The sequence below is a fragment of the Pedobacter riviphilus genome, from assembly GCF_014692875.1.
GTDB classification, from domain to species: domain Bacteria; phylum Bacteroidota; class Bacteroidia; order Sphingobacteriales; family Sphingobacteriaceae; genus Pedobacter; species Pedobacter riviphilus.
Map to the genome: position 1 here is coordinate 461,371 of NZ_CP061171.1, position 57,671 is coordinate 519,041.

43 protein-coding genes, 1 tRNA gene and 2 pseudogenes (1 of these 46 running past the window's edge) are annotated in these 57,671 nt (G+C 40.6%); 37 read left to right on the forward strand and 9 right to left on the reverse strand.

Translation table 11 applies throughout. The features are described from left to right. The 22 genes and pseudogenes from ccoN to H9N25_RS01875 all read left to right on the forward strand — a co-directional run. A protein-coding gene (gene ccoN / locus H9N25_RS01770) for a cytochrome-c oxidase, cbb3-type subunit I (RefSeq protein ID WP_190327749.1) crosses the window boundary here: on the forward strand, nucleotides 1–2,037 show its 3' portion. 105 nt of this gene lie to the left of the window's left edge; 2,037 of the gene's 2,142 nt are visible here — the last part of the coding sequence; the start codon falls outside the window, past its left edge; it ends in the stop codon at nucleotides 2,035–2,037. A 3-nt stretch (nucleotides 2,038–2,040) separates the two neighbouring features. Then, nucleotides 2,041–2,223: a hypothetical protein gene (locus H9N25_RS01775; RefSeq protein ID WP_167293061.1), complete on the forward strand. Its 183-nt coding sequence runs from the start codon at nucleotides 2,041–2,043 to the stop codon at nucleotides 2,221–2,223. Beyond that, nucleotides 2,210–3,178, forward strand: a complete 969-nt coding sequence (locus H9N25_RS01780) for a cbb3-type cytochrome c oxidase N-terminal domain-containing protein (protein WP_223833538.1) — start codon at nucleotides 2,210–2,212, stop codon at nucleotides 3,176–3,178. Before H9N25_RS01775 ends, H9N25_RS01780 begins: the two co-directional genes overlap by 14 nt. Then, nucleotides 3,162–4,553 (forward strand): cytochrome c oxidase accessory protein CcoG, encoded by a 1,392-nt coding sequence (gene ccoG / locus H9N25_RS01785; protein WP_190327750.1) that lies wholly within the window; start codon nucleotides 3,162–3,164, stop codon nucleotides 4,551–4,553. Before H9N25_RS01780 ends, ccoG begins: the two co-directional genes overlap by 17 nt. A 59-nt stretch (nucleotides 4,554–4,612) precedes the next feature. Continuing rightward, complete coding sequence (locus tag H9N25_RS01790) at nucleotides 4,613–5,041, forward strand: FixH family protein (RefSeq protein WP_169501975.1); 429 nt, start codon at nucleotides 4,613–4,615, stop codon at nucleotides 5,039–5,041. Continuing rightward, a complete protein-coding gene (locus H9N25_RS01795) occupies nucleotides 5,038–5,727 on the forward strand; it encodes a sulfite exporter TauE/SafE family protein (RefSeq protein WP_190327751.1) in 690 nt (229 codons plus the stop codon). The genes H9N25_RS01790 and H9N25_RS01795 overlap by 4 nt, the downstream gene beginning before the upstream one ends. A 308-nt stretch (nucleotides 5,728–6,035) precedes the next feature. Beyond that, nucleotides 6,036–7,490: a L,D-transpeptidase family protein gene (locus tag H9N25_RS01800; RefSeq protein ID WP_190327752.1), complete on the forward strand. Its 1,455-nt coding sequence runs from the start codon at nucleotides 6,036–6,038 to the stop codon at nucleotides 7,488–7,490. Nucleotides 7,491–7,756: 266 nt separating this feature from the next. Then, a pseudogene (locus H9N25_RS01805) lies at nucleotides 7,757–8,083 on the forward strand (TlpA family protein disulfide reductase); the annotation flags it as partial. Nucleotides 8,084–8,477: 394 nt separating this feature from the next. Further along, complete coding sequence (locus tag H9N25_RS01810; protein ID WP_190327753.1) at nucleotides 8,478–9,044, forward strand: RNA polymerase sigma factor; 567 nt, start codon at nucleotides 8,478–8,480, stop codon at nucleotides 9,042–9,044. A gap of 90 nt (nucleotides 9,045–9,134) precedes the next feature. Next, nucleotides 9,135–10,304 (forward strand): FecR family protein, encoded by a 1,170-nt coding sequence (locus tag H9N25_RS01815; protein ID WP_190327754.1) that lies wholly within the window; start codon nucleotides 9,135–9,137, stop codon nucleotides 10,302–10,304. A gap of 149 nt (nucleotides 10,305–10,453) precedes the next feature. Further along, nucleotides 10,454–12,208, forward strand: a complete 1,755-nt coding sequence (locus tag H9N25_RS01820; RefSeq protein ID WP_190327755.1) for a SusC/RagA family TonB-linked outer membrane protein — start codon at nucleotides 10,454–10,456, stop codon at nucleotides 12,206–12,208. Beyond that, a complete protein-coding gene (locus H9N25_RS01825) occupies nucleotides 12,109–13,656 on the forward strand; it encodes a TonB-dependent receptor domain-containing protein (RefSeq protein ID WP_223833729.1) in 1,548 nt (515 codons plus the stop codon). The genes H9N25_RS01820 and H9N25_RS01825 overlap by 100 nt, the downstream gene beginning before the upstream one ends. Nucleotides 13,657–13,664: 8 nt before the next feature. Next, complete coding sequence (locus H9N25_RS01830; RefSeq protein ID WP_190327756.1) at nucleotides 13,665–14,021, forward strand: TonB-dependent receptor; 357 nt, start codon at nucleotides 13,665–13,667, stop codon at nucleotides 14,019–14,021. Nucleotides 14,022–14,046: 25 nt separating this feature from the next. Further along, a complete protein-coding gene (locus tag H9N25_RS01835; protein WP_190327757.1) occupies nucleotides 14,047–15,819 on the forward strand; it encodes a RagB/SusD family nutrient uptake outer membrane protein in 1,773 nt (590 codons plus the stop codon). Nucleotides 15,820–15,903: 84 nt separating this feature from the next. Then, nucleotides 15,904–17,919, forward strand: a complete 2,016-nt coding sequence (locus H9N25_RS01840; RefSeq protein WP_223833539.1) for an alpha-L-fucosidase — start codon at nucleotides 15,904–15,906, stop codon at nucleotides 17,917–17,919. A gap of 95 nt (nucleotides 17,920–18,014) precedes the next feature. Beyond that, nucleotides 18,015–19,106, forward strand: coding sequence for an alkaline phosphatase family protein (locus tag H9N25_RS01845; RefSeq protein WP_190327758.1), 1,092 nt, complete (start codon nucleotides 18,015–18,017; stop codon nucleotides 19,104–19,106). Nucleotides 19,107–19,113: 7 nt separating this feature from the next. Beyond that, a complete protein-coding gene (locus H9N25_RS01850; RefSeq protein WP_190327759.1) occupies nucleotides 19,114–20,712 on the forward strand; it encodes a LamG-like jellyroll fold domain-containing protein in 1,599 nt (532 codons plus the stop codon). Nucleotides 20,713–20,715: 3 nt separating this feature from the next. Further along, nucleotides 20,716–21,684 (forward strand): metallophosphoesterase family protein, encoded by a 969-nt coding sequence (locus H9N25_RS01855; RefSeq protein WP_190327760.1) that lies wholly within the window; start codon nucleotides 20,716–20,718, stop codon nucleotides 21,682–21,684. An 18-nt stretch (nucleotides 21,685–21,702) separates the two neighbouring features. Then, complete coding sequence (locus H9N25_RS01860) at nucleotides 21,703–22,641, forward strand: metallophosphoesterase family protein (RefSeq protein WP_190327761.1); 939 nt, start codon at nucleotides 21,703–21,705, stop codon at nucleotides 22,639–22,641. After that, a complete protein-coding gene (locus H9N25_RS01865) occupies nucleotides 22,619–24,106 on the forward strand; it encodes an alpha-L-fucosidase (protein ID WP_190327762.1) in 1,488 nt (495 codons plus the stop codon). The genes H9N25_RS01860 and H9N25_RS01865 overlap by 23 nt, the downstream gene beginning before the upstream one ends. 162 nt (nucleotides 24,107–24,268) lie before the next feature. Continuing rightward, complete coding sequence (locus tag H9N25_RS01870) at nucleotides 24,269–25,021, forward strand: DUF2490 domain-containing protein (protein WP_190327763.1); 753 nt, start codon at nucleotides 24,269–24,271, stop codon at nucleotides 25,019–25,021. Between the two features lie 79 nt (nucleotides 25,022–25,100). Continuing rightward, a complete protein-coding gene (locus H9N25_RS01875; protein WP_190327764.1) occupies nucleotides 25,101–26,123 on the forward strand; it encodes a LacI family DNA-binding transcriptional regulator in 1,023 nt (340 codons plus the stop codon). 469 nt (nucleotides 26,124–26,592) lie between these two features. On the opposite strand, the gene H9N25_RS01880 is transcribed toward H9N25_RS01875, so the two are convergent. After that, nucleotides 26,593–28,032: a S41 family peptidase gene (locus tag H9N25_RS01880; RefSeq protein WP_190327765.1), complete on the reverse strand. Its 1,440-nt coding sequence runs from the start codon at nucleotides 28,030–28,032 to the stop codon at nucleotides 26,593–26,595. A gap of 202 nt (nucleotides 28,033–28,234) precedes the next feature. Between H9N25_RS01880 and H9N25_RS25390 the strand changes: the two are divergent. Next, nucleotides 28,235–28,747: pseudogene (locus H9N25_RS25390) on the forward strand (hypothetical protein); the annotation flags it as partial. Next, nucleotides 28,701–29,123, forward strand: coding sequence for a hypothetical protein (locus H9N25_RS01890; protein ID WP_167293068.1), 423 nt, complete (start codon nucleotides 28,701–28,703; stop codon nucleotides 29,121–29,123). The pseudogene H9N25_RS25390 and the gene H9N25_RS01890, both read left to right, overlap by 47 nt. A gap of 8 nt (nucleotides 29,124–29,131) precedes the next feature. On the opposite strand, the gene H9N25_RS01895 is transcribed toward H9N25_RS01890, so the two are convergent. The 5 genes from H9N25_RS01895 to H9N25_RS01915 all read right to left on the reverse strand — a co-directional run bounded on the left by H9N25_RS01895 (nucleotide 29,132) and on the right by H9N25_RS01915 (nucleotide 35,491). Continuing rightward, nucleotides 29,132–30,448 carry an ATP-binding protein gene (locus H9N25_RS01895; RefSeq protein WP_167293069.1) on the reverse strand — a complete coding sequence of 439 codons (1,317 nt, stop codon included), beginning with the start codon at nucleotides 30,446–30,448 and terminating at the stop codon, nucleotides 29,132–29,134. A 291-nt stretch (nucleotides 30,449–30,739) separates the two neighbouring features. Next, nucleotides 30,740–30,823: transfer RNA gene (locus tag H9N25_RS01900), tRNA-Ser, on the reverse strand. Between the two features lie 172 nt (nucleotides 30,824–30,995). Next, entirely contained in the window at nucleotides 30,996–31,442 is a 447-nt protein-coding gene (locus H9N25_RS01905) for a DoxX family protein (RefSeq protein ID WP_167293070.1), read from the reverse strand. A gap of 69 nt (nucleotides 31,443–31,511) precedes the next feature. Further along, entirely contained in the window at nucleotides 31,512–32,336 is an 825-nt protein-coding gene (locus H9N25_RS01910) for a response regulator transcription factor (protein ID WP_167293071.1), read from the reverse strand. Then, entirely contained in the window at nucleotides 32,321–35,491 is a 3,171-nt protein-coding gene (locus tag H9N25_RS01915) for a ligand-binding sensor domain-containing protein (RefSeq protein WP_190327766.1), read from the reverse strand. Before H9N25_RS01915 ends, H9N25_RS01910 begins: the two co-directional genes overlap by 16 nt. Before the next feature lie 1,142 nt (nucleotides 35,492–36,633). Between H9N25_RS01915 and H9N25_RS01920 the strand changes: the two genes are divergently transcribed. The 9 genes from H9N25_RS01920 (at nucleotide 36,634) to H9N25_RS24275 (ending at nucleotide 48,051) form a co-directional block, all read left to right on the forward strand. Continuing rightward, on the forward strand, nucleotides 36,634–39,837 hold the full coding sequence (locus tag H9N25_RS01920; protein WP_223833540.1) for a SusC/RagA family TonB-linked outer membrane protein: 3,204 nt from the start codon (nucleotides 36,634–36,636) through the stop codon (nucleotides 39,835–39,837). 19 nt (nucleotides 39,838–39,856) lie between these two features. Then, nucleotides 39,857–41,761 carry a RagB/SusD family nutrient uptake outer membrane protein gene (locus tag H9N25_RS01925; RefSeq protein WP_190327767.1) on the forward strand — a complete coding sequence of 635 codons (1,905 nt, stop codon included), beginning with the start codon at nucleotides 39,857–39,859 and terminating at the stop codon, nucleotides 41,759–41,761. Nucleotides 41,762–41,773: 12 nt separating this feature from the next. Next, entirely contained in the window at nucleotides 41,774–42,475 is a 702-nt protein-coding gene (locus H9N25_RS01930; protein WP_190327768.1) for a DUF3823 domain-containing protein, read from the forward strand. Nucleotides 42,476–42,780: 305 nt separating this feature from the next. Next, nucleotides 42,781–43,371: a family 43 glycosylhydrolase gene (locus H9N25_RS24860; RefSeq protein ID WP_255524544.1), complete on the forward strand. Its 591-nt coding sequence runs from the start codon at nucleotides 42,781–42,783 to the stop codon at nucleotides 43,369–43,371. Next, complete coding sequence (locus H9N25_RS24865) at nucleotides 43,338–43,751, forward strand: family 43 glycosylhydrolase (protein ID WP_255524545.1); 414 nt, start codon at nucleotides 43,338–43,340, stop codon at nucleotides 43,749–43,751. Before H9N25_RS24860 ends, H9N25_RS24865 begins: the two co-directional genes overlap by 34 nt. A 114-nt stretch (nucleotides 43,752–43,865) precedes the next feature. Next, nucleotides 43,866–44,906, forward strand: coding sequence for a glycoside hydrolase family 43 protein (locus H9N25_RS01940; RefSeq protein ID WP_190327769.1), 1,041 nt, complete (start codon nucleotides 43,866–43,868; stop codon nucleotides 44,904–44,906). Nucleotides 44,907–44,922: 16 nt separating this feature from the next. After that, a complete protein-coding gene (locus tag H9N25_RS01945; RefSeq protein ID WP_223833541.1) occupies nucleotides 44,923–46,002 on the forward strand; it encodes a glycoside hydrolase 5 family protein in 1,080 nt (359 codons plus the stop codon). Nucleotides 46,003–46,282: 280 nt separating this feature from the next. Beyond that, on the forward strand, nucleotides 46,283–47,587 hold the full coding sequence (locus tag H9N25_RS01950; RefSeq protein ID WP_223833542.1) for a glycoside hydrolase family 2 protein: 1,305 nt from the start codon (nucleotides 46,283–46,285) through the stop codon (nucleotides 47,585–47,587). Next, entirely contained in the window at nucleotides 47,545–48,051 is a 507-nt protein-coding gene (locus tag H9N25_RS24275; RefSeq protein ID WP_223833543.1) for a hypothetical protein, read from the forward strand. Before H9N25_RS01950 ends, H9N25_RS24275 begins: the two co-directional genes overlap by 43 nt. 677 nt (nucleotides 48,052–48,728) lie before the next feature. Here the strand turns inward: H9N25_RS24275 and H9N25_RS01955 are convergent. From H9N25_RS01955 to H9N25_RS01965, 3 genes are all read right to left on the reverse strand, one after another. Further along, the gene (locus H9N25_RS01955) at nucleotides 48,729–49,544 is read right to left on the reverse strand and encodes an MOSC domain-containing protein (RefSeq protein WP_190327770.1); all 816 of its coding nucleotides are present in this window, start codon (nucleotides 49,542–49,544) and stop codon (nucleotides 48,729–48,731) included. Nucleotides 49,545–49,555: 11 nt separating this feature from the next. Further along, on the reverse strand, nucleotides 49,556–51,916 hold the full coding sequence (locus H9N25_RS01960) for a mechanosensitive ion channel family protein (protein ID WP_190327771.1): 2,361 nt from the start codon (nucleotides 51,914–51,916) through the stop codon (nucleotides 49,556–49,558). Nucleotides 51,917–52,308: 392 nt separating this feature from the next. Then, nucleotides 52,309–52,908 carry a GIN domain-containing protein gene (locus H9N25_RS01965; RefSeq protein ID WP_167293082.1) on the reverse strand — a complete coding sequence of 200 codons (600 nt, stop codon included), beginning with the start codon at nucleotides 52,906–52,908 and terminating at the stop codon, nucleotides 52,309–52,311. A 491-nt stretch (nucleotides 52,909–53,399) separates the two neighbouring features. Between H9N25_RS01965 and kaiC the strand changes: the two genes are divergently transcribed. From kaiC to H9N25_RS01985, 4 genes are read left to right on the forward strand one after another with little or no spacing between them, the layout of a single operon-like run. After that, entirely contained in the window at nucleotides 53,400–55,151 is a 1,752-nt protein-coding gene (gene kaiC / locus H9N25_RS01970; protein WP_167293083.1) for a circadian clock protein KaiC, read from the forward strand. Beyond that, nucleotides 55,151–55,438: a circadian clock protein KaiB gene (gene kaiB, locus H9N25_RS01975; RefSeq protein WP_208398852.1), complete on the forward strand. Its 288-nt coding sequence runs from the start codon at nucleotides 55,151–55,153 to the stop codon at nucleotides 55,436–55,438. The genes kaiC and kaiB overlap by 1 nt, the downstream gene beginning before the upstream one ends. A gap of 2 nt (nucleotides 55,439–55,440) precedes the next feature. Further along, nucleotides 55,441–55,755: a circadian clock KaiB family protein gene (locus tag H9N25_RS01980; RefSeq protein WP_167293084.1), complete on the forward strand. Its 315-nt coding sequence runs from the start codon at nucleotides 55,441–55,443 to the stop codon at nucleotides 55,753–55,755. A gap of 3 nt (nucleotides 55,756–55,758) precedes the next feature. Further along, entirely contained in the window at nucleotides 55,759–57,519 is a 1,761-nt protein-coding gene (locus H9N25_RS01985; protein ID WP_169501980.1) for a PAS domain-containing sensor histidine kinase, read from the forward strand. The last annotated feature ends 152 nt before the right edge of the window (nucleotides 57,520–57,671 follow it).

The window sequence follows — 57,671 nt, forward strand, 5'->3', positions numbered from 1 at the left end:
ATGCAGCTCTTCAAACCCGCATTGAACATGGGCAGTCAGTACACTACATTTGGCCGCATCAGGCCGCTGCACACCAATGCCGTAATTTTCGCCTTTGTGGGCAATGCCATTTTTATGGGTGTTTATTATTCCCTTCAGCGCTTGTTAAAAGCACGGATGTTTAGTGATGTGCTGAGCAAAATCCATTTTTGGGGCTGGCAGCTGATCATTTTATCGGCAGTGATCACGCTACCGCTTGGCTTTACCACTTCGCACGAATATGCCGAACTCGAATGGCCAATAGATATCGCCATCACCATCATATGGGTGGTTTTTGGCGTAAACATGTTCGGTACCATTTTCAAAAGAAGAGAACGTCATTTATATGTGGCCATCTGGTTTTACATTGCCACATTTGTTACCATAGCAGTATTGCACATTGTAAACTCTTTCGAACTGCCCATTTCTTTTATGAAAAGCTATTACGTATATGCCGGTGTACAGGATGCATTGGTACAATGGTGGTACGGGCATAACGCGGTGGCATTTTTTCTAACCACACCTTATCTGGGCATGATGTATTATTTCTTGCCAAAGATGGCCGGAAGACCCGTTTACTCTTATAAATTAAGTATCCTGCATTTTTGGTCGCTCATTTTTATTTACATCTGGGCAGGACCTCACCATTTACTTTATACTTCACTACCGGGTTGGGCACAATCATTAGGTGTTGCATTTTCGATTATGCTGATTGCACCAAGCTGGGGCGGTATGATTAATGGCTTATTAACTTTGCGCGGCGCCTGGGATAAAGTAAGGGAAGATGTGACGCTTAAATTTATGGTGGTTGCCCTTACAGCTTATGGTATGGCCACCTTCGAAGGTCCGTTATTATCATTAAAACAGATTAACGGTGTTGCCCATTTTACCGATTGGATTGTGGCTCACGTGCATGTTGGCGCTTTAGGTTGGAATGGATTTTTAACCTTCGGTGTGTTGTACTGGCTAATCCCCCGTATTTACAAAACAGAATTATATTCTAAAAAGCTAGCCGGTTTCCATTTTTGGATAGGTACGTTAGGCATCCTTTTTTATGCCGTGCCGATGTATTGGGCAGGTTTTACGCAGGGGCTGATGTGGAAAGAATTTACCCCCGAAGGTTTACTGAAATACCCTAATTTTTTAGCGACAACGCTACAGATAATCCCGATGCATATTTTACGTTCGATCGGAGGCACATTGTATTTAACAGGGGTAATTGTAATGACGTATAACCTGGCTAAAACCATGTTAGGGGCTAAATTGCTTGCCAATGAACCTGCAGAGGCCATGCCATTAAGCAAAGTTGTTATCGAAACTTCTTCGGCGGATAAAGCCTGGCATAGGGTTCTGGAACGTAAGCCAATGAAATTCATGGTGCTATCGCTCATCATCATCCTAATTGGGGGCATGGTAGAAATGATGCCCACTTTTACCATTCAATCTAACGTGCCAACCATTGCCAGTGTAAAACCATACTCGGCACTCGAACTTCAGGGCAGGGATTTATACATCAGAGAAGGCTGCGTAAACTGCCATTCGCAAACGGTGCGACCTTTCCGCTCAGAAACTGAACGATATGGAGAGTATAGTAAAGCCGGAGAGTTTGTTTACGATCACCCGTTTTTATGGGGGAGTAAACGAACAGGGCCCGATCTTCATCGCGTAGGAGGGAAATATTCTGATGCCTGGCATTACAATCACCTGGTCGATCCGACTTCAATGTCGCCGGGAAGCATTATGCCGCCATATCCGTGGCTGATTGAGCAGAAACTGGATATTACCACCACAGCCAGTAAGATCAAAGCCATGCAGATACTGGGGGTACCTTATCCCGAAGGTTATGATAAACGCGCTAACGATGATTTAAAAGTTCAGGCCGAAAAGATTGCACTCGACCTAAAACAGAATAACATCAAGGTTAAAAGCGACAGGGAAATAGTAGCCATTATTGCTTACCTGCAACGTTTGGGTACCGATATCAAAGCAAATAAAGAAACCATTCCTTCAAATCAATAAAATATGTTTAACCAGATAAAAGATTTAGCCGGTGGTGAATTATACCTCATCACCTCACTGCTCATGTTCATGGTGTTTTTTGTAATCGTGGGTATTTACCTGCTCAAACTAAATAAAAAACATATCGAAGTAATGAGCCAGCTTCCTATTCAAGACAATCAACCTATTGCATATGAAGAAGATTAAACTATTGTTATTATGCCTGTTCATCTCAATTACAGCCTTTGCTGCGAATGAGAAAGCCGCAGAAACCTTAACACCTGCTCAGGCAGGCTTGGGGCTAAACCAGTCTGAAATACTGATTATAATCCTCCTGGTTTTTGCAGTTGTGCTTCTTTTTGTTTCAGTAACCCTGTTAAATGCATTCAAGGTAATGTATCAGGAACAGTTAAACCCTAAGCCGTACACCAAACCGGTAAAAGAACTGGTTTTGGATTACGATACCTGGTTAAAACAAAAACCGGTTAAACCCTCAATCTGGACAAAACTTTTAAGCTTAAGGCCCATTGAAGAAGAAAAAGACCTGGTCATCGATCATGCTTACGATGGCATTAAAGAACTGAACAACCCTGTGCCAGCCTGGTTTAACTTCCTCTTTTTCGGAACCATGATTTTCGCGGCAGCCTATCTTTTTTATTACCACATTGGTGGTTATGGAGATCTGCAGGATACAGAATATGAAAAAGAAATGGCCAAAGCGAAGATAGAAAAAGCAGCCTACCTCGAAAAATCGGCCAATACCATTGATGAGAATTCGGTTAAGGTTGATAATACGCCAATGGTACTGGCTGAGGGCAAAACTGTTTTTACAACTAACTGTGTGGTTTGCCATGGCGATAAAGGCCAGGGCATAATAGGGCCAAATTTAACCGATGATTATTGGTTGCATGGTGGAGGCATAAACAATGTTTTCAAAACCATAAAATATGGGGTACCCGAAAAAGGTATGATCAGTTGGGAGAAAAATTTAAATCCAAAACAGATCAGTGCTGTTGCCAATTTTATCTTATCGCTAAAAGGAAGTAATCCTGCAGGAGCCAAAGCACCACAGGGTGAGAAATATGAAGCGAAAGATTTAAAAGGCAATGAGATGAAAACACCAACCGACAGTGTGAACCAAACCGATGTTACCAAAAAATAAAAAAGAAAATAAAGGCAGGGGCAGAAATTTTATCTATCCTAAAAAGCCATCTGGTAGGCTGTATACCTACCGGAAATGGGTAAGTTATGTGCTGCTGTTATTTTTGTTTTCCTGTCCGTTTTTAAAATTTAAGGGAGAACAACTGGTACTCCTCAATTTTATAGAAAGAAAATTTGTATTCTTCGGATTGATTTTTACCCCGCAGGATTTTTACCTTTTCGCGCTCGCGATGCTTATTTTTATCATGTTCATTGTATGTTTTACAGTAATTTTGGGTAGGCTATGGTGCGGATGGGCTTGCCCGCAAACAATCTTTATGGAAATGGTTTTCCGTAGAATCGAATACTGGATTGAAGGCGATGCCAATAAACAAAAGAAACTAGACGAAGCAGGCTGGACCGCCGGGAAAATATTCAAAAAAATAAGCAAACATTTTATTTTTCTGGTGATTTCTTTTGCCATTGCAAATACCTTTTTGGCTTATATGATTGGGTCGGCAGTACTGTATAAAATTATTACTGAACCAATTGCTGGTCATGTATCGGGCTTTGTATCCATTTGGCTATTTACATTTATATTCTATGGGGTATTTACCTATGTACGCGAAGTGGTGTGTACGGTAATCTGTCCGTATGGCAGGCTGCAAGGGGTGCTGTTGGATAATCAAAGTCTGGTGGTCGCCTACGATTTTAACAGGGGCGAGCCGCGGGGCCATCTTCAAAAACAGGATGCAGCTTTAAAAACGGGAGATTGTATTGATTGTGGGCTTTGCGTACAGGTTTGCCCAACAGGAATTGATATCCGCGAAGGTACGCAGCTCGAGTGTGTAAACTGTACCGCCTGTATCGATTCATGCAACGAGGTAATGCTTAAAATAAACAAGCCCAAAAACCTGATCGGTTTCTTCAATCAGGATTTTATTAACGAACGTAAACCCTATAAAATTGGCTTAAAATCTTACGGTTACGCAGCGGTACTGTTTGTGGTAATGGTAGTTTTTTCTTCACTGATTTATAAAAGAGAAGATATCCAGACCACCGTACTAAGAGCAAGCGGTACTTTATACCAGAGTAGGGGGGCAGATAAAACGAGCAATCTTTATAATGCAGAGCTGATCAACAAAACCAATAAAGCAGTAAAGTTCAGGTTTAGGTCGCAAAATGACAGTGATGAAATTGATTTTATCCAAAAAGCTGATGTTTTGCCAAAAGAAGGTTCGGTGCACCTTACTTTCTTTCTGATCAGGAAAAATAATGCCATTAAAAAATATAAAACCGATGCCGTTTTCGAAATTATTGCCAACGGCAAAGTTTTAAGCACAGCAACTACAAGTTTTTTCGCGCAGCCGGAAGGAATTGAATTAGAGAATGATTGAGTGATTGAATTAGGGAATGGTTGAAGGGTCGACTCATTCAAAACTAAAAAATAAGAGATATGAACTGGGGCACAAAAATAGTATTGGGAATGATTGCATTCATGATGTTTATTGTGGGGATGGTCGTTTATATGTTCCATTTACATGGGCGGGATGCGTTGATCGAAGAAAATTATTACGAAAAGGGAATCAATTACAATGCGGAATACAATGCCAAACAGAATGTACTCAATGATCACGCTAAACCAAAAATTACCATTACAAAAACTCAGATTATCATTCAGGTAAAAGATAGTGCGAAATACAATCTTGTTTTAATGCGGCCTGCCAATAGCGATGACGATATTAAGCTAAAAGGAAATACCTCAGGAATAGCGAATCTTATTCTGGTTGATAAAACTAAAATGCCCAGGGGAATGTGGTTTTTAAACCTCCAGTGGCACTCCTCAGGAAAAGATTATCTGTTTAAAAATAACATCACCCTATGATGGATTTTTTACCACTGGCATTTTTGATGGGGCTTTTCGGAAGCCTTCATTGCGCCATAATGTGCGGACCGATCATGCTGGGTATGCCATTCAGAAAGCAGGATTTCTTTCAAAGCGGATTACAGCTTTTGTTGTACCAATTTGGCAGAATTGCCGTGTATACTGTATTAGGCTTGTTGGTGGGTGCCTTAGGGAGTAGTATCCGCATTTTTAGCGATCAGAAAATGCTGAGCATCTTAATCGGTTCTATACTGATTTTATTTACAGCACTGCAGTTTAATACTGCCTATAGAAATAGGTTTTCTAAGTTCCAGTCATGGGTGCTTAATCCGCTAAGCAGATTAATGGGAAAAGTATTTAATTTGCCATTGTGGGGATTGTTTGCCGGAATGCTGAATGGCATCATCCCCTGCGGGATGGTTTATCTGGCACTCGCAACTGCTTTAAATACGGGTAGTATTAAATCTGGTGCTACTTTTATGCTTCTTTTTGGATTGGGTACCACCCCACTGATGCTCATGATTTCGTTAGGGGGATCTTCCTCAAGAAATACATCCGTTTTAATACCAATAGGCTTATTCCCTGGTTTATGTTTTTTATGGGTACCTTACTTATCTTGCGATCGGCCGATTTGGGCATTCCCTTTATATCCCCAAAAACTACCAGTACCTATGGCCATGCAATAGACTGCCGATAAAAATAGCGCTAATAAAACCTGAAAGGCAGCCTGCTACTGCTAACTAACTAAACTATTGTAATTAAGCAGCAGGATAAACGGAATTTATGCATCATACCTGTATTTTTTTTAATACCAGTTTTTTCCACTTCAACATAGTATTATAAGTTCTTTTCTCTTCGAGTTGGGGCAATAGATGCTGTTGGGCAACCTATTAAATCAGACCGAATTTCTGATAGATGTCATTAGCCAAGGTGATTACAATCATCACGGTTCTAGTTTTTATAGTCCAATTTTATGATGTTTAATATTCCGGTCATGAAAACAAATCAGAAATCTTTTTTACAAAAAAATCTATTTATTTCCTGGGTATGTATGGTCCTTGCGTTTCTGCTGTCAGCCTCCATTAAGGGATATCCATTGGTACATGAGCGCGCGGCTCAAAGGATAGATTCCATGCTGATCAAAAAGCAACTTTTAGCGCTCGGGTCCCGTTTGAACTATCCCGAAACCGTAGCCAGGTTTTATAAGAGAATGAATTTTCAACGGGCGTGGGTTTATCCCGATACAGTCCGTACCCCGGTATACCACGCCATGCTCCTTTTAGACTGTGTGCTGCAGTTCGGACTTAATCGCCAGGATTTTCACCCCAATGAACTGACCTATAACAGACTTAAACCACTGGTGTCCAGCCCCGGGATGAGCTACAGCATGGACAGGGAGGATTTCGATATCTATATGACCGATGCGATGCTCACCCTGATCAACCACCTCCATTATGGGAAGTTCAACCCGGTAAGGACAAAGTACGCCCTAAACAGCCCAACAGAAGATTATGCCCAGAATTTGTTGTTCGCTTCCCTTAGCGCACGCGATTTTATGGTCAGTATAGGTACGGCACAGCCTGAGCTAAAAAGTTACAAGGATCTGCAAAGTTATCTCCACCTTGTAAAGGGGCAGTATATCGACGATTGTTACGAGTTCCCAGAGGGAGAAGCCAGGAAAATGGCAGTTAATATGGAAAGGATGAGATGGGTAGACACCGGTAGCATTTATTATCTGCAGATCAATATTCCTTCCTTTCTGTTAACACTGCACAATGGCGATTCTGTTACAATTTTTAAGGTAGTTGTAGGGAAACCCACCAGTCCTTCCCCTCAACTGGAAAGTAAGGTGCAATACCTTACTACGGCCCCTGAATGGAAAGTGCCGGTAAAGATCTTTACGAGGGAGCTTTTGCCCAAAGCATTAAAGAATCCCACTTTTTTGGAGGATAACCATTATGCCATCTATGATCAAAAAGGAAATTATGTTATTGGTAGTCCAGCGAATTTAAAATTGATTAAAGCAAACCCAGCCGGCTACTCCATGAGGCAGTCTCCCGGGTGCGATAACGCGATGGGGAAAGTTGTCTTTCGTTTTCCTAACCGTTTCGATATCTATCTGCACGATACCCCTGAGCAAAAACTCTTCAAAAAGGAGGAACGGGCTTTCAGCCATGGATGCATCAGGGTAGAGGGAGCGGAAAAACTTGCGTCGATGCTATTGGTCCATGATGGTCGTTCCAGCAGATCTGCTGAGATGAAAAAATCAGCACGAAAATTGGAAAAAAAAGATTTTTTCCTACGGAATCCCATTCCCATCAAGATAACCTATTTTACTGCAGAAATTATTGACGGCATGTTGAAGGTATATCCTGATATCTATAACCTTGATCCCGGGCTAGAAAGGCAGATGTTTCCACAAGAGTCTGTGTTGGTAAAAGACCGCTGATCAGTGTTACGTCTAAATTCTGCTGAGGCAGATAGGTAAAATATTATGGTCTCAAAGAAATATTAAAGTTAACCGCGATTTTCATAGCGGACTTTTTACACCTGCTTTTTTCTGTTTCTTTAGTTCGATATTTCTTGTAAAAGCCATGTATAGGTTTTTCGTCATTGTGTTGGCACTAAGAATGAACGGAGATTTTTCTTAAATTTTAAATTTAAGAATATGAACTATGAAATACATTATTAGAGAAGTTAGTAGAAAAATATAAAGGCAAGGCCGTATATGAGGATTTTTGGGCGCCCTGGTGTGGGCCATGCATGAGCCAAATGCCATCCAGCTATGAACTAAAGAAGGAACTTGATGGAATGGATGTGGTATTCCTTTACCTCGGAGTAAACTGTACAGAAGAATCATGGAGCAAAACAATTAAACAACAGGACTTCAAAGGTGAGCATTACCTGTTGAGTAAAGATGAATTTGCACTACTTAACGATAGGTTTCAAATTGGGGATATTCCCCATTATATGTTGATCAATAAGCAAGGGGAAATTGTGGGTAAAATGCTAAGTTACCTAGCCAAAAAATGGAGCTTTTGAAGGAAATTAAGGCATTGAAAAAATAGTGTGGCCTCTAAGTGCACTATTAGTGAAATATACGCTCAGGGCATCAGAAAGATGTTTACAACGCAACATTTGACGAATTTTTAATCCGAGACGGTCGTTTGCCAAATGCATACGCTGAAAATAAAAAATAATTTTTTATTAAACTTTGTTTAGTATTTGTATATTTGATATAACCAAATATTTGCTGATAATAGCAGGGTTTTAACTTGCTATATCATGAAATTAAGCCTGACCCAAGATTTAATTTAACAAAGAAATAAAAATTTAGTAATACTAAACAAATGTTTAATGTTGTTATATTTGATCTATGAGATGCTTGTTATAGTCAGGCATACAAAATGCAATTGTTTTATATTAGATTTTTCTCATGAACTCAAATCATCCAAGCAGCTATAGCGATCCAGAACTTCTGGATATGGTACGGAATGGGGATAGTCTTGCATTCAAGGAACTATATAACAGGTATTGGGATATGCTATTAGATATGGCGTATAAAAGACTTGGTTATATCGAAATTGCTGAAGAGGTGATTCAGGATATTTTTGTAAATCTTTTTCTGAGAAAAGAGAAACTTGAGGTCCGGTCTTCCCTCGAAGGTTATCTCAAGAATGCACTCAAGTATAAGATTTTTGACGTCTTCCGTTCCATGGCAGTTCATGACAGGTATGTAGCAACCATGCTGCATCAGCCAGCTCCACATTGCCAAACTCCTGAGACTAATCTGGAAGCCAAGGAACTGTCCGAGAAAATCAACATGATTACCGAAAAACTCCCTCAGAAATGCCGTGAGGTTTTTTTGCTTAGCAGAATAGAGCAGTTATCGAATAAATCTATTGCCGAAAAATTGGATATTTCTGTCAGCACCGTTGAAAAGCATATTGGAAAGGCCATGGATATTATGAAAACAGGCTTCCGTAACTATAATGCAGGCTAATACACCTTTCTTAAAAGAATAGTAAAAAATAAATTATTTCCAATAGCGGTTTTTCCAATGGAGTGCGACTTATAGATAACTACAGTCGCTATGGATCAACAGAGAATAACAGAATTAATTGAAAAAGTTTACCAGAATAAAGCCTCAGCCCAGGAAATTGAGGAATTAGATCTGCTATATGCGCAATATGACAGCAAAATAGGTTATACCGAAAGCTTAGGTAAAAGCGAGAAAAAAGAATTAAGGGAATCAATTTACGCCCAAATTGAGGAAAGGCTCCCAAAGGAAACGAAAAATCCCAATAAGCCAGTCTTTAAAACCAAGTTTATTTTACGGGTCTGCATGGCTATTGCAGCCTCTATTTTCCTGATAGGCCTCCCAATTGTATATCTGACTCATTTAAATCCAGAAAAGAAAGCGCACCGTCAGCTGATGGCTGATATCACACCTGGAGGTAACAAGGCTTTTTTAATTTTAGCTGATGGCCGCAAAATCGATCTTGATGCTGCAGGCAATGGAAAAGTTGCCCAACAGGCAGGAATCAGCATTTCTAAAACTGCCAGCGGGCAATTGAGTTACACGTTTAGTGGACCAATAAATCAAAGTTCAGATCCTAGCAATGATTACAATACTATTGAGACACCTAAAGGTGGGCAATACCTTGTAAAATTACCAGATGGTACACAGGTTTGGCTAAATGCAGCTTCATCTTTAAGGTTTCCGCTTGCCTTTTCGGGTAAGGAAAGAAAAGTGGTGTTAACGGGTGAAGGTTATTTTGAAGTTGCAAAAGATAAGTCTAAACCATTCAGGGTAATGAGTGGAAATCAGATGGTAGAGGTATTGGGTACACATTTTAATATTAACAGTTACGCCAATGAAGGTAACATTAAAACAACTCTGGTTGAAGGCAGTGTAAAAGTTCATTCAGGTGCAAAAACCAATACAGATCTGATGCTGATTCCCGGTCAGCAGGCCATAAATAACGGCCATCTTATGAGTTTAAATACACATCCGGATATAGAAGAAATAATATCATGGAAAGAAGGTTCTTTTCAATTTAACGATACCAGTTTATCGTCCATTATGCGCCAGCTTTCGAGGTGGTATGATGTAGATGTTGAATTTGTAGGGCAGGTTCCCGATTATCACTTCCACGGACGGATTTCACGGGATACGCCCATCGCTCAAATTTTTGAAATACTAAAAACCGGAGGCTTAAACTTTACGATTGAAGGAAGGAGGATTATAGTAAGAGATTGACTTTAACTTAAAACTGCCAGGCAGCTTTAACCGGATTAAGCCAAAAAAACCGGACTGTGTTTCGACCACATCCGGCAATAGTTTAGGCTGAAATCTTAAAGAAAAAATATGGATTAACTTTTTACGAAACAACCAAACCAAACAAAAATATGGATTTTTTTACTCCGTACCTACCTATTTATAAAAATAGGCAGGCAAACAGAATTGCCCAGGCTTTTTTTGCCTGGTATGTGGGGATAGACCTAGATAAAAAAAGAAGATTTATCATGCGAATCAAACTTACAGCCCTGATCTGTTTTATAACCTGCCTTCATATCTATGCAGCAGGTTTTGGGCAAAGCATTACTTTAAATGTAAAGAATGCGTCGCTGCAACTTGTGTTGGATAAAATTGAAAAGCAGAGTGGTTACAATTTATGGGTGCAGACCGAATTGCTTAAAAAAGGCAATAAAGTGTCGTTAGATGTCAAAAACAAACCGCTCGAGGCGGTGTTGAAGGATGTTTTTAAAGACCAGTCGCTTAGCTATGCCATTGTAGGCAAGACTATTGTGATAAAGAACAGGGTTGATGAGCAAAGCAGTATCCTGGGTTATCCATTGATGGTTTTTATTAATATTGAGGGTAAAATAGTAGATAGCAAGGGGGCTCCGCTTCCTGGAGCATCGGTAAGAGTGAAGGGAACCACAAAGGCTACTACCACCAATACGGAAGGAAAATTTTCGATTGTTGCAGATAAGACCGATATCCTGGTGATTTCTTTTGTGGGGTACAAAACCAAAGAAGTTTCATTAAACGGGCAGAGCACGCTAACCATACAGCTTGAAGACAGTGCAGCAGAATTGACTGAATTCGTAGTTGTAGGGTATGGCTCTACCAAAAAAGTAAATTTAACTGGTGCCATATCAACAGTAAGTGGCGCTGTGCTGGAAGACAGACCTATTCCCAATATTGGCCAGGGCTTACAAGGGGTTATCCCAAACTTAAATATTACCAATTCGAGCGGTAAACTTGGGCAATCGCCTGATTTTAATATAAGAGGTTTTGAATCTATTAATGGTGGCGAACCTTTATTCGTGGTTGATGGGATGCCTTTAAACAGCCCTGCGGAAGCCATTCGCCTCAATCCACAGGATGTGGAAAGCATTACGGTACTGAAAGACGCCGCTTCTTCCGCAATTTATGGCGGGCGTGCCGCTTTTGGTGTAGTGTTGATTACAACCAAATCAGGGAAATATAATACAGGAGTTTCGGTTCAGTTTTCTTCCAACTATTCAGTAAAGAAGATCAGCCAGTTACCTGAGGTAGTAACCGACCCCGCAACTGTTATGAAATATAGAAATTTAGGCTATAGTTCCTATTACGGTACCAATATGCCTGGTTACACACAGCAGATGATAGATTATGCCAATGCGCGTTCAAAAGATCCAAGCCTGCCTCCTTACTATGTTAATCCATCTGATCCAAGCCAGTATGTTTATGTTGGCAATACGAATTGGTTTGATGAATTCTATAGAAAAACAAGTCCAACTACTGATAATAATTTATCGGTAAGTGGTGGGTCCGATAAAGTAAAATATAATTTTTCTACAGGTTATATTGATCAGCAAGGGATACTGCAGGGAAAAAATGATGAATGGATGAGGTATTCAATGCGGGGAAAGATAGAATTCAAAGCTACAGAATGGTTGAAATTTGGTAATACCACACAAATTGGCAAGGTTATAAATAATTATCCCACTTTTTGGAATGGTACAACAGAACGGGGGATGTTTATCATGACATCGGAAGAAACCCATCACTTAATATTCCAAAAAACCCAAACGGAACATGGACTCCAAATGCATATAGTGTGGCTTATCTTTATGACGGTGGGCGTGGTAAAAATACCACTAATGATAATTTAACCACTTTTGATGCTCAGTTAAGTTTCTTCAAAAATAAGCTTCGTGGCTTTGCAAGTTATACTTTCAGAAACGTCAATGTCAATGCTCAAGACAATTATGTCCCTATCTTTTATCAAACCGCAGATCAAACCCGGAATATACAGGATGGTGTTAGTGGCATCAGGTCACGCGCTGATCAGAATACTCAGAAGGTTTTTAATGCTTATGTAGAATATGAGCAAACATTTGCGAAGAAACATTATTTTAAAATAATGACAGGTATTGGAAGCGAACGGTACCGTTTTGAATGGAATAGTGTTATGAGAAATAACCTGATCAGCACCGCTACACCTGTATTGTCTTTGGCGACTGACCCTAACCCAACATACGGAGCCGATGGAGGTGAATATGCTTTAAATAGTGCGTTTACAAGGATAAATTATTCTTATGACAACAAATATCTGTTAGAATTAAACGGACGTATGGATGCTACTTCAAGATTCCCGGTTAACGATCGGGTGGGGTATTTTCCTTCGCTATCAGCTGGATGGAGAATCTCTGAGGAAGGATTCTTCTCCGGGTTGAAAAATGTAATTGATGATGCGAAATTCCGTGTTTCCTATGGCTCACTCGGTAACCAGGATGTTGGCTATTATGCATACATTGCCTCATTGCGTTCCAGCGGGAAGATTAGTAATATATTAGGAGGAACCCAGCCACCAGCTGTTTACGCCCCAGGTTTAGTTTCTCCAAGTTTAACCTGGGAAAAACAAAATACCAAAAACTTGGGACTTGATTTAAGTATGTTAAAGAGCAGGCTAGGACTCACCTTAGAGTATTACATAAGGGATGTAAAAGATATGCTTACAGTACCTCAGCAACTACCTGCTGTATTGGGTACTACACCTCCACTTACCAATGCCGCCGACTTGAGAACTAAAGGATGGGAAGCCACTATATCATGGAATGATAAATTCACGCTCGCCAGTTCACCCTTCTCCTATAATTTCAGACTTGTCCTATCAGATAACCAAACCACCATTACTAAATTTAGTAACCCTAATGGCCTTATAAACGATTATTATGTGGGTAAAAAAGTAGGTGAAATATGGGGTTTTGTTGGCGATGGTTTTTTTACAAGCGATGCTGATGTAGCGAGTCACGCCAATCAGTCGGCAGTCGATGGATATTATGGTTTTCATGCCGGCGACCCTAAGTATGTGGATTTAAATGGGGATGGTAAAATTGATATTGGTAAACAAACCCTTGCTGATCATGGAGATCTAAAAGTGATTGGCAATAATACACCTCGATATACTTTTGGTTTTAACGCTTCTTTTGCCTGGAAAGGTTTTGATTTCAGTACTTTTTTACAAGGAGTAGGGAAAAGAGATTACTGGCCGGGGGACAGAACAGGCTATTTCTGGGCCAATATTTTGCACCCTGGGAGCAGGTTTATCAGCACGTAATAGATAATATGTGGAGCCCTGAAAACCCCGATGCTTATTTTCCACGTTTTGCCGGATGGAGAGTTGGTGACTTTGGGCTTAACGCATGGAGAGATATGGGCGTGGTTCAAACCCGTTATATGCTTAATGGTGCCTATATGCGTATAAAAAATATGACAATAGGCTACACCTTACCCACTAGTTTGATTAGCAAATTGGGTGTAAAGAAAGTAAGGTTTTATCTCAGTGGAGAAAATATAGCTGAGATCAATAAAATTAAATTTAAGGTATTGGATCCTGAAGCCTTAACCAGTTCCGCCTGGGGAACCGGAAAAGCTTACCCTTTTCAAAGAATGTATTCGGTCGGGCTAAATGTAACTTTCTAAACCAAACCTGTTAAACTTAAAAATTATGTACAAAAATAAATTTTTATTAATAATAGGAATAATAACTATTGTTAGTATTTGGAGTTGTAAAAAAGAATTAGACCGGTTTCCAATTGCGTCTATCGCGCCACAAACATTTTTTAAAACTGAGAAAGATCTGGAACTGTTTTCGAATGGGTTTTATGCTTATCTTCCAAGTGCCGAAACCGTAGCCGAAGGAGACGGCCAAAGTGATAATCAGGAAACCGTACCCGGTAATAAGATAGTAGCGGGTGCTTATCTCTTGCCATCTACGGATTCCAAGTGGTCAACCAATTCAACCACTTCATGGGGGCACCTACGTAACCTCAATTATTTTCTGGAGAATTACAGCAAGGCAGATGCCCCTGTTGCTTCGAAAAATCATTACGCGGGTGTAGCCCGTTTTTTCAGGGCATGGTTTTACTATGATATGGTGGCAAGGTATGGCGATGTGCCCTGGTATTCTAAAACGCTGGGCAGTGAAGATACAGAAGCAATTAATAAACCACGAGACCCTAGGGCATTGGTGATGGATTCTGTGTTGGCTGATCTTAATTTTGCAATTGCAAACATTCGCAAATCTACACCAACATGGACCGTTAATGCCTATGTGGCAATGGCGTTCAAAGCCCGTATTTGTCTTTTTGAAGGGACATGGAGAAAATACCGGGGACTTGCAGATGCTAATAAATTTCTTACTGAAGCCAAAAATGCTTCTAAGGCACTTATGGATGAAAACAAATATTCCTTGTATTCAACCGGAAATCCGGATGTAGATTACTATAACCTTTTCCAAATGGATGCTGCACCCGTTTCCGAAGTTATTCTTGCAAGAGAATACAGGACAGATCTGAATATCAGACATTCTGTAACGGCCGATATCAATGGAGGATATGGATGGGGGTATTCTAAGTCATTAATCAATTCTTATTTGATGAAAGATGGCACACGTTTTACCGATCAACCCGGCTATGCCACAATGACTTACATGGAGGAATTTGCCAATCGCGATCCCAGGTTATTGCAAACGAGTGTAAATCCATTTTATAAACGGTTTAATGCATCAAACATAAACGGCCCAAAAGTGAGCCCTAATCCAAAAATTGGTGGTGCTAACCCGACCGGTTATGCACAAATCAAATTTTATCAGGATGATCCTGTTAAAGTTATATATGGACAATCAGATAATGATGCGCCAATTATCAGGTATGCGGAAGTGCTTCTGATTTATGCCGAAGCCAGGGCAGAACTGGGGGAACTCACACAGGCAGATCTTGATTTAACCATAACTAAGATTAGAGCAAGGGCTGGAATGCCACCTCTGAGTATGGGTGTAAGTCTTGATCCTATTTTGGCTGCTCAATATCCTAATGTTTTAGGGGCACAGAGAAATGTACTGCTCGAGATTAGAAGAGAACGCCGTATAGAGATGGCTTCAGAGAATCTACGTTATCTTGATCTCATGCGTTGGAAAGTTGGTAATTTAATGGCAGAAGTTTTTAAAGGAGTTTATTTCCCAGGGTTAGGGGTGTATGATTTAAACTTAGATGGAGCGCCAGACTATGCTATTGTTACCGCTAAGCCGGCTAACCCAACGCCTGGTGTCACATACGCCATAATTAATACCGATGTGTTTTTGTCTAATGGAAATTCAGGCAATATCATACCATCGCCCAGCGTAGTTAAAACATTTAATGAAAATAAAAATTATTTGTTTCCACTTCCGACAACGGAGTTATTGTTGAACAAAAAACTTGTTCAAAACCCTGGGTGGTAATGTCGTCTTTAACGTAGTAAATTTTTAGTTAGTTTAGTAGGAATAAGCTCCCTCGGAATGGAGGGGGCTACCTTTCCTGCCACAATGGAACGTTCATTCATTATGGTGTTTACACTCAACTTTGACGATCCCGATGAAGCTTGGACAATGACTAAATATACAATTCCGGCCGATGGGGAGATTGCAGAAGGATTCAATCCGGAGCACATTGATGCCAAAGAACTGGGGGTAGATAGATCACCATCACAACTAAACGTCACGATGGTTTGCCTGTTCCAAATATTAGATATCATGAATGCAAAATATAATAATAAAAAAAACAGTCTGCTGCTAACAGCTATCATGTTGCTCTGCCACTGTGCTTACTCGCAAACCATGCCATCTATGTGGGACAGTCGTTCCAATGGAAAGGAACATCCTAACCTCAAATGGTTTAAGGATGCGAAGTTTGGTATTTTTATCCATTGGGGGCTTTATTCGAAACTGGCTGGTGAATGGCAGAGTAAGCGGTATTATGGCAGCGGCGAATGGCTAATGTATCAGGCAAAAATAAGCGCTAAAGATTACGGATTGGTGGCTGGGGAATTCAATCCTTTAAAATTTAATGCCACCGAATGGGTGGATTTAATTAAGTCTTCGGGTGCACGTTACATGGTCGTAACCGCTAAGCACCACGAAGGCTTCGCCATGTTTGATTCAAAAGTCAGTGATTTCAGCATAACAAAAGCGAGTCCCTATGGAAAAGACGTGATGAAAGAACTTTCGGGAGCAGCGGCCAATGCCAAACTACCTTTCGGCTTCTATTATTCCCAGTTTTTGGATTGGCATGAGCCAAATGGCGGAGGAAACGACTGGGATTTTAAGCAATCTAAAGATTACCATAAATATTATGAGGAAAAATCTATTCCGCAGCTTAAAGAATTGCTAACCAATTATGGTAAGTTAGGGATGGTTTGGTTCGACATGCCTGGAGGGTTAAATAAGCAGGAAACTCAATTCCTGGTTGACGACTTGCATAAGTTGCAACCACAAACGTTGTTTAGCAGTCGTGTGGGGCAGGGATTGGGAGATTATATGGACTTTGGAGACTCGGAAATGCCGGCAGAACCTATTGCAAAACCCTGGGAAGCCATTTACACCTTTAATGACTCGTGGGGCTACATTGCACACGATCAAAACTTTAAAACATCGTCAGATATTATCAGGTTGATTGCTACGGCTTCTTCAAAAGGAGGAAACCTGATGCTCAATATTGGACCCGATGGAGATGGTTCAATCCCCCAGGCCAATATCGACTGCCTAAAAAGTGTCGGCCGGTGGCTGAAAGTCAATGGCGAGAGCATTTATGCCAGTATAGCCGGCTTCATCCCTGCGCAACCCTGGGGAGTTACAACCTCTAAACCCGGTAAATTGTATCTACATATTTTTCAACGGCCTAATAACGGTAAATTACTGGTGCCGGGCTTTTCTCCAAAAGCAATCAGTGTAAGCACTCTTGCTGGTAGCGTTGCACTAAAATGGCGGCAAACAGGAGAAGATCTGGAGGTTACGCTACCTAATGTGCCGGTAACAGGCCTTGCTGATGAGGTGCTGACGGTTAGTTATGCAGGTAAAACGCCAGATTATCAAAACAGTATGCCCATTACGGTTTCTGCTGCTTACGAATCGAATGAACTGCCTGTAATTTCAGCGCAACATAAAGGCGCAACCAGGATAGAGACACTTACTTACAACCATTATTTTGGAGACTGGAAGCATGTTACAGTATTAGGGGCAATGAAATCGCCAGCCGACAGCACAATTTTTACTATCCGCGCTTTAGAACCGGGCTACTATAAAATTTATCTGGATTATGTCTGCCCTTCAGCCTCCGCTGGTCAGGAAGGAAAAGTTACAATGAATGGTCGGGAGTTTAATTTCAAAACGCTCTCTACTTGCAATGAGATAAATTCCGACAAGCCTGTTTCTTTTATCAAACATGCTGTAGGTGTGATTAACCTACCACAGAAGGCTATTTATAAGTTGGCGGTTACGCCACTAACAGATGGAAAGGAGCTTTTTAAAATCAAAAATGTTTTATTGGAAGCAGATAAACCTTAAAAAAAATTGCTGGTTAGTTTGAGAGCATCCTCCTTAGGGAGGGGCTCTTTACAATTGTGTAAAAATGATCGTATCCGATCGATAAAGAAATTAACATGAAAAAAAAAGGTATTGCACTCTTATTAATTAGTTTGGTTAGTCATTTTGCTATTGCGCAGAACACTAATAAAGCCGAAAACATCATCATCATTTCAATAGATGGATTGCGCTGGCATGAGGTATTTCAAGGGGCCGAACAGCAGCTTATTGCAAGCAAGAAATACAACTCACAAGATTCTACCGAGCGGATCAAGAAATATTGGGCCGATAATGAGCAGGATCGGAGGACTAAACTCATGCCATTTGTATGGGGTACAATAGCAAAACAGGGGCAGCTTTATGGTAACCGCAACGAAGGAAGTTTGGTTAACGTTAAAAACACTTTTTGGTTTTCCTATCCGGGCAGAAACGAAAATTTAACAGGTTATCCCGATCCTAAGGTTAACTCCAACGACTATCCCGATAACCCGAATAAAAATATACTCGAGTTCATCGATCAGCAAAAAGGGTATAAAGGCAAGGTTGTGGCTTTTGCATCCTGGGATGCCGTAGCCAGAATTATTAACCGCAACAGAAACGGATTAATGGTAAATAACCCATTCGAGGATGTTAAAGGAAATAACCTTACTGAAGCGCAAAAACTGGCTAACGAAGCACAGCATTACGAACCACAGTTATGGGGCAGCGGTGAGCGTTGGGATGCCAGTACTTTTGCTGTAGCAAAATCATATATTATGGCCAAGCACCCTAAAGTGGTATATCTTGATCTGGCCGATACTGATGATCATGCCCACGAAGGTAAGTATGATTTTTACCTGGATGCTACCCATAACATTGATGCCATGATCGGCAGTTTATGGAGTTATATACAGAAAGATCCATTTTATAAAGGTAACACCACAATAATTGTAATGCCAGATCATGGCCGCGGTGAAGGAAAACAGTGGACAAGTCATGGTTCCGGTACTCCGCATTCTAACGATACCTGGTTTATGGCTTTAGGACCAAAAATAAAACCACTTGGCGAAGTGAAGAATAACGGACAGATTTACCAGGATCAGTATGCTAAAACAATCGTCAGCTTATTGGGCTTTAACTTCACTTCAGTAAACCCTATCGGTGAGGTTATTGAATCTGTTGTGAAATAACATGGGCATGAAATTAAAGGCAATTTTATTCGCAATCGTTATACTCGCTTGTCAAAATCGGGCAAGTGCCCAGAAGCCGGTATTTGATCTGAATTTTGATGACGATAACGTAGAAGAGGTTATTACACCTAAAGATAGTGCTTACTACGTTGTTGATCTGCAACAATCGCAATATGTAAAGGGCTTAAGCGGGAACGCGCTTGATCTTTCTGCAAACGCTGTTTTAAGAAGGCCTGTTAAATTGAGTAAAGGCACATTGCCCGAATTTAATGAGCGTACCTCATTTTCTGTACAAGTATGGATTAAAACATTACCCAATGCAAAAATGGGTACACCTGTAATGGGAAACAAAAATGCAGACGAACTGGCGAGTGCCGGATGGCAGATCTACACACAGGAAAATGGTGCCTGGGCGCTAATTTTAAATGATGGCAAAAAAAGATATGATTACAAGCCTACTGCAGAAAGACAAAAGATAAACGATGGCAAATGGCATCAGATCGTTTTTACCGTCGACCGTAAAAAACAAGAAGTATGGATGTTTTTGGATGGAAAAAATGTTGCCGTTTACAATACACCAGGCATTAAAAGCTTTGAAACCAAGCTTGCAACAGTTGTTGGCGGTACTGACGAAAAGTGGGAGTACGGATCTAACGGACAATGGTATGCCTTTAATGGATACATAGATGAGGTAAAAGTTTGGAATGTGCCCTTAAATACAAAGGAAGTGAGCGCTTTGTATGAACAGTTTTTCCCCAATACAACAAGAGAGGAAACTTATGATCCTTTACATTTAAAAGTACTGTCGTGGAATATTTGGCATGGCGGACATCGTTATGGCCAGGCCGTTGGCCTGCAGCGTTTGATTGAAACCATGAAATCAACAAATGCCGATGTTATCGGACTCATAGAAACCTATGGTTCGGGCGAGGTCATTGCCGATTCTTTAGGCTATTATTTTTATTTGATCAGTTCCAACCTGTCCATCATGAGCCGTTACCCCATAACAGAGACGATCAAGGTATTTCACCCTTCTAATTTTGGTGGTGTAAAATTAAAGTTGAGTCAGGATAAAAACCTTGTCTATTTTAATACCTGGTTAAATTATTTGCCCGATGTTGATGCAAGCATAAGAGAAAAGAAAGAAACTCCACAGCAGCTAGTACAGGATGAGGCACTTACCAGACATGCAGAAATAAAGGAAATCCTAAAAGGCATCGATCCTTATCTTAAAAATACAGACAACCTGCCTGTTATTATGGGCGGCGATTTTAATATGGGCTCGCATTTAGACTGGATTGCCGAAACCAAGGCCATTCATTTTAACCTAGAAGTAGAATGGCCCGAAAGTAAAGAAATGATCAAAGCCGGATTGAGGGACAGTTATAGAGAATTGCATAAAAACCCTTTACTCGATCCGGGTTTAACCTGGGGGGTAAGAGCAGCAACCACCACCAGCAAGTATGGCGTTAGAGATCGTATCGACTTTATTTACTATAAAGGAAAAGGCCTCAATCCAATCGAATCGAGGGTGATCGACTATCACCCTGTGATGTTTCCCTCAGACCATGCAGCTGTAATAACCAGTTTTCAATTAAAGAAATAAGAAATGGACAGAAAAGAATTTTTAAAAACAACAGGACTGGCAGGCGGTACCATGCTTTTTGCCCGGTTTCCTGAATTAAGCCCCGCGAAAAAGAAAATCAGGATTGGTATGATCACCGATCTCCACCACGATATTATGCACGATGGGATATCACGTTTATCCGCTTTTATTGATGAAATGAACAGGGAGCAGCCCGATTTTATTATACAGGGCGGCGATTTCTGTTTTCCGAAAAAGGCAAATATTCCGCTTATGGATGTTTGGAATCAGTTTAAAGGCCCTAAATACCATGTAATCGGTAATCATGATACGGATGGTGGATATACGCGCGATCAGGTAGTTGCGTTCTGGAATGCCAAAGCTAAATACTACTCTTTTGATGTGAATGGTTTCCATTTTATCATTCTGGATGGAAATGAGCACAATGAAAGTGCCGACCGCCCCAAAGGTTATGCCCGCTTTATTTCGCCCGTACAGCTCAATTGGCTTAGAAAAGATCTAGAATCAACAGATTTAGAAACAGTGGTTTTTTGTCATCAGGGCTTAGATAATGATGCGGGTGGACTGGAAAACGGTACAATGTTGCGATATACACTTGAACAGGCCAACAAGAAAGCGGGTAAGCAAAAAGTAATGATGGTGATCAGTGGTCATCATCACCAGGATTACTACAATTACATCAATAACATTCATTATGTACAGATCAACAGTGCGTCGTACCAATGGCTGGGCGATAAGTATAAAGAAAGCCGTTACTCTGAAGAGGTAGATAAAACACATCCAAACATTAAATATACCGTGCCCTATAAAGATCCGATTTGGGCGATGATTGAGATTGACCATAAAAACAGAATTACAATTAAAGGCAAAAAAACTGTTTTCGTGGGTTCATCGCCCGAGAAATTAGGCGTAAATATAGACGATTATATTTATCCGATTGTGCCCTATATATCAGATAGAAACTTAGGGTAAGCAAATTTAAACACACAAATGAAAAGAAGAGATTTAATTAAAACACTTGGAGCCACAGTAGGAACAATCGCTTTGAGCAGTGTGGCAGATACATCAATTGCTGCTCCGGTTAAAAAAAAGAAGCTTTTAAAAATTGCGCACATCACTGATGTACATATCAGACCAGAACATAATGCTGTTGCCCGTTTTAAGAAATGCCTCGAAATGATTAAAAAGGATAAAGTAGACCTTATTCTTAATGGTGGCGATTCTATTTATGCTGCAGATTATAATAACATTACCAAAGATCGCGTAGAGCAGCAATGGGCCTGCTGGAATGAAAGTGTGCAAGTGGTTAAAGGTATTCCTATGTATCACGTGTTAGGAAATCATGACATGTGGTGGCAGGGCAAAGATGATGAGCTGGGCGGTAAAGCCGGAGTATTAAAGATGCTGGGATTGAAGCATAACTACTACAGTTTTGATCAAAATGGCTGGCATTTTATCATGTTGGATAGTAACCACCCAACAAATCCGGGCATGCTGGATGAAGAACAATGGAACTGGTTTGTAGAAGATGTAAAAAAGAACAGTCAGGATAAACCTACGCTCATTATGTCACACTATCCCTTATTGAGCTGTACGGGCATTGTAGATAACAAAGCAGATTTTAGAGGGCCATTTAAGGTTAGCGGGAGTTACAACCACCTCGATATTATGAAGTTTATTGAAGTGTTTAATCAGAATAAGAACATTAAACTCTGCTTAAGCGGTCATATTCATTTGCTTGATAAGGTCTGGTACAATGATGTAGCTTATTTGTGTAATGGTGCAACCAGTGGTTTTTGGTGGGAGCCAGGAGATGATGGTAAAAGTGCTTATAAACAAACAGCTCCGGGTTATTCTCTTCTTAACCTGTATGATAATGGAAGTTTTGATCATGAATATATTAAGTATGAAAGCGATAAAATTGGTTAAAGGTATAGGGATCTCCATTCTTATCACATGGTTTTTATCCGCTTCTGTATATGCACAATATGAGGCAAATTGGGCCAGCCTTGATAAAAGGCCTGTACCCGAATGGTTTAAGGATGCTAAATTCGGGATCTTTATTACCTGGGGTGTTTATTCGGTACCAGCGTACGCCCCAAAAGGGCAATATGCAGAATGGTACCAGAATTGGCTGGAAAACAAAGCTTTTAAAGGAGATGTAGCGCGTTATCATAAGAATGTTTTTGGCGATAAAACCTATTACGATCTGGCAAAAGATTTTAAAGCCGAGCTTTTTAATCCAGATGAATGGGCTACGCTTATTGAAAAATCAGGAGCTAAATATGCAGTACCCGTTGCTAAACACCATGATGGCTTTAGCTGGTGGCCAAACAAATACAGCAGCCAGGTATGGGGTTTTCCCTGGAGTGCAACAGAGGTAGGGCCTAAAAGAGATCTTTTGGGCGATTTGTTTAAAGCCCTTCATAAAACATCGGTAAAAGCTGGCGTTTATTTTTCGTGGTACGAGTGGTTTAATCCCTTGTATAAATCAAATCCGGAGAAATTTGCGGTAGAGTATGCCATTCCACAGGCAAAAGAAATGATCGAAAGATATAAACCTGCAGTATTTTGGACAGATGGAGATTGGAACGATAGCGATACCACCTGGCATTCAACCGAATTTTTGAGTTGGTTGTACAATGAAAGCGCGGTAAAAAAAGAGATTGTAACCTACGATCGTTATGGAAAAGGGATAAGGTTTAACCATGGTAGCGTATATACGCCAGAATACCAGCCTGATATGGAGTTCGGTGATCATTACTTTGAAGAAAGCAGGGGGATAGGGTTTTCTTATAGTTACAACAAAATGGAGGATGCCTGGGATTATAATTCCCCTCAGATTTTAGTATTGTTATTAAGCGACTTGGTGAGTAGGGGCGGAAATTTGTTGCTTAATATCGGTCCGGATGCATCAGGTAAAATTCCACCTATTATGCAAGAGCGTTTACTGCAAATAGGCGATTGGCTTAAAATAAATGGTCGCGCAATTTACAGTACACGCAAATGGACCAGAACCTGCCAATGGAGTGAGGGAAAAAGAGATTATAAGCCAAAAAGAATCGAAGGCGATTTTAAAGAAAATGGCGATTTTATGTTGAAAATAACAGTGGATCCTGATCCTGGTTATGCGGTAAAAGAATGTTTCTTCACCACTAATCCAAACACCAAAGAGGTATTTGCTATTTTACCCAAGTGGCCATCTGATAATCGTTTTGTTATAAAAGATCTGCAGTTAAAACCCGGAGCTACGATTAAACTGCTGGAAACCGGAGATGTTATAAAATGGAAAAACCAGGGCAATAATGTTGAGTTAATTTTCCCATCATTTAATCCGGCAAAACACAAAAGTCAATATGCCTACGCTTTAAGTATTTTAGAAAAGCCTTTATAAGTTGAAAGAGAGATAGAGGCAGTCTCCATGGATGATCGACTGATTAAATACGGTTATTCAAAAAAATAAAGGGGGTGTTCTGCATTAATAAAATAAAAAAACACCGATTAATACGATGAAGGAAATTTTGAGCATGAATGCATTAATCATAAATCGAGGTAAATGAAACGGATATTCACATTTGTTTTATTGTTAAAGCTGATTTTAATTTCTGCTGATCTTTGTGCACAGCATACTGCCTATAATCAGTTTTGGAACGATTTTCAGTTCGTAACGCCGATAAAAGGCAAATGGAGCAATGAAATAAATATTGGGCAGGTGTGGACGAGCGTACCCGGAAATAACAATCCTTTTTATGCCAATGCACAGCTTTATGTCAGGGTTTGGATTCATTATTCACTCCCAAAAGCTAAATTTTCAGTATTTACGGGCTATAACCATAATCCAGAAATTAAACTTGCAGCACAGGAAGGGCTTCCAGAAATCAGATCTGCAATCCAAGGTGTTTATTACTTCAGAAAAACCCCTTTTACCTTGTCGGCCCGATTGAGGTTAGAGGACCATCGAGACAAACGAAGTTTAGGCGGCTTTGATGAAAGTTACCGGGTAAGAAGTCAGGTGAAAATGGTAAAGCCACTAAATACCACAGAAATTGTTAAGGGAGCAGTTTACATGGTGGCTTCAGAAGAAGTATTTACCCAAACGGCTCCCAATGTGTTTAGACAGCCGAAGCTTGGAAGCAACAGGATAACCATTGGTTGTGGCTATGCGCTCACGAATGATTTTTTAATCGAAGTGGATTATTCTAATGACTATTATCCCGATAAAATGCAGCAGCTTTCTTACCATAGTATGCAGCTGAATTTAAGCTGTTACAATTGGGTAAAAAACCTAAAGGATGCTTTGCTGAAATGAAACGAAATATTAATAAATAAAAATATTCAATCAGGCATGCTGGAATTTACAATCAGTTTTACCATTCAAATAAAATAATATGAAGTCAAAACCTGCAACATTAAAGGAAATTGCTGATTTACTTGGTGTTTCTATCAGCACTGTTTCACGGTCCTTGATCGATCATCCAACCATTTCTCTGGTGACCAGGGAAAGAGTGAAAAAATTAGCCAAGAAGGTAAATTACAGGCCAAACCACTCGGCTCTTTCTTTTCGTTCTGGACGTACATTTACCATCGGACTTATTCTTCCCGACCTTTCTGAAACCTTTTTTTCTACCGCGATGACCGCCATAGAGGAAATGGCAATGGCCAATAATTATGCAGTTTTTGTAGCACAATCAATGAATGTTGAAGCGCGTGAGATTGCTTTGGTAGAAAAAATGATTGATCTTCGGGTAGATGGGCTATTGGTAGCCCTTTCAAAAGAAACGCAGACTTTTGGTCACTTTTCCAAGCTTAAGGATAATGGCATTCCGGTTGTGTTTTTCGACCGTGTTCCACCTTATTTTAGCATTCATTCAGTATGTTGCAATATCGAGCTGGCCACTCAACAAGCCGTTGATTTTTTATTGAAAAAGGGGCATCGGCGGATAGGCATAATCAATGGGCCAGAAAGCCTGCTTTCGAGCACGGAACGTAAAAACGGTTATATCAAGGCACTGGAAGGTGAAAAAATCTCTTTAGATCCTTCTTTGTATACAGAATGCGACCTAACAGAAAGCAGTGCAGAAAAAGCGATGGATAAACTTTTGGCATTGACCGAAAGGCCTAGTGCAGTACTTGCATTTAACGACTATGTTGCCATCTATGCCATCCGGAAACTTAGGGCGCAGAATATCGCCGCTGCAGAATCAATAGATTTTGTAAGTTTTTCAAACCTTTCTGTGCTCCGCTTTATGGACCACAGGCCTGTGGTCACCATCGAACAATCGCCGGCCTTACAAGGTCAAACCGCAATGCAGATATTAATAGAGCTTATCAATTCGGGGTACAGCCGATCAGGATCAGAGCAGCGGTTCAGAAATGTAGTGCTTGAAGGAAAACTGGTGCTGGATAAATAATTTAACATCTATTGGAGACTATAAAGCTATTGCAAATACAATTCAGAACTATACGAAATCATATATATATTGGGTTACCTCCCATAGAGATGCTACGCTAGAGCCTCTTATTTTACGCCAATTTGAAAAGTTATTGAGGAAGAATATATTGAAAAACTTTGATCAGAAGATCAAAACGGCCAGCTTGCCCTGAAATGGGGTGATCAGCTTAAAATGAAACAGGGTGTCAGCATAAATCCGAAACGCGCGGCCATTTTTTCTGAAATACCCAGTAAAGGTGCCTAAACGAAAAATGAATGGTTCGGATAAGGAGACAACACACTCTGCACACAAAAGTGGCAGTTCGTATGAATTTGAGATTTCACTGAAAGTGGTTCTTTCCCTATTGGGTGGATTTTCATGAATAAATCTGGCTGTGATTCGTTAAGAAATAATGGCCATAAGGAGGCTTTCCCCGACTGCCTGATCCCTACTGCCGGATGTTTGTTTTTAAATCCTGTTTGACATAATTCAGCCATTCCGCTGCCGGCAGACTGATCTTTACGTCCGGGCTAAACCCTTTCTGATCAATAGGATGAGTATCCGCCCAGCTCATTTTTGATACAGGAATCATCAAAACCAGCTGTTCGCAGGGAAGCATCGTCCGGCTTGTCGGTCCTTCGTAATCCATCATTCCCACCGTGTTGCCGCCATATCTTTTCGTTTTTCCACTCTGCTTCATCAAATTAAAGAAGAATTCGGTTGAGCTTCCGCAGAGTCCATCAGTGATCAATGCAACCCTTTCCGGCTTACGCAACACCGAATCCAATGGGATGCGAACGCCTGGGATCTCAATGAAAGTGGCCTTGGTATGAGCCAATTCCTCATAAATACTTTTTAGTTTACTCACATAACTGTCAGGGAAGTACTTCTGCATCTCTTTCGGCATGGGATTTTTAACAAGAGGTTCGAGTTCCGCGCGTTTTAGTTTAATGTTGTCTGCAGAGATCCTCAATTTCGGGCTGTCCTGGTCGATTGGACCCGTCATTACATAAGGCAATAAGAAGCTCCAGCCAGAATTGCCTCCCCCGTTGCCACGCAGGTCGATGATCAGGTACCTGCTGGCCCTGATGGTTTTGTCATTGGCGGCCACCAGCTTTTCAATCCGGCTGTCATTATTAAAAAAAGTGGGGATTTTGATATAGCTTGTTTCCTGGTCCAGCTGCCGGAAATCCAGCCCGTTGTTGTTGTTTTTCCAGGTATCCAGTTCTTTTCGCTCATCCGGAGTCATGCCTGTACCTGAAATTTTTCCGAAGAGTGCAAAACCCCACAATTGCAGCAAGCCGCCCCTTCGTTGTGCATACATATCTGTGCTGCCAAATACATTATATTGCTCGAGCAGAAAACCTTTGTGATGCGGCTTTAAAGAAAAATATACCTGACCTTTGACGTTTCCGGAATCTTTCGACTGGATCACAATGGCCTTATACTGAAGGTTTGGAAACTTTTTAATGACAAGTCGAAGCGAGCTGTCGGAATTGATCCAGATGCCCTCAAGAGGATCTCCATTTCCGGCTTGAACCGTGTTCAGGATCCTGTCTACGTCCATGAGTTCCCGTTTAGTTTCCTCTTTCGGATAGTAACTCAGGGAAAAGTGTTTGTCTTTGAAAAACCTGACGTATTGTTTAATCAGGTAGAAACAATCCTCCGTATTTTGTTGCTGGCTGGATTTGATCTTGAGTGCGTGTACCAAAAGGGAATAGGCCTTTTTGGTTTTTGAATTTACTTTAGCAGGAAAGCCTGCATAATTAAGCTCCGTTTTCCGGATGGTTTCGTTGAGGTTAGCAGAACAGTCACAGGATGTACGCTGAGCGGAAACTGGACGAGTTAAGCAGATAAGAAGCAATAGCGTTAATATTCTACGAGTCATAAATAAATATAGCACTTTTCAATAACTGTACCTTAATAAGTTTCGATTCCGTGTAGTAATCGAGCAGGCTTGAAGCTGTTTTGGGTATGGCCCTTTATATATCTTCTTAAAACATGTTTTTTTAAGAATGATTACCATAAACTCAATCCATTATTCAAATCGGAATTTTAGTTTTTGGTAATTTGGCCATGATCGTTTTAGCCGGAACTTACCCGAGGCTCTCCAAAAGATCGAATCACTTGAGAAGCGGTACGGATTAAAGGTTATAGCTACAAGTGAACCATTGGATATCGATACGCAGGATCCTTCAGTTTTCTTATTGAGGGCCTTTAAATACTTAATTGCTAACCAGGAATTGCTGACTATCCGAAAACGGGCAAAAGTAAGTTCCCGTCATGCACAGGAATCCGGACGATACATTAATCTAGCTCCTTACAGCTATATCAATCATAAGGAGCAGGGAGGCAAAATGATCATAAAGATTGATCCAGTCAAACAACCTATTATAGAAAAAATCTACAGAGATTTTCTCTCGGGAGTTCCAAAATTTCTGATCTCCAAAGAAGTTAGAGAACTAGGATTTCCGCATAGTGGAAATTCGGCCGTTCGCCGCATTCTAATCGATCCATTGTACGCGGGATTAGTTCGCGTCAGTCCCTGGTGTGAATATGCCGGAGAAACTGGTAAAAGGCATTCACGAAGGCATCGTCAGTGAAGCACAATATTACGGGGTGCAGGAAATGCTTGGACTGAGCAAACGCCGAATGCACACTAAGCCGAAGGAAGAGTTTCTGCTTAATATGCCTAAAATTTTTCAAGATTCCAGTTTGGGACAGAAACACGCTATTTTTAGTCAGGTGTTCAAACAAGGATTCACCTTTAAGGAAGGTAGTTTTAGAGCACCTTCGATCAACTTAGAGTTTGCTCGTAAGTTGCTGATAATCAAAGAAAAATGGCTGCTCTTTTTGGAGCAACCCTCTGGTGTTTTTGAAGGAGTCCCTTCATGCGGGGAAGGAGGGAGTCCATTTGAACACTTGCGGGAACTTTTACGGATAATAAGAGATATCTATGGAAATAAGGGTCGGTTATAAATTGACGGCTAATTAAGTGTAAGTAATTTCTCTGTGTAGTCGACCAAAAACAAGGGGATATTAACTAACCCATCATCTTTCTTCAGATTCTTTAGCGAATATCTTATTCGCACTGGCGGTTCATAAAGGCCATTATATATCGAAAGACTTTTACTACGTACATTCTCATCAGATTTCACCTCAACGGGGATAATTTCATTTTTCATCTGAATAATAAAGTCAACTTCAGCCTGGTTTCCAGAAGTCCAGTATCGAGGTTGCACTTCAAAATTTTTGATTAAGTGCTGTAAGATATAGTTTTCGGTCAGTGCGCCCTTAAATTCTGTAAATAAACGATTCCCTTCTCTAACAGCTATAGGGTCTAGTAGTGAAAGTCTACGTAACAAACCGACATCAATCAAGTAAAGTTTAAATGCCGAAAGATCATCATAGGCAGAAATAGGTAATCCTGGCTTGCTTATTTTAAAAACCCTATGCACCAGACCGGCATGCGAAAGCCAAAGTAAGGCATCTTCATATTCTCTTGAACGTGCACCTGTTCTTACACTCTGGTAAAGAAATTTTTTATTATCCCTTGCCAGTTGTGAAGGTATTGAAGCCCAAAGATGATTAATTTTAGGTACATCCTTACTTTCTGCATATTTCGAAAAATCAAGTGCGTATGCATTTACAATATTTTGCAGTACCTGCTGTGTTTTTTCTACATCATGTTGTTCCAATAGTGTAACTACCGCTTCGGGCATTCCCCCACAAATAAAAAATTTCTTTAATTTATCCACCAATGGGTTAAAAAAAATGTCAGGTATAGGCTCCAGTCTATCTATACTCTCTATATAAGCAAAAAGCTGAGGATCATCAGCAGACAGAAATTCAGAAAAACTGATCGGGTTGACCTGTAAAAAATCAACTTTCCCGACCGGAAATGAATTGCCTTTTGACATCGCAACCCCAAGTAGTGAACCTGCACTAGCCACCACATATTCAGGCGCGTTCTCATAGAAATACTTTAAAGTATTCAGTGCTTCATTGCATTCTTGTATCTCGTCAAATATAATTAGTGTTTTCTGCGGTAGTATTGGCAAACCATGGACTAGGGATAGATTTTGTACAATGCGCTGTATGTCCTTGGTGTTTTCAAAAAATTGCTTTAGATCAGGCTGTTCCTCAAAATTAAAATACGCAACATTCTCAAATTCGGCGGCACCAAAATGTTTCAATAGCCATGTTTTACCAACTTGCCTTGCCCCTTGAAGTACCAGTGGTTTACGGTTTGGATCTGTTTTCCAGGATGATAATTTTTTCTGTACACTTCTTTTGATTTGCATAATTCACAACTTAAGTGCCAATTATGTGATTTTAATCACATAATTGGCATTAAACTATGTAAATCTATGCAAACTTTCTTGACCCGGCAACAATTTTAATATCTTTTTTGGTTATACTATAATTATTTCAATTGTACGATGAGTATGACGGGTGTACGCATTGTTAATCATTGGTGCCATTTCTTTTTAGGAAAACGTTTATAGCATGAGGGGAGATTTAGAATACCTAAAGTTCATGCAAAATCTTTATAAATAGTAAAGCCCAACAATGTTGGGCTTTAAATTGCTCTGCGGAGAGCGAGGGATTCGAACCCCGGACCTGTTACAGTCAACAGTTTTCAAGACTGCCGCATTCGACCACTCTGCCAGCTCTCCGCTGCAAAAGTACGAACTTGGCGCAAATCTGCAAATGATTTCCATTCAAATATTTGCATAAATATTTTAAGCGTTGCTAATCATTTAGTTAGCACGCGTAAAAACTTTCAAAAAAATAAATAAATGGCCAGAAACAGCCATTTTGGCTACGATCTTGGCTTTCAGGTTTACACTAAAGGGCCTCTCCAGGGTAAATTTTTTCGCGATCTACCGATAAAATTCCATTTCCTTCGATTGCGAAACAAACGAGCCCGATGAGTACAGAGACCGAAAACCAAAATTCTGAATAGGGTTTAAAAATACCACCAGAAATATTTACAAAGAATACCGCCCCAATCAGTATCGGTAAATTAATAAGGCAGAACAAGCGGGTATATGTGCCCAAAGCAATGGCCATACCGCCGATAATGTGCATTAAGATAATTAAATGTGCCAGTAAACTGATGCTGATGGCAGTACCTAAAAAGGCACCCCGCATGAGGTTGCTAAATGCCTGCATGTTGATATAAAAATCAATGCCCTTCCAAATTAAAATGAGGCCTAATAAGATTCTAAAATAGTCTAACCATTTTGGGTGATGGTGATCGCCCCAGTTTTGGATTTTCTTAAGCATGTTCATAACTTCTATATTTTTGGTTAGAACAATTTACAAAATAAATAAGAGAATAACAAAGTTAACTGTTTGATTTTAAGGCTTTTTTTTATCCGTATTTTTACTATTTACATAGTCGGTTGGCGACATGCCGAACTGCTTGGCAAAGTTTCTTCCAAAGTGCGATTGAGAGCTATAACCAACCATTTCTGAGATTTCATAGATCTTTAATGCCCCTTCATTTAAAAGTTCAGCAGCTTTTTTTAGTCTCGTTAAATTAATCAGTTCATTCGGACTCAGGTTCGAAATAGATTTGATTTTCCGGTATAAGGTTGGCCGGCTCATATTCATCTTTTCTGCCAGGTGTTCTACATCCAGGGCTTGATCGCTGATATTTTTATTAATGGTATCCTGCAATTTTTCTAAAAACAGTTCGTCTGCCTTTGAATAAGCAATACTTTTAAGGTGAAGGAGGGGCGAACTGGAGAAATATTCCTTAATCTTGTTCCTGTTTTTAATCAGACTGGAAATCTGTACCTGGAGAAATTCTGGCGAAAAGGGTTTTTCTACATAGGCATCGGCACCCAGCTCTAAACCCTCAATTTTAGATTGCAACGAATTTTTTGCAGTAAGCAGGATAACGGGGATGTGGCTAAACTCCAGGGTCGATTTAACTTTCGCACAAAATTCGAAACCGTCCATTTCGGGCATCATTACATCGCTAATAATGAGCTGAACAATTTCACGCTGTAATATTTCTAAGGCTTCTATGCCGTTCCGGGCCTGTAGAACATGGTATTTTTCTTCCAGATCATCTGAAATGAAATCAAGGATATCTTCATTATCATCAACCAATAACACCACAGATCTTTCCATATCCTCAGTATCTTTTATGGTAAACGTGCCTACAATTTCTTCCATTTTCCGTTCAGGTTAAATTCTATAAGTTGATGGATAGGCAGTTCTAATACAAATATATTAAAATCACCATCATTAAAATCTAAATAAAGCTCCCCGCTATGCAGTTGCGCAAGCGATTTTGAAATCGATAAACCTATTCCGGTTCCTGCCTTTATTTCTGTTTCTTTGCCCCTAAAAAAAGGTTCAAATATCTTGTCCTTAATTTCTACAGGGATTCTGTTCCCATCATTTTTTACCATCACGGCAAACTTATCGCCCTGCTGTAGTAATAAGCTGATTTGTACGGTGCTTTTTCCGTATTTAATGGCATTGTCTACCAAATTGCTGATCATTTTGTAAAAAGCCTCTACGTCAATATAAGCATGGAGTTTTTTTTCAGGTAAATGGAGGTTATAGGTAATGTCTTGCTGTTCTGCAGCAGGTTGGAACTGAAGAAATACATCTTTTAATATTTCAGAAATATCGGCCTTTACAAAGTTTAACGAAAATTCGCTGGTTTCGGTTTTTCTGAAATCCAATAATTGGTTGGTTAATTTGAGCAATCTATCGGTGTTTCGGCCCATAATCCGTAAATTCTTTTCTATTGCCGGTACCGCATCGGCCTGTTTAATCAGTTTCTCCATCGGTCCGATAATCAAGGTGAGCGGTGTTCTGATTTCGTGGGCAACATTGGTGAAAAACTCGATTTTTGCCTGATAAATTTCTTTTTGTTTTTCATGCTCAAAAACTTCCATCCTCCTGCTGTTTTTTAGCGCAATTTTTCGGTGGTACCTCCGTACCAGAAAGAAAACAATTCCGCCTGCAGCAATTAAATAAAGCAGATAAGCCAACGGACTGAGGTAAAAAGGGGGATGTATTTTGATCAGCAGTTTAACGTTTTTGGTGCTCCAGGTACTACTTCCTTCAACCAAAGCTTTTACCTCAAAAGTATAACTGCCCGGAGCAAGTTTGGTAAAATAAACCTTCCTGTTGGTTTTTAAATATTCCCAGTTTTTATAAAGCCCGGTCATTTTATAAGCATACTCCGTCATTTCGGGCGATAGATAACTTAAGGCAGCAAAATCGATACTAAAAGAAGATTGATTGTAGTTCAGTTCGATGGTATCGGCATAAACGATAGATTTGTCAGAAATAGAATCTGCCCCATTTGCACCGATTTCTGAGCTATTGACCTGAAACCCGGTTAAAAATACAGGGGTTTGGTAAGATGTTGCTTTTAAATTAGCCGGATTGAAGCTGACCAGCCCTTTTACGCTCCCAAAATACGTTCGGCCATTCTCATCCTGGTAGGCAGAACTGTAATTAAACTGATCGGTAAGTAATCCGTTGGCTTTAGAATAGGTTTTGCTTAAACCTGTAGTGGGATCGAAATGGATAAGGCCCCTGGTGCTGCTAATCCAGAATTTATTGGCCGCATCTTCTTCTATGCGGAACAGGTAATTGCTGGGGAAACCATTTTTTATACCGTAACGCTTAAACTGATGTGTTTTCTGATTAAAGCTGCAAAGCCCACCACCATCTGTGGTTACCCAAATGTGCTGTTTACTATCTTCAAAAACACTATTTACCGTGTTATGGCTTAAACTTTTCGCATCTGTCGGAATATTTCGGTAGTTCACATAACCTGGTTTGGATAAGTTAAACTGAAATAAACCATCGTTAAAGCTCCCTGCCCAGATATTGCCCTTACTATCTTCCATAACCGAATCGTAAAAAATAAAAGGCAGACCCGCAACCGGGTCGAAATCATCTTTTTTGCGGTTATAACGGTAAATCCCATTAATCGTGCCTACTAAAATTTCACCCGATCTTGTTTTACAAAAAGTAACAATAAAGTTGGTGCGTAAAGCATTTCCAACACCTGCCTGGTAATGTTTAATTACCTTTTCTGTTTTCAGGTCTAAAACGTCCAATCCATGTTCGAAAGTGCCAATCCAGAGTTTGTTGCCATCAACCAATAAACCGTGGATATTGGAATAGGCAATGCTTCCGGGCTTCCCGTCGGGTAAAAAATGTTTAAACACACCTGTTTTTACGTCGAGTTTGTTCAGCCCCGCATCTTCCGTACCGATCCATAAATTTCCCTTACCATCTCTGGTAATTTCCCTTACATCGCTTCCACTAATCGAATTAGTGCCTTTTTGCGGAAAGTATTTGGTAAACAGCGAAGTATGGCTGGAATAGTAATTTACACCTCCGAAATAGGTGCCTGTCCAAACCCCGCCTTCACGGTCAAGGCAGATGGTATAAACGGCATTGTCGCTCAAAGAATAATCATTGTTATATTGTTTTTTGAGGTGGATAATTACCTCATTTTCATCATTATAGATGTAAATGCCCGATTCGGTGGCAATCCAAAATTCATGAGGTCCTGTTTTTTTGATATCCCGAACAAAAATTGGCGTTTGGTCGTCGTTTAACCGGAGTATATTTTTTGATGTTAAAGTAACCAGATTAAAGAGTTTAACGCCCTGATTGGTAGTGCCGACCAGTAAATTCCCGTTTTCGGTTTCTGCAATTCTCGATACCCAGCCATATTCGGTTTTGGCATTTTTGCCGTTAATATTAAATTGCTCAAAATTATTTGCTTTGGGATTGTATTTTTCCAGTGTTCCCTTTCCGGTACTGATCCATACACTACCATCTTTTAAAACCGTTACCAACGAGGCATCGAAAGGTGCATTATGGGTAAAGGCCTGCATTTTCTTGGTTCGCTTTTGATATAAATATATTTTGAATGAAGATAAGATCCATAAATTTCCGCGCTGATCGCTGGCCAGGTCGATAATCCGCATCCCTTTGGTTTCTTTAATAATGGCAAAGCTTTCTTTTGCAGGGTTATATTGGTATACACCGCTGTTGGTACCTACCCAAAGTGTTTGTTCCTGATCGTGGTGGAGCGCATAAATTAAATCGTTGCCTAAACTGCCCGCCTGGTCTGGGTCGTGGCGATAGGTTTTAAAAGCATAACCATCAAAGCGGTTTAAGCCATCTTTTGTGCCAAACCACATAAAGCCGTTTCCATCCTGCACACTACAAAATGCTGTATTGTTGGAAAGTCCGTTTTCTACCTGATAATGCCTGAAATAATAAGGCTGCGCCCAAAGCTGGCGGACCGAAAACAACAGGCATAAAAGGATGAAGAGTTTTTTCAAGATATTTTGGTCAGTTACATCAAATATATTAAAGAAATGCTTTGCTTTCGGGTTAATTTAAATTTGAGAGGATAAGTAGAAAGATTGAGACAGATTTCAGTTTTATTTGAGAAAGCCCTAAAGATTTAAGAAACCCAGTTTTTATAGGCCTGAAAACTGTCAATTGCCAATTGCAAGCTAATCTAAGTGTTACTCTTTTTTATAGAACTGGAAACTGCCAACTGCCAATTGCAAGCTAATCTAAGTGTTACTCTTTTTTATAGAACTGGAAACTGCCAACTGCCAATTGCAGACTAATCTAAGTGTTACTCTTTTTTATAGAACTGGAAACTGCCAACTGTCAATTGCAGACTAATCTAAGTGTTACTCTTTTTTATAGAACTGGAAACTGCCAACTGCCAATTGCAGACTAATCTGGGCGTTCCCTAAGCTGCGCAAAGGTCGGGCTTTGCAGGGCTGCGCTTCGCTCCGGTACCGATGAAGGATCGGTACTGAACCCTTACAATCCCTAACGCGAAGCTACTGCATTAAGACTTTGCGCGTAATTGCTTGCGCTCGTTTCCTAACGAGTGCTTAAATAGATAAACGATTTTATCGTTTGCGTTTGTAAACGACAAACTATTCAACGCTCGTTAGAAACGAGCGTTAGCCAGAAACTCAGTTTTTATAGGCCTGAAAACTGTCAATTGCCAATTGCAAGCTAATCTAAGTGTTACTCTTTTTTATAGAACTGGAAACTGCCAACTGCCAATTGCAGACTAATCTGGGCGTTACCTAAGCTGCGCAAAGGTCGGGCTTTGCAGGGCTGCGCTTCGCTCCGGTACCGATGAAGGATCGGTACTGAACCCTTACAATCCCTAACGCAAAGCTACTGCATTAAGACTTTGCGCGTAATTGCTTGGGCTCGTTTCCTAACGAGTGCTTAAATAGATAAACGATTTTATCGTTTGTAAACGACAAACTATTCAACGTTTCTGAGCCGCTGTGGTTAAACAGACTCCTCCAATACAAATCGAGACAAAATGAAGAAAGATTGATACAAATGCGTATCCCTCTGAAAAGCTAAAAACCGAATCTTTGGATAAGAATTAAATAGAACTAAATCCATTTACCTCTTTAACTAACCAAATCCCTAACCTAATATGAAAAGAAGTTTATTCTCTTATGGTGGCTTTGTCTGCCTGGATTGGTGCCCGCTTCAAAAAATGTTTTTGAAGCGCAAAGTCCTCTCCGTTATTTTTACTTCCATCACCCTAATCTTACTTTCCTTTCAGCTTAGTGCCCAGGAGCAAACGGCTGTTACCGGAACAGTAACCGACGAAAAAGGAGAAACAGTTGTTGGCGCCAGTGTTAAAGTTAAAGGTACTAACACCGGAGTAACAACAGATGGCGATGGAAAATTCAGAATTCAGGTAAGCGATAAAAATGCTACGCTGATCTTTATTTATGTAGGCTATATCAACCAGGAAGTTGCACTGGCCGGCCGTACGCAAATCAATGTTAAACTCAAGCCATCTAATAACGATTTATCAGAAGTTGTTGTAGTGGGGTACAATACGCAGAAAAAGGAGGCCATAACAGGGGCCATTTCATCAATTAGCAGCAAAGACCTTGAAAAAGTGCATGGCGGTTCTACCGTAAGTACTGGTTTAGCCGGAAAGTTACCTGGTGTATCTTTCAGGATGCCTGATGGAAGACCAGGCTCCAGTGCCAATATCCAGATCCGTAACATGGGTAATCCGCTTTATGTGATCGATGGTATTCAACAAGATGCCGGGCAGTTTAATAATATCTCACCTAACGATATCGAAAGTATCAGCGTGCTTAAAGATGCATCAGCTGCTATTTATGGCAGCAGGGCATCAAACGGTGTAATTTTGGTAACCACCAAAAGGGGTAAAAACAGTACGCGTAATACCTTTAGTGTTGATGCTTATACCGGCTGGCAAAACTGGGTACGGTTTCCCGAAACAACTGATGCCTATCAATGGATGTTAGGTAAAGCCACAGCAGAAATGAACCAGAATGGAAGAACAGATATTACACAGGCCGAGTTGGATAAATGGAAAGCGGGTACAGAATATGGTTATCAGAGCCAGAACTGGAAAGACATTATCATTGCGCCAAACGCTCCACAAACTTCTGTGAATTTAAGTGCCTCGGGCGGAAGCGACCGGGTAAACTATTACTTTTCTGCTACCCGTTTAGATCAGAAAGGCGTATACGGCACAGCAAGGGAATTCGATTTCAACCGGACCAATATCCAAAGTAATATCGAAGCTAAAATAACCGATCGTTTTAAGGTAGGTATGCTGATTAATGGTCGTATCGAAAGTCGCGATCAGCCAGGCGTACCAGGTGGAGATGATTACTGGGCTGCCCGTTTTGCCCTATTGAGAAACAGGCCAACTGAACAGGCTTATGCCAATGGCAATCCAAATTACCCGAACGATATTGGGCACAATACCGAGCAGTTTGCCGTACAGAGTAAAGCTTTAACCGGATACTGGAAATCAGACTGGAGGGTTTTGCAAACCAATTTATCAGCCTCTTACGAAACGCCCATAAAAGGCTTGGAAATAAAAGGTTTATATTCTTATTACATTGCCGATAACGTAATCAATGGGCATGAGTATACCTATAATGTATATACCTATCACCCGGAAACTGGTGTTTATGAAGAAAAAGTAGGCAGTTCAAATCCTTACAGAGAGCGTAGAAACGAAAAAGTATACACCAATACCTATCAGCTCCAGGCTAATTATAACCGCACTTTTGGTAAACATACCGTTGGCGGGGTATTGGTGGCCGAGCGTTTAGACCGTTTTAGAACTTATACCTTTCAGCACGCTGTACCACAAACTAATATTTTGCCCGTGCTGCAGTTTGCCGATATGGACGGACAGGATTTTGCTGATATACAGGAAGAACAGGCCCGTATTGGTTATGTGGGAAGGCTAAATTACAACTACGACAATAAATACTACCTGGAGCTTTCCGGTCGTAGAGATGCTTCTTGGAAATTTGCGCCAGACAGGCGCGTGGGTTATTTTCCTTCAGCATCAATTGGGTGGAGAATTACACAAGAGAAATTTATGAAATCGCTTTTGGGCGAAAGTAATATCTTAAACGATCTGAAACTTCGTGCTTCTTATGGGGTATTAGGGGATGATGATGTGGGTATCGATCCTTTTGCCTATATCCCGGGTTATAACTACAATCAGGGCAGTGTGATATTGGATGGAAAGAATATTACCACTTCGAGGGATAAAGGCCCCATTACCAATAACCTGAGCTGGTTTAAAAGCAAAATTACCGACATCGGCCTTGATTTTACAATGTTCGGCAATAAACTTTCCGGAACGGCAGATTATTTTTATAGAAAACGTTCTGGTTTACCGGCCATTAAAAACGATGTAATTGTACCTATCGAACTGGGTTATCCTTTAAATGTTGAAAACCTGGAGAGCGATGCGCAATTTGGAGGTGAATTCTCTTTAAACTATAGGGATAAAATAGGGGAGTTTAATTACAATGTGGGCGGAAACATTTCCATTAGCAGAAAGAAACTTTTAGAAAGATATAAGCCACGTTTTGGCAACTCATGGGAGAATTACAGAAGTAATGGTACCGACAGATATGCCGATATTTTTTGGGGTTATGAAGTAACCGGTCAGTTTCAGAGTATCGATGAGATCAATAACTACAAAGTGAATATTGATGGGAAAGGGAACCGTTCTTTATTGCCTGGCGATTTAATTTACAAAGATCAGAATGGCGATGGGATTATTGATGGTTTAGATGAAAGACCGATAGGTTATACCACAACAGGGCAACCAAATGTAGGTTTTGGATTTACTATTGGTGGTTCTTATAAAAACTTCGATTTTACAGCAGATTTTTCTGGCGGAGCGATGTATTCATGGAACCAGAACTGGGAACAGCGCTGGGCATTCCAGAACGGAGGAGCCTTATTGCAGAATTTTGCTGATGACAGCTGGCACCGTACCGATCCATTTAACCTGAACAGCCCCTGGGTGGCGGGTAAATATCCCGCAATCCGTTTTAACGACCGCGATCATAGTAACAATACCAGAAATTCGACTTTTTGGTTACACAACGTGAGGTACCTCAGGGCACGTACACTTGAGATTGGCTATACCTTGCCAAAAAGATGGGCAGAAAAAATTAAGATCCAGAACGCAAGGGTATATGTAAACGGATACAATCTGTTCTCGATAGATAACCTGAAAGACTATGGTGTAGATCCTGAAATTGCCGACGATAATGGCTTACAATATCCGCAGAACAAGTTTTTTAACATCGGTCTTAAATTATCGCTTTAACATGAAAAAGACTAATCAAATGAAAAAATATATATACGCATTCGCTGCCATTGCATGTTTAAGTTTTGCGCAGTCGTGTAAAAAAGATTCCGAATTTTTGGATAAGCAACCAACCAGTACCCTGCCGATTGATGCTGTGTGGAAAGACCCTAATCTGGTGCTTACCGTGGTTGGCGATCTGTACGATCGTTTCCCTGATTTTCAACGCATCGAATCGTGGTGGTTATTTGCCGATTTTGATGAAGGTTTTGCCTCAGCAAGTGGAGATTATTTTCGCCACCAGAATTTAGAGTATGGATACGATGCATGGAGATACTGGGATATAGGCGTTTACAGGCTGGTAAACGATCTGAACCTGTTTATTAAGCGTGGACAGGAAGCGACAGCTTTAAAAGCCGAAGACCGCAACCGTTTTTTAGCTGAGGCACGTTTTATCAGGGCTGGTGTATACTTCGAAATGGTAAAAAGAATGGGCGGTGTTCCTTTGATTACTGTTCCACTGGCTTATGATTATAGTGGGGATCCAAGTTATTTGCAATACCCAAGGGCAAAAGAATCTGAAGTTTATGATTTTGTGATTGCCGAATTGGAAGCCATTAAAACGGTGCTTCCGGATAATGCAACCATACAGAGCAGGGCTACAAAAGCTGCTGCCCTGGCTATGGAATCGAGAGCTGCACTTTATGCAGGTTCTATTGCAAAATATAGCAATGCCCAATTAACCCTTCCGGGCGGAGAGGTTGGCATCCCAGCTGCAATGGCTAACGGTTATTTTACCAAAGCGCTAAATGCCGCAAAAGAAATTATCGATGGCGGTAAATATTCGCTTTACAAAAAGAACCCAAATTTATCTGATAATTTTGCAGCCCTTTTTACCGATAAAGGCAGCAATCCGGAGGTAATATTTGCCAAAGATTTTAAATTGAAAACCAATAAAGTACATGGTTTTACAATCGATAACCAACCGCGCTCTTCTGCCGAAGAAGCACAGGGAGGCAGGTTAAACCCTTCATTAAATCTGGTGCAGTCTTTCGAAAAGTTAGATAATACCTATGCCTCTTTCGCTGCTATTGATGGCAGCGGAAACCCGGTTTATTATACCAATATTACCGATATTTTTGCCGATCGCGATGCGCGTTTAGCCGGCACGGTAATTCTCCCTGGAACACAGTTTAAAGGTAAAACGGTTGACATATGGGCGGGTTATCAACTAGCCAATGGTACAATTGTAACGGGCGACAATTTTGCGCAGAGTAAAAGCAATGTACTTCCCGGTAACCCAGGTTCGGTGCAGGTAGTGGGCGGTGATGGTCCTGTTGATGGGCTTGAATTCAGTGCACAATCTGGTTTTTATGTGCGTAAATATTTAGATCCGGCTACAGGATCAGGCCAGATTGGTACCCGAAGCGAGGTATGGTGGATCCGTTACCGTTATGCCGAGGTTCTGTTAAATGCTGCCGAAGCCGCTTTTGAATTAGGAGATGCCGCTACAGCAGCCAATTATATCAAACCGGTAAGAGACCGCGCGGGATTAACCACTGCATTAAGCCCGGCCAATATTACCTTCGACCGCATTGTACACGAACGAAAAGTAGAATTTGCTTTCGAAGGTCATCAACTTTGGGATATGAAACGCTGGAGACTGGCCGATAAAGTATGGAATGGCAACAACATGTCAGCCGCCGATTTTACCAATGCCAGCAATATCGGAAGCGCAACACGCACCAGTACGCAGGTGTTTGGTTTGTGGCCATATAAATACTACAACCCGGGTAATGCCAATCACCTGAAGTATATTTTTAAAGTGATTAAACCCAGTCGTGTTACTGCCGCACATCGTTTCCGCATTGGCAATTATTACTCTTCAATCGGGCAGGATGTACTTAATGGCAACCCGAAAATTATCAGAAACCCTAATCAATAATCAGTTATAGACATGAAAAATAGATTTTATTTCATCATAGGGGCAATTATAGCCGTATTATGCTCCTCTTGTAAAAAGGATAATTACGAAGCACCTGCGGCCGATTTTACAGGAAGGATTGTGTATAAGGGCGAAGCAATCAATGTGCAGTACGGGCAGGTAAATTTCGAACTTTGGCAATCGGGCTTTGGTAACTATGCCGCGCTAAAGGTAAATGTAAGTCAGGATGGTAGTTATTCGGCCAAGTTATTTGATGGGAATTATAAATTGGTTTTCTCGCCAAACCAAGGACCATTTTTATGGAAAAAGAATGCCACCGGTAAACAAGATAGCATAGCCGTAAATATTAGTGGTAGCAAGGCAATGGATATAGAAGTAATGCCTTATTATATGATCCGCAATGCTAGTTTAACGGCTGCTTCAGGAAAAGTGAATGGATCCTGCAAACTGGAAAAAATCATCACAGATGCCAATGCAAAGGATATAGAAAGTGTATCACTGTATATCAATAAAACTCAGTTTGTAGATGGGGGCAATAATATCGCGGTACAACAGCTTACCGGGGCAACTATTGCCGACCTCAATAACTTAAGTATGAGCGTAAATATCCCTGCAATTGTACCAGCGCAAAATTATGTTTTTGCCCGGATAGGGGTTAAAATTGCAGGAGTAGACGACCTGATTTTTACACCTGTTGCTAAAATAAGTTTTTAAAAAAAGGAAGGTTTTAAATCTAATAGAATTTGTCACGTTGTCCAAAGGACTCCTACGGAGAGCTTGTCGAAACGCTTTAATCATATATTTAAGCAAGACCTTCATCAAGCCACCATTGACAGATTCTAATATAAGGGTCGTCATTGCGAGGAGGAACGACGAAGCAATCTTTCATGCTAGTGATTCTGCTATAAAGATTGCTTCGTCGGCTGAAAAAGCCTTCTCGCAATGACGACCTTAGGATGACGTGTTATGCTTTTGAATATCCTAATTATCATTACCTTACCCTTATCAATCATTATTAAATGAAATATCTTGTTGCCTTTTTTTTAAGCTTCTTCGTATTTTCTATTGGTAACGTGTTTGCGAAGCAATTAAACGATACCCTTTATTTAGCCGATCCCACGATTTTCTTAGATAAAGGCGTTTACTATTTGTATGGTACCAGCAGCGATCAGGGTTTTTTGGTTTATTCGTCAAGCGATCTTAAAACCTGGAACAAAAAATCAGAAAATAAGGGCTTTGCATTAAAAAAAGGCGATGCCTTTGGCAGTAAGGGTTTTTGGGCCCCACAGGTATTTAAAAGCGGTAAAACCTATTTTATGGCCTATACGGCCGATGAGCAGATCGCCATTGCACATAGTAATGGCCCGGCAGGACCTTTTGTTCAGGAAGAATTAAAAGCAATATCTGGTACAGGGAAACAGATTGATCCATTTGTATTTACCGATACCGATGGAAAAAACTACCTCTACCATGTAAAACTCGATCATGGCAACCGGATTTTTGTAGCACAACTGAAAGATGATTTTTCGGATGTAATCCCCGGAACAACAAAGTTTTGTTTAGCAGGAACTGAGTCTTGGGAAATACGGCAAAAACAGATTGGCCGGTAACCGAAGGGCCAACGGTAATTAAAAAGGAAAAACTGTACTATCTTTTTTATTCGGCAAATGATTTTAGAAATCCTGATTACGCGGTTGGTTATGCTACTTCAGCCTCGCCTACGGGGCCATGGTTAAAATATGCAGGCAACCCGGTTATCAGTAAAAAATTATTGCAGATAAACGGCACCGGGCACGGCGATTTTTTTACCGATAAAAAAGGAGCATTACAATATGTTTTTCATACCCATCATTCCAATCACAAAGTATCGCCAAGGGCTACGGCTATAATCAAAGCGGCCTTTATAAAAGACAAAAATGGGCATTTTCGTTTGCAGATCGACCCCGAAAGTTTTCGGTTTTTAATACAAAGTGCAGCAAAGATTAATTGATTGCATTTGTGGAAATATTGAGATGAAATTGAGCGGATTTAAGAGAAGAAATTCCTTTTTTTAAACATTAACGAATACCGCTTATTGAAAAATATAAAATACAAGATTTTAAAAATGATTACTTCGAAAATAAAATATCTGCTTGCCGTTTTGTGCCTGTTACTGGTAGCAGGTTTACATGCACAAACATTTACCAATCCTTTATTACCATCTGGGGCCGATCCTTATAGTTATTATAAAGATGGTTATTACTATTATACCCACACCACCGGAAACCGGGTAGATCTTTGGAAAACCCAAACTTTAGACGGCTTAAAAGATGCGGAGCGCAAAACCATTTGGCGTGCGCCTGCAGGCACCCTGTACAGTAAAGAAATCTGGGCACCAGAAGTGATGTTTTTAAGGGGTAAATGGTACGCCTACTTTGCCGCCGATGATGGAAGAAACGAAAACCACCGCATGTATGTTTTAGAAAATGCTTCTGCCGATCCGATGAAAGGTGAGTGGGTATTTAAAGGCAAAATTGCTGATCCGACTGATAAATGGGCCATTGATGGCGATGTGATCGATTTTAAAGGTCAGTTGTATATGATCTGGTCTGGATGGGAGGGAGATGAAAACGGAAAGCAGGAAATTTTCATCGCCAAACTTAAAAACCCCTGGACAGTAGCGGGAAAACGGGTGAAGATTTCTACACCCAAATTTAGCTGGGAAAAAATCGGAGACCTTGGTGGAGGAGCGCATGTTGATGTAAACGAAGGACCTCAGTTTTTGCTGCATGGCGATAAAATAATGGTCATTTATTCGGCCAGTGGCTGTTGGACAGATTTTTACGCTTTGGGCATGCTTTCCGCTTCGGCTAAAAGCAATCTGCTCGACCCTGCTTCCTGGACAAAATCAGATCAACCTGTTTTTCAGCAATCGCCAAAAGACGGGGTTTATGCGCCGGGCCATAACTCATTTTTTAAATCGCCGGATGGCAAAGAAGACTGGATCCTATATCACGCCAATGATAAACCGGGCCAGGGCTGCGGAGGTTTCCGCTCGCCCCGGGCACAAAAGTTTAGCTGGAATGCCGATGGTACACCAAATTTTGGAACGCCCGTAAAAGCAGGGGTGAGCTTAACATCACCCGCTAACCACAATAAAAAATAATCAGATATATACCGATATGAATTTAAAAAACTATGCGCTACTTGCTGTATTGAGCTTTAACATCAGCATGGGCTTTGCACAAAAAACAAAAAAAAGCACCGAACCTGCAAAGGTTTGGTCAATAGAAAAAGCCAATGCCTGGTATAAAGAGCATAAATGGTTAACAGGTGCCAACTATATTCCTTCCAATGCAATTAACCAGTTGGAAATGTGGCAGGCCGATACTTTTTCACCCGATCTGATCGATAAAGAACTGGGTTGGGCAGAAGGAATTGGCTTTAATACACTGCGCGTATTCTTGTTCAGTAAAGCCTGGAGCCAGGATCCAGAAGGTTTTAAGAAGAGAATGGATCAGTTTTTAACCATTACCCAAAAACATGGTATTAAACCAATGTTTGTCTTTTTCGACGATTGCTGGAATAAAACTTCGGCAATTGGTAAACAGCCCGAGCCTAAAACGGGTGTTCACAATTCGGGCTGGTTGCAAGATCCTGGTGATCCGGCTTTTAAAGAAGAAGCCAATTTTCCTGAATTGGAAAAATATGTGAAAGATGTACTTACTCATTTTGCACACGATAAAAGAATTTTACTTTGGGATTTATACAACGAACCTGGAAACAGCGGAAAGTTAGAAGCCACAATCCCTTTGTTAACCAAAACCATAAATTGGGCAAGGTCGGTTAATCCCGATCAGCCTATTTCTATCGGATTGTGGAGCTGGGGTTTCGAAAAGCTTAATGAAATACAGTTGGCCAATTCAGATATTGTAACCTACCATAACTATGAGGCACCAGATTGGCACCAAAGAACCATCGATCTGTTAAAAGCCAGTGGCCGGCCATTAATCTGTACCGAATATATGGCCCGATCGCGTAACAGCCGTTTCTCCAATATTTTGCCGATGCTAAAGAACGAAAACGTTGGTGCCATTAACTGGGGTTTTGCTGCGGGTAAAACCAATACCAAATATGCCTGGGATACCCCGCTTGCCGATGGATCTGATCCGATTGAGTGGTTTCACGAAATTTTTCAGCCTGATGGTACCCCGTACCGCATGGATGAGGTTAACCTGATTAAAAAACTCAACAACAAATAAATCATATTCTGGCCAGGGAAAATCTTAGTGCTATTATTTGATGAAAAAAATGTCATCCTGAGCCTGTCGAAGGACAATCCTTTTTTGTTTTTCTATAGCGCAGGTCTTCGACAAGTTCTCCGAAGGAGTCTTTTGGACAAACTGACTCTAATTGATAGTGCTAGCAAACTCCAACTTTAACACACAAATTTAAACCAATGAACAAAAAAGTATCCATCCTTTTCTCGCTGCTGGACTCTCGCTTTCCCTTTCTGCGCAGCAGCAAGACAAATCGTGGTCGATGGTAAAAGGGAAAATCTCTTCACCATGGGCCCAGGACCTTAATCCTAAAAATGTATGGCCTGAATACCCACGCCCACAGTTCGAGCGTGTCGGTAACTGGAAAAACCTGAACGGGCTTTGGGATTATGCCATCTCCGGAAAATCACAACAGCCTGCAATCAACCAGGGTAAAATCCTTGTGCCTTTCGCGGTAGAGTCTTCACTTTCGGGTGTTGGCAAAACGGTTGGTAAAGACAGCCTGCTCTGGTACAAAACTAGCTTTACTGTACCTGCAAACATGAAAGGCAAAGAAATTTTGCTTCATTTTGGTGCGGTTGACTGGAGAAGTACGGTGAGCATTAACGGTAAAACGGTAGGTAAACATGAAGGTGGTTTCGATCCTTTCAGTTTTAATATCACGCCGTTTTTAAACAAGAGTGGAAACCAGACTTTAACCGTAGAAGTTTGGGACCCGACAGATGAGGGCCCTCAACCAAGGGGAAAACAGGTTAAAAAACCAGAAGGTATCTGGTATACCCCGGTAACCGGTATCTGGCAGACCGTATGGATCGAGGCGGTAAATAAAGCACATATCGATCACATTAAAATAATGCCTGATATCGATGAGCAAACCGTAACGGTTACCCCATTTTTAACGGCTGCCGGTACAGGAGATCAGGTTAAGGTTTCGGCATGGGATGGTAAAACCAAAGTGGCTGAACAGACGGGAGATGGAACCGGCACAATCAGTTTAAAAATTGCGAACCCGAAACTTTGGAATCCTAAAAATCCATTTTTATACGACCTGAAAGTTGAGCTGATTGCTAAAAATAAAAAGGTTGATGAGGTGAAAAGTTATTTTGCCATGCGCAAAACCTCAATCGGCAAAGATCAGAACGGTATTCAGCGCATGCTGTTAAACAATGAATTTGTTTTTCAGTATGGTCCCTTAGATCAGGGCTGGTGGCCAGATGGGCTTTATACTGCGCCAACAGATGCAGCTTTGAAGTTCGATATAGATAAAACCAAAGAAATGGGTTTTAACATGATCAGAAAACACATTAAAGTAGAACCCGCACGTTGGTATTATTACTGCGATAAAGCCGGTATGCTGGTTTGGCAGGATATGCCAAGCGGCGACCTGGGTAACGGTTGGGAAAACCGCCCTGGTATTTTAGACCATGGATCAGATAAAAACAGAAGTGCCGAATCTGAAGGATATTACAAAAAAGAGTGGAATGCCATTATCGATGCACTTTATAATGTGCCTTCAATTGTGGTGTGGACACCTTTCAACGAAGCCTGGGGCAGTTTAAAACCGTAGAAATTGCCAAATGGACAAAAGAGAAAGATCCTTCAAGATTAGTGAATACGGCCAGCGGGGGTAATTTTTATCCGGTAGGCGATATTATCGACCTGCACAATTACCCGCATCCGGCTATGCCGAATCCTGATTATTTTGGAAAAGATTATGCCCTTGTGCTTGGCGAGTTTGGTGGGCTTGGTCTGCCCATTGACGGCCACGTGTGGCAACAGAAAAATAACTGGGGTTACCAGAGTTTTAAAAACAAAACCGATCTGTTTAATAAGTATGCCCAGTTTACGAAACGTTTGGCAGAATTAATCCCGCTAGGCCTTTCTGCAGGTGTTTATACCCAGACTACCGATGTTGAAGTAGAAACCAACGGTTTGATGACCTATGATAGAAAAGATATCAAATTTTCGGAAGCGCAGATGAAAGCTTTGCACGATAAGCTTTACCAGATAAATGTGCAGGTAAAGCAATAAGCAGTATCAATCTGTAAATCGCTAAATCATTAGCCTATGTATCAATCCGGGCTAATGATTTTTTTAGCAAATGGCTGGCAGCGGAGTTTTGTTTACCTTTCTCTACCCCCTTGTTTACCCTTCTCTACCTATTCTTTACCCTTTCTGTACCTTTTGTTTACCTTTTCTGTACACCAAGTTAACCCCAGGTTAACCCCTGGGTTACCTCTTCTTTACCCTGGCCTTACCTCATTCATTACCTAAAAGGTAAAGCCAGGGTTCATTTTGAGTTTAATTTAGGTTAACTTCGGCCGATGTTGCCTGCCAGCAAGTACCTCCAAGTGGTATTAGTTGTATTGGCCTTACACTGATCGGGAAGCTTTAATTCACATGAAAAAATCGTTATCTTCAGCTAGCCAATAATCTTGACTGCATCAATTCTTCCTTAAGTAACCAGATGAAACAACTCGATTTTTCCACTTTTCCTGTACTCGAAACCGATAGATTGGTCCTTCGCTGACTTTCGTTGGAAGATGCTCCTGTAATTTATCAATTGCGGGGAATACTTCTGAAAGTGACATTGTTCAGATCTCTGTTAAATAGCCAAACTAAACTTCTAACCAATTAGATAATGCTTGCAGTTCAATTAAGCTCTTGAAATCGAATAGGGGGATTTGTATATATAGTAGGCCACATACTCAGTCTTTCCAGTCTACAACCTTTACCTCATCGCCAACACGGATAATGCCCAATTGTTGATGGAGCAGGTTCTGGCCGAACATGATTTTTTTGCCTACCGTACGATAGCTGGCCAATGTTCTTAACGGTTCTTGTCCTTTCTCGCCGGTTTGTTGGTCAATTGTAATGAGTACACACCTCGCACATGGTTTTACGGCTGAAAATAAAACTTCGCCAATGTAGAAATCTTTAAAGTCGTCCTCAATATGTGGCTCTCCTCCCGTAAAAACAAAATTTGGGCGGAAACGGTCCATAAGAATGGGTTCTGCAAGCTTTTCATTCAGTGCGTTAAGCGAAGACTGGCCTATGATCAGGCAAGGATATCCATCAGCAAAGCTCACGATTTCATCATTCGAAGCATAATCCCGGTCTACCAATCTCTTTTCAGTTAAAGGCATTTTTACCAATCTAACTTTAAACTTCAGGAAATCAGAAAACCAATGGCTTACCGTTTTATTTACTTCAAGTGCCGTAGCAGTGTCATTCCAGATTACAACTGAAATCTGTTCTCCGGTATCTTCATCTAAAGAAAAGGATATGTTTTGCCCAGGCAATGTTTTATGAGAAACGCTTAGTTTACCATCCGCAATATTTACCTGTAACGGGGCCAGTTCAAAATGTTTCCGTTGGGTAATAAATGTACCTTCCTCGTCAACAAGCATCCATCTTCTGTCGTATTGGAGGCCCCTTTCTTCAAGCTGTGCTTTTTCAAGCCGTATTCCACCCAGTGATTTAATGGGATAGATGTTTATTTCAGAAAGGACAAACTTATTCATGTTATCTCCAGTTATAAAATTTCTATGTTCTTCTGCTCAAATACCTCAAATATCTGCGCATTAATCATACTCCGTGTCAGATCGGCTTTCGATATATCCTTGCACCAGAAATAAATATTGATGGTACTGTTCAGTTTACTCACCGGACTGATCATAATAATCGGTTCTTTGCTGATAAAAACGTTACTGTTCTCTACAATAATTTCCCTGATCAGACCAACCACTTCGGTAGAATTGAAGGGTTTTGCAATCAATAAAGAAATATCTACCCGCATCTGGTTGTTGCTCAATGTCCAGTTGATGATATTGTTAGATAAAATGGAACCGTTGGGGATAATAATTTCAGCGCCTTCGTCGCTAAGTAAGGTACTGGAGCGTACACCGATTTCTTTTACCCTTCCTTTTTTATTACTCAGTTCTACAATATCGCCTATGCGGATGGTTTTATCAAAAATAAGGATAATACCCGATACAAAATTACTTACGATGTTCTGTAAGCCCAATCCAATTCCAACACCCAATGCACCGAGGATAACCGTAATTTTATCGATTGGCAACCCGGAGGCAGCAACAGCGATTAAAAAGCCGCCAATTAATAACACCAAGCGGGTGACCAGTAATTTCGAACGCTCTCCTTTGTTATCATCAAAACTATCATCTCCTGTATCGCCAAAGAAATAAGCAATATATTTCTGCAAAAAGTTGGCAATCCAAATGATGCCCAAGAATAATACAATGCCGCCAAAGGTAAAGGAGAAACTGCCTATAGTTCTTTTTTCAGTCAGAATTTCCATTACCGATTCGTAGAGCCCATTAAAAATATTCAGGTTGGTGGTAAATATGACAAACCAGATGATGGTAGCACCAATACCTGTAAGCCTTTTAAGCCCGGTAATTACAGGTTGCCAATCAAAATACTCCGGAAATCCCTTACGGATCCGGCTGCTTTTCATCTGTAGTAAAAAGGCTTCTACCAATACTTTGGCCAGGATGGTTAGCGATATGGCATTTAAAAGGGAGCTTACCCCGGTTGAATAAAAAATCTGCGTAAGGGTAAAGCGGCCAAATAGATTACAAAAGGTGGCAATGATGGCAAAGCCAACATAAATAAAACCCGTGGTAAGGATCATTTTGTATCTTTTGGTTTTTTCATCGAGTATTTTCCATACCATAATGCCATAGGCAACTGAACTGGTGGTTAAGAACAAAAGCAGCCAGCGCTGGTATCTAGGTGGCATACCCAAAAGACGTAAGAAAACCGGGGCAAGAAGGAGTATTACAAAGATGCACCAATAGTAAAACAGCTTTGAGTTTAGCTTTTTACGGAAAAATACAGTAAGCAAAATGGCGAGTATAACCTCTACCGCTTCTATGTAAAGTGCAGGTGCCCTCAAGTCGAATATTGGGGCCAATGCAAAGAGCATGATAAAGGTAATTAAATAAGGCTGCGGACTGATGAGTGAAAAGCCATCAAGTGTTTCTAAACGGCCCCGCTGTTTTACACTTCTAAAATTGAAGAACACCCAAAAGAAAAATATGGTGCAGGTAAAAAGCAATAACAACCGGCTGCTCCTGGTGTACACAAAATAATAACCAGATATTTCTTGCTCTCCTTTAATAAACCTACGGAAACCCATGCTTCTATTGGCCCGTTTGTTTACCGATTCCCATAAATAACGGCGCTCTTTACCAAAAGCTTTAATGCTTACCGCCTCGAGTTGGCTATCGGTAAGGTACATGAGCTCTTTAATATTGATCAGGTTAGAAGAAGTTCTGGCCTGTAGGTTATTGATGGATAAGGTAGTCGTTTTCAGCAGGCTATCCATCATTATACGTTTCTTCTTTAGCTCTGCAAATTCACTTTTAAACATAACCTGTACCGCAGGAACGGTAAACAATTTAATCAATACGGTATCTTTACGAAGATTAAGGATTTCGGTTTTTAAAGCACGTAGCTCCTTTTCATACTCATCAAGGTCTGATAAACAATCTTTGTTATTGTGCTGTAATTCTTCCAGCAGGGTTTGGTCCATCTGCAGGTTTTGCAGATTTGGAGACCTATCGCCCTGTGTTAACCGACTTTTAAGCAGTGCCAATGCTGCTTCATCCTGAGTTAAATGCGCTGCTATAGGTTTAAGTTTCTTAAACGAACCAACAGTTACCGGAACTTTATTAACGGTTTCAAATACTTTTTCCAGGTGTGCGAGATAATCACCCTTGGTTAACGTAGCAGAATCGGCGAGAATAGATACATCCTGACCTTTATATGCAGGTTTATCTTTTTGCGCAAACACATGGCCAGAAAAAAATAGGATAAAGAGTAAAGATATAACGTTCCGGATAGCTGGGTAAAAAGAATTTCGTGTTATCATTGAGCTTAAGCTGTATTGAATATTATCCTTTATGGGAATATGGGTTTTCAAAAATAGGCATTAGGATTCATTTTTTAATCAGAACGCAGGTACTACATGACTGTGGATGGAACTGGTTAAATTCCCTAAAGCGCTTCGACAAGCTCTCCATAGGAGTCCTTTGAACAACATGACAAGTTTGAATGGGATCACAACCTATTAATACGGCCTTTTGTGTAAGTAAAAAAGATATCATTTTAAACAGGCGCTTAATATTTGTTGTTTGTTAAAAGAAATAAACATTTTGATGGGGAATATATTTAGGCTCTCAAATATTAACCGCTTGGTTGTCAATGCAACAAAAAAGGGGGCTGCAAATTATTTGCAGCCCCCTTTTCGATATTGTGATTAACTTATTTTGCTAATGAAGCAGTTTGTTCTGTACCAGTTACTGGCGAACTCACTTGTGTTTTCATTGCCGCAAATCTGTCTAAATTCAATTTTGGTGTGCTTCCCATTACCAAGATATGCTCTCCGGTAGCGCCGCTTAATTTTAAATCTGCACGGTCTTCAATTACAGTATATAAACTTTCTGTATCTGAATCGATTTCGGCAACCGCATTTCCTTTTAAGAATAACTGAAGATATTTAGCATCCAATTTGCCTGCTGTTTTTACTACGGCATTTTCAGATGCCTGTACCCTATAGATGTTGTTTACATAAACAGTAATCTTAGCTGTATTTTTATCTGTAGAGCTGATTTTTAATGCATGTCCATCCTGGATCACTTTTACTACACCAGTGTTATCATCGTTGTAGCTTACGCTTTCTTTTTTTCCTTGTATTAATGTAATTTCTACATTTCCACTTACAATAACCTGGCTGATGTTTTTAGGTGCCGACATTTTGATTGGCTGTTTCTCACCTGCCATTACACTTGTTGAGAAAATAGCAGAACTTAAAACGATAGCTGCCAATACTGATTTTGTTAGGGTTTTGATTGAGGTTTTCATAATGCTGTTGTTTATATTTTTGATTAATATTTTGTGATTGTTTTGTAGATAAGACGCCACTACAGGCAAAACGTTGCAGCAGAAAACCCGTAATTATACCAACACAGTGTAATTCTCGACGAACGGGTTTAAAAATCGGGCGAAAAGGAACTCATTTTTATTGGAATGAGCTTAACCCAAATGCTTTGAACTTAACTTTGTCAGTAATATTGCTGCGGTTGCGGTGACGATTTATCTTAATCGTCACTGTAACTCCACTGTTTTTCAGTTAAAAGCTAATCGCTCAGGATGACAATGCCTTTTTGTTTTCTCCTTAATTTAATGCTCTGTTGTTATATCCAGGCCTGATGGTTGTACGATGAGCACAATACTTTTAGCAAGGATACATGTGTCTGGTTGCAAACATTTTTTAATGTTCCCTGTTTGTTTGGAAAGAACTTAATCGGAGGTTATAATTAATTAACGGATTTAATCTTTAAAAATTTAAGTGAATGGCTAAATCAAAAAAGAAGCTGGAAGCGCACTCATCTGGTACAATTCCTAAAACACTTACTGGTATTTCCGGACTTGATGAAGTCACGCTGGGTGGGTTGCCTTCAGGAAGGCCTACACTTATTTGTGGCGATGCAGGTTGTGGCAAAACACTTTTTTCCATAGAATTTATTGTAAAAGGCGCATTGTATTATAATGAGCCAGGAGTATTTATGGCTTTTGAAGAAAAAGCCGAAGAACTTAAAGCGAATGTAGCTCCGCTTGGATTTGATCTGGAACAGTTGGAAAAGGATAAAAAGATAAAGTTAGATTATGTACACATCGACCGCTCGGAAATAGAAGAAACAGGGGAGTACGATTTGGAAGGACTTTTTATTCGTTTGGGTTATGCAATAGATAGTATAGGGGCAAAAAGAGTGGTGCTTGATACGATCGAGAACCTGTTTTCGGGGTTGCGCAATGCTGCTGTGCTACGGGCCGAAATCCGAAGACTTTTTCAGTTCCTAAAATCGAAGGGTGTTACCGCAATCATAACAGGAGAGCGTGGTGGAAATAGGCTCACCCGCCAGGGGCTTGAAGAATATGTTTCAGACTGTGTGATTTTACTTGATCATAGAATTACCAACCAGATTTCGACCAGGAGGCTGCGGATTGTAAAATACCGTGGATCTTTCCACGGAACGAATGAATATCCCTTTCTGATAGACGATGAGGGTATCTCTGTGCTTCCGGTTACCTCTTTGATGCTGAATCATGAGGTTTCTTCGAAAAATCTGTCTTCAGGTATTCCTGCGCTTGATAAAATGCTGGGAAATTCCGGCTTTTTTAAAGGGAGCAGTATATTGGTTTCGGGTACGGCCGGAACGGGAAAGACCAGTATAACGGCCACATTCGCTAATTCTGCCTGTTTACATGGAGAAAAATGTCTTTTTTTTGCATTCGAAGAGTCTCCAAAGCAGATCATTAGGAATATGCGTTCTATCGGTATCGATCTTCAAAAACATGTAACAGAGGGCTGCCTGGAATTTTATGCCTCGCGGCCTACTTTATATGGCCTTGAGATGCACCTGGTGGCGATACACAAAGCGATCAAAAAATTTAAGCCCTCAGTAGTGGTGCTCGATCCGATTACCAACCTGATAACGATAGGATCAGTAAGTGAGGTGAAAACCATGCTTGTACGCCTTATCGACTTTCTACAGGCAGAGCAGATTACGGTAATGTTTACAGCACTTACCTTTAATAATATGGTGAACGAACAGACCGATGAGGGTATATCTTCACTTGTTGATGCATGGTTATTGATCAAAGATATTGAGAGTAACGGCGAAAGGAACAGGGGATTATATATCATGAAATCCAGGGGCATGAAACATTCCAACCAGATCAGGGAATTTGTGATTACCGATCAGGGGCTAAACCTGGTGGATGTATATCTTACCGAGGATGGTGTGCTTACTGGTTCGGCAAGAGAAGCACGTATGCTTTTGGAGCAAACTGGTGAAGTTATTCATGCCCAGGCAGTTAGCCGCAAAGACCGGGAGCTTGAACGTAAACGGAAAATCTTAGAATCAAAGATTGAAAGTTTAAAATCAGAATATGAGTCTGCAGAAGAAGAACTCAATAAAGTTTATGTAGAAGAAGCGTTGAAAAAACAGATTATGGGCGAAACGCTGAGCAAGATTGCCGATATGCGAAGGGGAAATACAGATAGTAAAGAAAAAAATATAAATAAAAAAAGAAATAAATAGTGGGAAAAGCATACGAACTCCGGCTATACGTAGCTGGTAAAACGAGTAAATCGGTAGCTGCGCTTGAAAACCTGAAGAAGCTCTGTGAAGAACATCTGAAGGGGAAATATAGCATTGAGGTAATCGACCTTTTGGAAAAACCACAACTGGCTGAGGGTGATCAGATATTTGCGATTCCGACATTGGTGAAAAAAGTTCCTGAACCGGTTCGCAAAATCATTGGCGACCTCTCAAATGAAGAAAAGGTATTGGTGGGATTGGATATACGCACAAAGGTTAATCATTAAATATGTCAATAGGAAATCCAGCTCATCAAGATAGTAACCCAAGCGTCGAATTTTTTTCGCTTAGGCTTTTCATTGCTGGTGCATCACCGGTTTCCGCAAGGGCAATTGTTAACATCCGCGCAATCTGCGAAGAATTTATTGCCGGCAGATACGAGTTAGATATCATTGATGCGCATCAGCAGCCATTATTGGTTCAGCAGGAGGATGTTACCGCCATTCCGATGCTGATCAAAAAATCACCCATGCCTACCAAAAAGCTGATTGGGGATTGTTCGGATCGCGAGAAAGTATTAAAAGGGTTGGGTATTAACCATTAAGTTATGCAGAAGACAAATGAACATATCAGTCTCGAGCGTGCCTATGAGGAACTGCGCATCCAGCTAGAGGAAGCTAACGATATTATTCATGCTATCCGCTCGGGAGAAGTTGATGCCCTGATTGTAGATGGTGAAAATGGTCGGCAGCTTTTTACGCTGAAGAGTGCAGACCATACTTACCGCATCTTTATTGAACAGATGAGCCAAAGTGCACTAACCCTTGATGCATCTGCCCGGATATTGTATTGCAATTCGCAGTTGGCCAAACTTTTATCGCTACCCTTAGAAAAAGTTATCGGGTCAAACTTTTTAACGTTTTTTTCAAAAGAAGACCAGGCCATTATCAGAGAAATAATTGCCGTTGCTTGGGAAAAGGATTCCAGAACAGAAATCAACATTATAAGCAGCGCAGGCATTCCTTTGCCCGTTCAGCTTTCTTTAAAAGTGCTTAATCTTGATGAGGGGACCGCACTAAGTATTATTATTACTGATCTGAGCGAGTTGAAGAAAAACCAGTTGCTTTTAGAGACCAGAAACAAAGAACTTGAAGCAACGAGGAAAACAGCGGATGAACTCAATGAAAATCTTGAAAATATCGTCAGGCAAAGAACCCGAGAACTGGAAGCGACCAACGAGGAGCTCGCAGCTGTCAATGATCTCCAAACAGAAATCAATAATCAGCTCAATAATGCGCTTCACGCGTTAAAGGAAAGTGAAGATAACCTACAATCTGCTTTCGATGCAGCTGAGCTGGGCAGCTGTAACCTGGATATTAAAACAGGACGTGTAGAAGCATCAAAAAGATTCAGGGAACTCTGCGGTCTGCCTTTGGAGGAAGAGGTTAACTGGAAAATGGTGATGGAATGTGTTGATGCCGAGCATCTTTCAGATTTCGAGCAGGTTTTTAAGGATTGTATCAATCTCAGAAAACCATTAGATTATACTTATCTCATCAGGAATCTTGTTTCAAGTGAGCACCGCTGGGTGAGGATAGTTGGAAAGGCTAAAAGGAGTAGTGGTGCCGATTTTGATAGTATTTACGCGGTTTTGATGGATGTAACAGATCAAAAACGTGACGAACAGCGAAAGAATGACTTTATTGCAATGGTTAGCCACGAACTTAAAACACCGCTTACTTCCATGAAAGGTTATATTCAGGTGATGCAATTGAAAGCCAAGAGCAATCAGAACGATTTTGCAGATAAAGCGCTTCAGCGAGCTGAGCGTCAGGTGAATAAAATGACCAGTATGATCAATGGTTTCCTAAACCTTTCGCGCCTGGAGTCAGGGAAAATGCTGATGGATTTTCAGCCTATAGAAATGTCTTTGCTGCTTGAAGAAGTGGTTGAGGAGTATATCGCAACAGTAAACAGCCACGATATAAAGTTTGCATTTCAGCCAGGTCTTTTTGTGAACGTAGATAAAGACAAAGTTGGGCATGTGATTAATAATCTAATCAGCAATGCGATGAAATATTCGCCTGTAGATAGTGAAATAACTGTTGAGTGTTATCCTGAAGGTGAGACAGCAGTATTCCGGATAGCGGACCATGGGATGGGAATAGATGAGAATGACATTCCAAAACTGTTCGAACGGTTTTACCGGGTAGAAAGCAATCGAATGACAACCGTTGCGGGTTTTGGAATAGGACTTTATCTATCTGCAGAGATAATTCAGCGGCATGGCGGGAAGATATGGGCAGAAAGCGAGATAGGGAAGGGATCTGTTTTTTATTTTAGTTTGCCTTTACTTAATCCTTCCTGAGTTCGATTAATATTTATGCATTTTGATTCGTTGTAGCTCCCTTTTTCTAACGCTATCGTCAAGCTGAATTTATTTTACAAGTAGAAATAGCGTTTTCAATTGCCTTGTTGCTAAACATGATCAGCATCTTGGTAAATAGACCCTGATCGCGA

Coding starts and splice junctions, on each gene's coding strand:
- H9N25_RS01775 (WP_167293061.1), top strand. CDS start 2,041: ATGTTTAACCAGATAAAAGATTTAGCCGGTGGTGAATTATACCTCATC.
- H9N25_RS01780 (WP_223833538.1), top strand. CDS start 2,210: ATGAAGAAGATTAAACTATTGTTATTATGCCTGTTCATCTCAATTACA.
- ccoG (WP_190327750.1), top strand. CDS start 3,162: ATGTTACCAAAAAATAAAAAAGAAAATAAAGGCAGGGGCAGAAATTTT.
- H9N25_RS01790 (WP_169501975.1), top strand. CDS start 4,613: ATGAACTGGGGCACAAAAATAGTATTGGGAATGATTGCATTCATGATG.
- H9N25_RS01795 (WP_190327751.1), top strand. CDS start 5,038: ATGATGGATTTTTTACCACTGGCATTTTTGATGGGGCTTTTCGGAAGC.
- H9N25_RS01800 (WP_190327752.1), top strand. CDS start 6,036: ATGAAAACAAATCAGAAATCTTTTTTACAAAAAAATCTATTTATTTCC.
- H9N25_RS01810 (WP_190327753.1), top strand. CDS start 8,478: ATGAACTCAAATCATCCAAGCAGCTATAGCGATCCAGAACTTCTGGAT.
- H9N25_RS01815 (WP_190327754.1), top strand. CDS start 9,135: ATGGATCAACAGAGAATAACAGAATTAATTGAAAAAGTTTACCAGAAT.
- H9N25_RS01820 (WP_190327755.1), top strand. CDS start 10,454: ATGGATTTTTTTACTCCGTACCTACCTATTTATAAAAATAGGCAGGCA.
- H9N25_RS01830 (WP_190327756.1), top strand. CDS start 13,665: ATGTGGAGCCCTGAAAACCCCGATGCTTATTTTCCACGTTTTGCCGGA.
- H9N25_RS01835 (WP_190327757.1), top strand. CDS start 14,047: ATGTACAAAAATAAATTTTTATTAATAATAGGAATAATAACTATTGTT.
- H9N25_RS01840 (WP_223833539.1), top strand. CDS start 15,904: ATGGAACGTTCATTCATTATGGTGTTTACACTCAACTTTGACGATCCC.
- H9N25_RS01845 (WP_190327758.1), top strand. CDS start 18,015: ATGAAAAAAAAAGGTATTGCACTCTTATTAATTAGTTTGGTTAGTCAT.
- H9N25_RS01850 (WP_190327759.1), top strand. CDS start 19,114: ATGAAATTAAAGGCAATTTTATTCGCAATCGTTATACTCGCTTGTCAA.
- H9N25_RS01855 (WP_190327760.1), top strand. CDS start 20,716: ATGGACAGAAAAGAATTTTTAAAAACAACAGGACTGGCAGGCGGTACC.
- H9N25_RS01860 (WP_190327761.1), top strand. CDS start 21,703: ATGAAAAGAAGAGATTTAATTAAAACACTTGGAGCCACAGTAGGAACA.
- H9N25_RS01865 (WP_190327762.1), top strand. CDS start 22,619: ATGAAAGCGATAAAATTGGTTAAAGGTATAGGGATCTCCATTCTTATC.
- H9N25_RS01870 (WP_190327763.1), top strand. CDS start 24,269: ATGAAACGGATATTCACATTTGTTTTATTGTTAAAGCTGATTTTAATT.
- H9N25_RS01875 (WP_190327764.1), top strand. CDS start 25,101: ATGAAGTCAAAACCTGCAACATTAAAGGAAATTGCTGATTTACTTGGT.
- H9N25_RS01880 (WP_190327765.1), bottom strand. CDS start 28,032: ATGACTCGTAGAATATTAACGCTATTGCTTCTTATCTGCTTAACTCGT.
- H9N25_RS01890 (WP_167293068.1), top strand. CDS start 28,701: ATGCCGGAGAAACTGGTAAAAGGCATTCACGAAGGCATCGTCAGTGAA.
- H9N25_RS01895 (WP_167293069.1), bottom strand. CDS start 30,448: ATGCAAATCAAAAGAAGTGTACAGAAAAAATTATCATCCTGGAAAACA.
- H9N25_RS01905 (WP_167293070.1), bottom strand. CDS start 31,442: ATGAACATGCTTAAGAAAATCCAAAACTGGGGCGATCACCATCACCCA.
- H9N25_RS01910 (WP_167293071.1), bottom strand. CDS start 32,336: ATGGAAGAAATTGTAGGCACGTTTACCATAAAAGATACTGAGGATATG.
- H9N25_RS01920 (WP_223833540.1), top strand. CDS start 36,634: ATGAAAAGAAGTTTATTCTCTTATGGTGGCTTTGTCTGCCTGGATTGG.
- H9N25_RS01925 (WP_190327767.1), top strand. CDS start 39,857: ATGAAAAAATATATATACGCATTCGCTGCCATTGCATGTTTAAGTTTT.
- H9N25_RS01930 (WP_190327768.1), top strand. CDS start 41,774: ATGAAAAATAGATTTTATTTCATCATAGGGGCAATTATAGCCGTATTA.
- H9N25_RS24860 (WP_255524544.1), top strand. CDS start 42,781: ATGAAATATCTTGTTGCCTTTTTTTTAAGCTTCTTCGTATTTTCTATT.
- H9N25_RS01940 (WP_190327769.1), top strand. CDS start 43,866: ATGATTACTTCGAAAATAAAATATCTGCTTGCCGTTTTGTGCCTGTTA.
- H9N25_RS01945 (WP_223833541.1), top strand. CDS start 44,923: ATGAATTTAAAAAACTATGCGCTACTTGCTGTATTGAGCTTTAACATC.
- H9N25_RS01950 (WP_223833542.1), top strand. CDS start 46,283: ATGGTAAAAGGGAAAATCTCTTCACCATGGGCCCAGGACCTTAATCCT.
- H9N25_RS01955 (WP_190327770.1), bottom strand. CDS start 49,544: ATGAATAAGTTTGTCCTTTCTGAAATAAACATCTATCCCATTAAATCA.
- H9N25_RS01960 (WP_190327771.1), bottom strand. CDS start 51,916: ATGATAACACGAAATTCTTTTTACCCAGCTATCCGGAACGTTATATCT.
- H9N25_RS01965 (WP_167293082.1), bottom strand. CDS start 52,908: ATGAAAACCTCAATCAAAACCCTAACAAAATCAGTATTGGCAGCTATC.
- kaiC (WP_167293083.1), top strand. CDS start 53,400: ATGGCTAAATCAAAAAAGAAGCTGGAAGCGCACTCATCTGGTACAATT.
- H9N25_RS01980 (WP_167293084.1), top strand. CDS start 55,441: ATGTCAATAGGAAATCCAGCTCATCAAGATAGTAACCCAAGCGTCGAA.
- H9N25_RS01985 (WP_169501980.1), top strand. CDS start 55,759: ATGCAGAAGACAAATGAACATATCAGTCTCGAGCGTGCCTATGAGGAA.